Below are 57,671 nucleotides of genomic sequence, written 5' to 3'. Positions count from 1 at the left end.
CGTCTGATTGAAAATCTACTTGTGTATTACTCATTATTTGCACCCATATTGAGGTGCAGGTATTGTATGAAAAAAAGTATCTCACTGCATCAATTTCAAAGGCTTTTTAATGAGGGTGATTAAAGCACCATCATTTTTTTAAAGCGTGCTAATATGCCCAACATGGGGAATGAGTCACTCTGCACATGTCGAATTTGAATAAAAAAATCTTCAATCGCTTAAAACTAAACCATGCTTATGGGCAATTGATTGCCCTCATTTTTGTACCCATTGCGGTACTGGCAAGCGTCGGCTCTGCACTGGTGCTCACAGAAACGTCTAATTCCGCAAAATCAGAACAACGCTTTGCCGCAAATGCAATTTTAAGTCGTTATAAATACACGACAGAAAACCTACTTATTGCGCTTGAAAAAAACCCCTCACAAGCGCAACAAGACCGCGCTAAAAGCATCTTACAAAAGATGTTTAATGAAAAGTATTTACTCAGTGTCGCAGTCCTAAACCAACAACAAAAACCTTATTTTGGGTTAGGCTATCGCAATGAAAAACCTTGGCCTAGCTTCCCGACCAATGTACAAACATTTGGTCCGATTAAAGATCAACATAATCATATTTATGGCTTAGCATTAAATACGCCTGATCAAAGTAAAAAATGGCTTGTTATCGAGCTAGATAATCAACCTCTCGCCATCTCTCAATATCGTGTTTTCATTGTACTGATCACGACGGGTTTGTTGACACTTTTACTCTTATTACTGTGCTTGAACTTTTATTCACGACGTTGGATTGCACCTATGTACGAAATACGTATGCAATTACAGCGACTCAATGCAGACACACTCGACCAACACATGGTCATCAATAGTACTGGCGAGTTAAGGTTACTCCAACGCGATATTGCGAATGTCGTGAAGCGTCTACATTTCAGCTTTTTAGAGCTGAAGGAACATACCGAGCAGACCGAAGACGATTTAAGACGTACGCTTGATACACTTGAAGTGCAAAATATTACTTATAAACAAGCACGCGATCAGGCCATTTCATCCAATCAGGCAAAATCTGTTTTTCTTGCCAATATCAGTCATGAGTTGCGTACCCCGCTGAATAGTATCGATGGTTTTATTCACTTGTTATTGCGCCAAGAGAATCTCAGCAATGATCAAAGCCTGTATTTGCAAACGATTCGCAAATCATCAGCACATCTTTTAGCACTGATCAATGACGTCTTGGACTTTTCAAAAATTGATGCCGGTAAACTTGAACTAGAAACCGCATCATTTGATTTAGAAGAAGCGATCTTCGATGTTATGGACATGTTGTCGCCATTAGCCGCCCAAAAAAATATCGATATGGCCTTCTACTATGCCGATAACATTCCAAAGTATGTGATTGGCGATGCTTTACGTTGTAAACAGATTTTGACTAACCTGATTTCAAATGCCATTAAATTCACCCCTGATGGTGAAATTATTGTACGTGTTCGAATGGAGCATGACGATCTAGAACATTGCCTATTGCATTTTAGTGTTCAAGATAGTGGTATTGGGTTAAGTGGTACAGACCGAAAACGGTTATTTGAATCATTTTCTCAAGGCGATGCTTCCGTCACTCGTCAATTTGGTGGCACAGGTTTAGGCTTAGCAATCTCAAAACAATTGGTTAATCTGATGCATGGCCAAATTGGCTTTGAAGATAACCAAGAACGCGCCCCAACTGAAAAGGGTTCAACATTCTGGTTTACTGCGAAATTTGCGGTTGATGAATATGAAATTATTCATCCGCAATTCCATGACATGCGTGTCATCTCCTATTTAGCCCACCCTGCAACTGCGAATGTTTTACGTCATTATTTAGAAAATTATGGTGTTGAACACACAGAAGCTCAATCCATTCTAGATTTATTCAGCCGTCTAAATGGTTTGACACATCAACCTGAAAATACGTGGTTGATTGTAGATCACAGTGGTGATCCAGAGGCTTTATTAAAAGAGATTCGCGGACGTTATCAAGGTCACTTAGCCGTATATGGCTATCAGATGGCGCTCGACCTCAACATGTTGAATGAATACAAAGCGAGACCACTGTATCAACCTCTGAGCCGTTCATCATTAATTCAGCTTTTGGAAAATCAGCCAATATTTGAAGTAGAACCTCATGATAACTTTAAAGCCCTTAATTTACATGTACTTGCAGTAGACGATCATCTACCAAACTTAATCGTTTTAGAAGCTTTGCTCGGCGAAATTAATGTTCAAACAACTAAAGCGCAAAGTGGACAAGAGGCACTACAAATTTTACAACAACAGATTCAAAATGATGAAAAGCCGTTTGATCTGATATTTATGGACATTCAAATGCCAGTGATGTCCGGCATCGATACGACTCGTGCGATCAGGTCACTAGAATCCACCATCGAGGGACGTCACACACCGATCATTGCACTTACAGCACATGCTTTAGCAGATGAGAAACAAAAGTTGCTTAAAGTCGGCATGGATGACTATGTCACCAAACCAATCCAAATGGATCAGATTATTCAAATTCTGACCCATTGGAGCAGTGATAAGTTTATTCATCCAATTAAATCCCAAGAAAAAACTTTACGTATCGAAACCTTAGATCATCAGGTTTTAGATTGGAAACAGTGCGTTCAATTGGCAGCGAATAAAGAAGATTTAGCACAAGATTTATTGAAGATGCTGGTAGATAGTTTCCCAAATGAACTTGCTGAAATAGAACAACTCATCGAACTTGAAGATTATCCGCAGCTCGAACATGTATTACACCGTTTATATGGGGCAACACGCTACGTCGGCACTCCGAATTTACAAAGCATCACAGGTGAATTTGAACAGTTCGTTTCAACGCTGCGTAAAGAGCGTAGAAAAGCAGATGAGCAATTTATTGAAAATGTGATGAAACGGCTGGATGAATTAAAAGATGCGATTGTACAAGTAAAAGAAGCAGCCGAGTCTATTTTGAATCATTAATAGACGATCAACGCACTGTATTAGGCAATACGTGATGACTCTACTGTCACGACAGTCTATTTTGGACATGTTATGCTTAAAACAAGAAACAATAAACTCGAGTCACAATAATGGCTGTAATACGTGTAGAAAAAAATAATGGAATTGCGACGGTTTTTCTGAATCGTCCCGACAAACGTAACGCGATGAGCTTTCAACTTTTGAAAGAGTTGGTGCAAGTCGCAAAAAAAATTAAATCTGATCGTACTATCCGCTGTGTGATTCTCACTGGTGAAGCCAACGTATTTAGTGCAGGTATTGATTTAACAGACCTGAATAATCCACAAAATCGTGCTTATGCCGCATGGGAACTCATTAAGCCTGGTCAAAGTCTATTTCAAAAAGCTTTTTTAATCTGGCAAGAACTCCCTGTTCCAGTCATTGCAGCTATTGATGGGTATTGCTTCGGTGCAGGTATGCAATTGGCTTTAGCGGCTGATATTCGAATTGCTCACCCCAATACCCAAATGTCGATCATGGAAACCCGTTGGGGCTTAGTTCCAGATATGGGGTTAACGCGCTCAATCAAAGGTATTATTGGAGTCGACCTAGCCAAAGAATTATCATTAACAGCACGTGTATTTGATGGTGAATATGCCAAAGTAATTGGATTGATCACGCATGTTGATGACAAGCCGATGCAAAAAGCTCAACAGCTTGCCGAAGAAATGTTGCAACGCTCACCAGATGCCTTAGCCGCAGTCAAACAAGTCTTAGATGCAATGGAACACGCACCCCAAAAATCACTTCGTCTTGAGAAAATTTGGCAACTCAAATTACTCCTGGGCAAAAACAGTCAAATCGCGCGTAAAAAAGATAAAAATCCAGATTTGGAATTTTTACCACGTCAATTTAAATAAATTGGTTTTCAAACTTAGATCAGGGATTAGCTTCAGTAATGATTAACGATCAAACTAAAATCGCGTTCTTAGGTATGGGTTTAATGGGTAGCAGAATGGCGACTCGATTGATACAGGCTGGGTTTTACACTGCTGTCTGGAACCGAAGTCCAAACGCATGTGAGCCGTTAATCCAGCTTGGGGCACATCCCCTTCAACTCTCTGAGATAGCACAATTTGATCTGATCCTAACTTGTTTAGCCGATGACAATGCGGTAGAGGCTGTTTTTTCTCAAATTGAATCACTGATTCAACCCGAGCAGATTATTGTGGACTTCTCGAGTCTATCTGTGGATAAAACTAAAAATCTTGCACAACGTGCAACTGCTAAATCAGCGCATTGGATAGATTCTCCTGTGTCAGGTGGAACAGCTGGTGCTGAAAATGGCAGTTTAGTTATTTTTGCTGGCGGACCATCGAGCATCATCGAATCTTTACAACCAATGTATCAAGTTCTTTCACAACGTGTAACCTGTATGGGTGGAACTGGAACAGGACAAGCCACCAAAATTTGTAATCAACTCATCGTTGCTGCAAATAGCACACTCATCGCAGAAGCTGTTGCTTTAGCAGATCAGGCGGGTGTTGATACTCAACTGCTTGCACCTGCCTTAGCAGGTGGATTCGCCGACTCTAAACCTTTTCAAATTTTAACACCACGTATGGCAACGCACGAGTTTGAGCCTGTGCAATGGAAAGTTCAGACCCTGTCTAAAGATTTAAATAACGCCTTGAGTTTGGCTCGACAATTTGACCTTAATATTCCTGTCGCTCAACAAGCCTTAGAACAATTGAAAGCGCATCAATCCAACGGCTTTTCTGAATCAGACCTTGCCTCAGTCATTCTGCAAGTTGAACAAAACAATAAATAGGTCGCATTCAATATGAAGCTCGCTGTCAATTTATCGATGATCTTTACAGAAGTTCCACTCATTGAACGCTTTGCGCTGGCTGCTGAATATGGGTTCCAACATGTAGAAATTCAATTTCCATATGAGCTGAGTATTAATCAAATTCAGCATGAACTCAATGAACATCAACTTAGCTTGTGTCTCATCAACGTTCCTGCCGGAGATTTAATGCAAGGCGGATGCGGATTAGCAAGTAGCCCAAGTAAAACTGATGAATTCAAACAAGCTGTTGACTTAGCGATTGAATATGCATGCTCACTCAATATACCTCGAGTGAATATTTTGGCTGGCAAGCAACCAGATAATGTTGAATATCAGGTCTGCTATGAAACCTTAGTCTCAAATCTTAAATTTGTCAGCGAGATCTTCACAGCGCATGGGATTCAACCCGTTTTTGAGATGATTAATGGCTTTGATATGCCCAACTTCATGATTCAAACAATGCATCAAGCCAAAGAGTTACTGAAAGACGTTAATCATCCAGCTCTAAAAATGCAATTCGATTGCTATCACATGGCTAGAATGCAAGAAGACCTGATTCTGTCACTCAAAGAAAATATGCAACACATTGGGCATATCCAATTTGCAGATGTACCAGGTCGACATGAACCACTCACAGGGATAATTGACTATCCCGCTATTTTTGAATGCATTGCAAATAGCATGTATGAAGGATTTGTCGCAGCCGAATATCGCCCCCAATCTCATTCAACAGATTCTTTCGAATGGAAAAATAAACTTCTTTAATATCATCATATTGTGGTATAAAATTTGTTCAAAGTTTGAATTTTCAAGCAGAAAGCGCTATAGTGAAAGATGAGTTATAGTCAGGAAAATACACTTCTCATGAATTTAGAACCATCGCCCGGCGCTTCTAATTCTCACGAACTCTCTTTGAATTCTCCAAAACAAGACGTTCAAGCTTGCTTAAAAGTTGTTCAAGAAGCATTGCTTGACGTTAAAGCAAAAGAAATCACAACGATTGATGTTAGCGAAGTGAGCAATGTTGCAGATGCAATTGTCATTGCTTCAGGTACTTCTACACGTCACGTGAAAGCGCTTGCAAACAACGTCGCTGATGAAGCACGTAAAGCAGGTTTTCGCCCTATCGGTATTGAAGGCGAAAGCGATGCAGAATGGATCCTTGTTGATCTTGGCACTGTTGTAGTACATCTGATGTTACCTACAGCACGTAAGTTTTATGATCTAGAAAACTTATGGCGTAATGCTTCAACTACAGATTCTGTAGCATAAACATATTAAAGCGACCTTCTTGGTCGCTTTTTTATACTGTGCATTTTAAATTTATAACAATAAAGCCAACAAAAAAGAACTCACTAATTTGGTTTACCTTGATATGACCATGATAAAAGCCACAAGAACAGATCACGATGCATTAGTAGAAACATTAATGCAATCCTTTTGGAACGAAGAGTTTTGCAACTGGGCGATCCAAGCTGAAAAACTGAGTTTCCAACAAAAACATGAAAAACTAGAGCAATTCTTTAGTATTCAATTGAAAGATATCGCTCAACCATATGATGAAGTCTATACCAATCCCGATCGCTCAGTTGCTGCACTTTGGATTCCGCCAAATCAGTGGGATTTAAACCTCATTCAGCAGGTTAAACTACTCCCTCAATTAACGAAGATTATCGGTTTAAGACAACTGGTGAAATTTATTCACATCATTAATCTGGTGCAGAAACATCATCCCAGTGAGGCGCATTATTATTTACAACTCATAGGTGTAAGTCCTGACCACCAAGGACAAGGCTTAGCCAGCAAAGTCTTAACACCTATTCTCACAAAGAGCGATCAACACGGTATCCCATGTTATTTAGAAACTGCAACACCAAGCAATGTTGGACTCTATCGTCATTATGGATTTGAAGTGATCTTTCACCTTCGCGATCTGCCCTACGATGCACCTGAAATTTGGGGAATGTGGCGAAAACCTACACATGAAAAATAAAAAAACCACCCGAAGGTGGTTTTTTAAAAACAAGCTATGAATTAGTGACCTGTACCGTTGATGGCTTTGGTCATATCTTCAACAACTTTCTTCGCATCACCAAAGATCATCATTGTTTTGTCGTTATAGAACAAGTCATTATCAAGACCCGCATAACCTGTCGCCATAGAGCGCTTGATCACCATAATGGTACGAGCTTTATGTGCTTCAAGAATAGGCATACCATAAATTGGTGAGTTTGGATCATCTTTCGCTGCAGGGTTAACGACGTCATTCGCACCGATGACCAATACCACATCTGTTGCTGGGAAGTCTGAATTAATCTCATCCATCTCTAAGATGTCTTCGTACGGAACATCTGCTTCAGCTAAAAGAACGTTCATGTGACCAGGCATACGACCAGCCACTGGGTGAATCGCAAAACGTACTGTTACACCTTGCTCTTTCAATAAGTTTGCAAGCTCTTTCACCGCATTTTGAGCACGACCTTGCGCCATACCATAACCCGGGACAATAACAACACTGTCTGCATTTGACATTAAGAAGCCAGCATCGTCAGCAGAACCAGAACGGTAGTTGCGTTGAACTGCTGCACCAGCTGCTGCTGTCGGTGCTGCAGCACCACCCATTGCACCACCAAACAATACGTTGATGATTGAACGGTTCATTGCTTTACACATAATATAAGACAGAATTGCACCTGACGAACCTACAAGCGAACCTGCAACAATTAACATGTTGTTTTCAAGCGTAAAACCAATCCCTGCTGCCGCCCATCCAGAGAATGAGTTAAGCAAAGACACCACAACTGGCATATCACCACCACCAACAGGCGCAATCCATACCCAACCAAAGGCTAAAGCAAGTGCTGTCATTGCCCAGAACGAGGTCATGTCACCCGTCAAGAAGAAGTGAACCCCTGCTGCTAGCATCGCAATAAAAATCAAAGCTTGAACAGGTTTAACCCATGCACCTGAAATCGTTTTTGCCCATTTCTTTGCCGCCAATTTACCATAAGCAAATACCGATGCAGTGAATGTAATGGCACCAACGAAACATCCTACGAATAATTCGAATAAATGTACGCGACTCATTTCATGGAAGTTCACACCATTTGCAGCCAGTAAGTCTGGCCCAAGCTCGACGAGCTTGTTGTTGTGAATAATTGCAGCGATCGCAATTAACACTGCAGCAAGACCCACGAGTGAGTGCATGAGAGCAACTGTTTCTGGCATTTGTGTCATAGGCACTGTACGAGCTCGAGCAATACCAACAATCGCACCCAATACCATTGCACCGACAATCATCCATACCACAGGATTATCAGCAACAAAGAAAGTTGTTAACACGGCGATTGCCATTGCAATCATACCGTAACGGTTACCTGCAATTGCTGTCTTAGGACCAGACAAGCCACGCAAAGTTAAGATAAAAAGAACGGCACCGATTAGGTAAAACCAATCCGCATACTCACGAATAAATTCCATGTATTAACCCTCTTTTTTCTTTTGCTTTGGCTTAAACATTTCAAGCATACGAGCGGTTACAGCGAAGCCACCGAAAATATTAATGCTTGCTAAGAAAACAGCGATCGCACCTAATACACTCACCACATTGATGGTTTGAAAATCAACAGCCCCCTCAACACCCATAACAGGTAGACCAACAGTTTGGATCATCGCACCGACAATAATAATTGAAGACAATGCATTCGTTACGGCCATCAGCGGCGTGTGAAGCGCAGGTGTCACTCCCCAAACAACGTAATAACCTACGAAGATTGCGAGGACAAAAATTGTAATAGTTTCAACCATGATCAGTCTCCTTAACCACGCTTCAACAGCACTTGACCACCATGAGTGACAAGCAATGCTTTTTGGATTTCATCTTCTTGATTAATGCTGTAGTTTTTATCTTGATCAAAAAGCGTTTCAACAAAGTTATAAACGTTACGTGCATATAGCGCTGAAGCTTCTGTAGAAACGGTCGCTGGAATATTTGGAATACCCAAAATTTTCACGCCATTATCAGTCACAACAGTTTCACCGCATTTTGAGCCTTCAACGTTACCGCCAGTTTCAACTGCCATATCGAGGATGACTGAACCTGGTTTCATTTTGGCAACTGTTTCAGCTTTAATTAAGCGCGGTGCATCACGACCTGGTAAAAGCGCCGTCGTGATCACGATGTCAGCATTCGATACCGCTTTGTCTACAATTGCAGCTTGGTCTTTAATATATTGTTCACCAGGCATCCAACCATAACCATTTTTTGCAGCTTCATCGGCACGCGCTTGCTCTTCTGCTGACATTGGCACGTCTAACCATTTACCGCCTAAAGATTCAACTTGATCTTTGGCTGTTGGACGTAAGTCTGTCGCTTCAACAATAGCACCTAAACGTTTGGCTGTTGCAATCGCTTGTAAGCCTGCTACACCAACACCCATAATGACTACACGAGCTGGTTTAACCGTACCCGCCGCTGTCATTAACATTGGGAACATACGTTGGTACTCTGCCGCCGCAAGAAGCACAGATTTATAACCTGCCAAGTTTGCTTGTGATGACAACACGTCCATATTTTGGGCACGAGATAACGTACGTGGTAATAACTCAAGTGCAAATGCAGACACTTGCTGAGCAGCGAATTGATCAAGTTCCGTATTACGGTACGGATCAAACATCGCAACCACTGTGGTGTTTGGGGCTAATTTTTGTATTTCTTCGCCTTTAGGTGCGCGAACTTTTAAAACCAATTGACTGCCGGTATAAGCATCATCAACAATTTTTGCACCAACCTGTTCATAGGCACTATCAATATAAGCAGCTTTAACACCTGCATTACGTTGGATAACGACACTGTGACCAGCACCAATTAACTTCTTTACTGTTTCTGGTGTCGCAGCTACACGACTTTCACCAACTACAGTTTCGGTAGGGATTCCGATCTGCATGAGCATTCCTCAAGCTAATTTTTCTTAAAGTAGATATCGCATTCCTGCGATATACCCCTGGATGTATTCATGTGAATTTTTTGGATTCTAATTGAACTTTTTTAAATTACCACCCAATATTTATTTAATAAATACCCTCATTTTGAACTCATGATTCACAATCATCACAAAATTTCATGGTATTTGATCTATCATTTTCATAAAAAATAGTTCCAGATTCGTTCAATTTTCGATCCATTTTTTAACAAAAAAGAAACTTTTTTCTAATTTATCGTCAGTATAGGGAGCTTGACTTTATTAAGCTTTGATCATTCTGACATTTTTTAGCTTTCTTTTTATCCCTTTTGATTGTGTTAAAGCGCCGTGCATGTCACATTTTTAGTTGCTTCTTTCATTCTCATAAATCTCAATTTGCCGAATTGACAAAAAATCAGACTAATCGATTCAAATTCTCACGACATTCTTAAAAATTATAAATAAGACAAAATTTAGATAAATCTTGGTTTTAAAATTGAGCTTAAATTTTGGCTGAACATGAAATACAAGCTGACTGATTCTTGAAAAGAATGCTTACAAACCGTGCAAAAAAAATTTGAAATATTTTTTTGATGTATTTTTTGGGTTGATAGACCACTGTTTTTTTCATATTACGCACCACAATGATGCATTTAAACAAAAAATCAAAACGCCTTATATCGCTAGGTAGGTGATTTAGCGAAAATTAGAGATTGAATTTTAGAGCTTACAATAAAGATTGGCTTATACTTCCATTACTTAAAAATTGATTTTTAACATTTATGGTACTTAAGCTGACTCCCACTCAGTTAGGGAGTTTATGTGCGCTGTTGGCAGCATTCTTGTTTAGTAGTAAAGCGATCTTAATCAAACAAGCTTATGCAGTTTCTGAAGATGTTGATGCAACATTGCTTGTTGCCTTAAGGATGCTCAGTGCCTTACCCGTTTTTCTTTTTATTTGTTGGTTGAACCGACACCGTAATCGCGGATTTTCAGCGCAGGATTGGGCCCTACTCCTCGTTGCTGGTTTGATTGGATATTATTTTTCAAGTTGGCTCGATTTTATGAGTCTGATGTACATCAGTGCCTCTTTGGAGCGTATTATCCTATTTCTATATCCCACCATGACAGTAATTGCATCAAGTGTAATTTTCAAACATCCTCTTTCAATGAAGACTATTTTTGCGATTGGACTAAGTTATGGCGGCACGCTTATAGTGATGCTCCAAGAACAAAGCAATGTGCCTCATGAAAGTAATTTTTGGCTAGGTGTGAGTTTAGTTTTCGCAAGCGCGATTTGCTTTGCGAGTTATCTATTGATGACTCCAAAATTAATCCAAAAATTTGGATCGTGGAATTTTACGGGCTTAGCAATGTCTATCGCCTGCTTAGGGACGATTCTTCACTACTTTATTGCTCAGCCAAGCCCTGTATCCAATATCCTTGAACAATCCATGGAAGTAATCGGATATGGTGTTGCATTAGGCATTGGGGTAACGGTGATTCCAACTATTCTCATTGCGCAAAGTATTGCTCGTTTAGGTGCTTCTCAAACAGCCATGATTGGTTCACTTGGTCCAATTCTGACCATTATATTGGCAACTATCTTTTTAGGGGAATCAATGAATATGATTCAATGGTTTGGTTGTGCGCTGAATATATTGGGTGTGATGATGATTACGCTTTCCAAAACTAAACTGAAATAAAGACAACATTAACCTCACAGTTCAAATTTCAAAATAATACTTCACGATGAAACTTAGTCTTCATAGTGAATTTCTATTTTCCCTTGATCATCGTCAAATTTAATGTCGAGTGGAACAAAGTGGGAACCCGACGATGTAGACCCCATTTGATCATTTTCATTTCTTAGTGGGCATTCAGTTAAAGATAAGCACCCACAACCAATGCACCAATCCAGTTGTTGACGAAGTTGAAGCATATTTAAGATTTTTTGATCTAAAATTTTTTGCCATGCACTCGATAATGCGGTCCAATCTGATTTAGTCGCGGTTTTATTCTTAGGGAGTATGTTAAATGCTTGCTTCACTTCAGAGAGTGAAATCCCAACCTGCTGTGCCACTTTGATGATGGCAATCCTTCTCAGCATATATCGTGGATATCGCCGTTGATTTCCTTCCGTCCGCACACTCCAAATAAGAGCTTTGTCTTCATAAAATCTGAGTGCTGCGACCGATACACCACTTCGAGCAGCTAACGCGCCTATACTGAGCCACTGTTGTAATTTTTGTTCTTCCATGCTCTTGACCTCAAGTTAAGTTGAGCTTTCATAATTCTTTTCTAAGCTTAATCCAGAGAAGATAGAATGACAAAACCAAATAAGCCACCATTTAGTTTAACAACTAAAAATCCACCTCAGCTTTATTCCCCAAGGCAATTTGGATATAGCCACATCTGTGAGGTCAAACACTTCAACACAGTCGTTCATATATCAGGTCAAGGTGGTGAAAATGCCGAAGGACATTATTCCACTGATTATTCAGAACAACTCAACCAAGTCTTCGAAAATCTCAAAATCGCTCTCAGCTATGCACATATCGACTTTTATAACATTGCTGTTCTAAGCGTATTGATTGTCAATTTTGACCAACAAAAACATCACCTGTTAAATCTGAAAATGAATACAATATGGAAAGATCAAAATTTCCCAGCATGCACACTAATCCCTGTGTCTCGCTTGGCATTAGACGCCATGCAAATTGAAATCGAAGCCACAGCTTACTGCTCCTCATCCACTGAGCCATTTATTCATGTATAACGATCTTGACGATTTAAATAAAAAAGACATCACGAATGACACTGCTTTACTTTGGTTGATGGCCATTGCTTGTGGTATTTGTGCAGGCGCTAATTATTATTCGCAGCCCTTAATTCACTCTGTTCAACTTTACTTTAATGCCCCTGCAACAGATGTGGCATTAACTGTTACTTTGGCTCAAGTCTCTTATGCTGTCGGACTACTTTTTATCGTACCACTTGGTGATATTCTCAATAAAACGAAATTAATCCCATTTTTAATGTTCTTTGCAGCAGTGGGATTATTTATTTGTGCTTTTTCGCTCAACCTTTATATGTTATGGGCTGGCACAATTATCACTGGGCTTTTCTCGGTTGCAGCACAAATTTTGATTCCGTTTGCCACGATGGCGGTTCGACCAGAACGAACAGGCGAAGTTGTCGGGTTACTGATGAGCGGATTATTGGTGGGTATTTTGATTTCGACCAGTTTAGCTGGCTTGTTATCCAACTTATTTAATTGGCAGCTCATTTATATCGTCAGTGGAATTTTGATGTTAATGGTCGCTGTAGTACTCAATATCCGTCTGCCTTATATTCCTAGCTCTAAAATTAGTTATTTTGCTGTGTTTAAATCCATGGGGCTGCTACTCAAAGAAGAGCCTCGTTTAATTTATCGCTCTATCATTGGTGCCTTTGCATTTGCAACGATGAGCATCCTCTTCTCGACCATTTCTATTTTACTTAAATCCTCTTTTTCTCTTGAAGATGTCATGGTGGGTTTAGTCACTTTGGTTGGCGTATTTGGCGCCTTGTCCACCAAGAAAATTGGTAAGATCGCCGATCGTGGTTACGTCAAACAAATCACTTGGTTTGGCATTTTAATCCTAGGTAGCGCATGGATATTCCTTTATTTAGGTGCATTCTATTTAAGTTGCTATATCATCGGTTTTGGACTGATGAATCTCGGGCTAGCATTGGTGCATAGTAGCAACCAGAATGTGATTTTTAATTTAAGACCGGATGCTAAATCTCGTGTAAATTCACTTTATATGACCAGCTATTTTATTGGTGGCGCAAGTGGTTCCGCGCTAGGAATTTATGCTTGGGATCATGGTGGATGGGCAATGGCGTGTATCGTAGGATTAATTCTGGTCAGTTGTACGGCACTATTCACACTAGTGGATCAACGTTATCATCGAGCCCAACTCAGCTAGCTCATAAAATATGCATGTTAAGCCTCTATAAATGGAGGCTTTTTCAATAATTTAGCCTCTGCAGTCATCATTCAGTCCTCTAAAGCTGTGTATCTCTTGTGCGTAATCACACACACTGTTCACTATCATTATAAAAAATATTCGTGGACAAGAATGAAAGCTGTTGTATGTCATCAAAATGAATTAACACTTGAAGATGTCAGCCATCTAACACCATCACAAGGACAAACTTTATTAGAAGTTGTGCGATGTGGTATTTGTGGCAGTGATTTACATATGCAACATAGTTGTGACCACATGCATGAACTTACGGCTAAAGTGGGTCTAAAAGGTGTTGCAAAGTCAACAGACCGTTTTGTCATGGGGCATGAATTTTGCGGTCGTGTTCTAGATTATGGTCCTAAAACTAGAAAAAAATTTAAAATAGATACCTTAGTTTGTGCGATGCCACTATTGAAAGTTGATCAGTGGTGTTATCAAGCGACTGGTCTTTCCCCTCAAGCTTCTGGTGGTTATGCCGAACAAATCTTGGTGCAATCTCAACTCATGTTTGCGGTGCCAAATGGATTACATCCCGATCTTGCGGCAATGACCGAGCCAATGGCGGTTGCTTTACATGCAGTACGTCGGAGCAGAATAAAGAAATCAGAACCTGCAATTGTTATTGGTTGTGGTCCAGTAGGCTTAGGTGTCATTTTAATGCTCAAAGCGATTGGTGTTAAAAAAATTATTGCCAGTGACTTTTCACCAAATCGCCGCCGGCTGGCTCAACTTTGTGGCGCAGATGTCGTCATTGATCCTAAACAATCATCGCCTTTTGAGAGTTGGAAAGAATACGGTTTATTGGGTGATGCTTCTGAAGCGATTAACTATGGGATCGGTATTTTTGAAAAGATTCAGTCTATGCATATTCCATGGTGGCATGCGTGGCGTGTGGCTGACAAATTAGGTGCTTTACCCAAACGTCCTGTGATTTTTGAATGTGTCGGGATGCCAGGCATCCTTCAACAGATTATTAACGGTGCGCCATTATTTTCTAAAATTATCGGTGTGGGTGTATGTATGCAATCCGACAGCATCGAACCCGCTTTGGCTTTAAACAAAGAAATCGAAATCCAGTTTGTGATTGGTTATACGCCACTGGAGTTCAGAGACGCGCTCCATATGATCGCTGAAGGTCAAATTGATTGTTCTCCTCTGATAACGGGCGTTGTAGGTCTTGCAGGAGTTAAAGATGCTTTTCAGGCCTTAGGTGATCCTGAACAACACGCTAAAATTTTGGTCGACCCCAAAAAGATCGGATCTGATATCAGTGCACTTTAGATATTCTTTAGGTTCTATACGATATCAGTGCTCATGGAATTTTAACTAGAAGATTCAGACTTCATCAGATTCCCTCATTCATCCTGCATGATACTCAATCGAACTTTAAATTTTTAATTTCATCTATGAATAGATCTTAAATAAGGAAGTTTTATGTCAAATTTAAATCACATGCCTTTCAATGTTGAAGCAAGTTGTTCTTGTGGCGCAAATACTTTTCGCTTTTCTCATGCACCCATCGCACATTTTATTTGTCACTGCCAAGTTTGCCAAGAATATACAGGTAAGGCTTTTTCAGATGTTTTGGTATTTCTAAAACAAGATGTTTGTGATTTGAATATTGAACAGACTATTTTTAAACGTTTGAAGTCACCACCCAATATCCGTCGTGGGATATGCAAACAATGTCATTCCCCTTCTATTGAATTTGGAATATTAGATCAGTTGGTATTTATTCCTAAATGGAACTTAAAAGACTTCTCGCAAGTTCCCCCTGAAAATATGCATATTTTTTACCATCGTCGTGTGCAAGATGTAGCTGATGATTTGCCAAAATATAATGGTTTTATCCAGAGTCAAACTCAAGCAGCTAAGTTTATTTTAACAGGGCTTAAAGAGCGAATATTCTCTTTAAATGAACATTAAAGTTTAGATTGGCTTTGTTGCACAAAGATTTGAAAGGCAAAGCGCCCCTAATTGAGCCAAATTTAAGGCGTAACTTGGGTAAGTGGTCGACCTAATTCCGTAAATCTGTTGAGGACTGCTACACGTGCATGAACCTCATTGACTTGGCTATCAAAGCTCCTTGCACTGAGTTTATCTCCTAATAATTTGATGCAGTGCATTTTAGTCTCAACCAAACTTCGGCGATGATAGCCTGACCATTTTTTCCATAGTGTCCTACCTAAACGTTTAACTGTTCGAAGTAATTCATTTCGCTCTAGCGCGCTGCTCTTTGTATCTTTCCATGGTTTCGCATTTTTTCTAGGTGGAATCACCGCATGCGCTTGCCGATCTGCAATGGCCTGACGGCATTACTTGGTGTCATAAGCTCCATCGGTATAAACAGAGTCAATCAGCTCATCTTGTGGAATCTGATCAAGTAAATCACCAAGTACCTGTGAATCACTGATATTATTGGTTGTGAGCTGAATAGCACGTATTTGAAGAGTTTCAGCATCTATAGCAATATGTAGCATACGCCATTGGCGACGATATTCAGGTCCATGTCTTGCGTTTCCATTCGCCCTCACCTAGAAACTTCAAGCCTGTAGAGTCCATGAGTAGATGCAGCCCATAGCTACTTTTTTGGTAGCTGATTGCAATATCAATATACTTTTGTCTTCTACAAAGCGTACTGTAATCTGGCGCTGTCCAATTTAATCCGCAAAGTTTAATCAGACTTTGCACAAAGCCAGTGACCATACGTAAAGACAGATGGAATAAGGATTTAATCATTAAGCAGCATTGGATGGCTGCGTCGGAGTAGGTTTGATTTCGTCCTTGTTTGCCTTTTGATGGAGCATACCATTGCGTAGTAGGATCAAACCAAATGGCAATATTTCCGCGATTAATGAGTGCTCGGTTATATGCGGACCAATTGGTTGTGCGGTAGATTTTGTGTGTAGGCTTCTTCATTTGAAAATTATATGGCTGAAGAAGCCCTTAAGAATAGCTTTGTGCAACAAAGCCTTATTCATATAAAAAGATTTATATAACAAAGCCAAAACTTCTGATAATATTTAAATTAATATTGAAAATATCCAACCGCCTATAACATTGATATAAGAAAAAAAATACCATCTAATTTTAAGTAGATTTAATTCAAATAAAAAACTAAATATCCAAAAAAATATATTTAAAGCAAAACATATACAAAAATAAGTGAGAATTAATGTTAGTTCCCCAAAAAAAGAACTCTGATAGTGATCAAACAACAAGTCAATACTGAGTACAAATGGAAGCGAGCCAATTACAATATTCCAGTTCAATATCTTTTCTCTTTTCTCTTTTAATTGCCAACCAAAGAGAGTCAATGTAGCCTGAAAAATAAAAAAATATGCCAAAATGAGTAAAAAGTCTCCTGGGTTTTTAAAACCGCTCATCATTTTGAAACCCCACATTTGGCTTCATAGCCCATATCCACACATCCTTTATCTATTCGATCTTGGACATTTAAAATATTCTCGATTTTTGCTTTACCTTGCATAATTAATCTTAATGGAGGTACTAATTTAGAAACATATTTTTCATGAATAGATTGTAATGCAACCTGTTCATCTACCAAACGCTGGATACTCCATTGCTTTAAATCTATTGTTTGGTAATTTTGATAAACATTTTTAAAGTCTTCATACCCTAATTTCATAATGGCATCACCTGCTTCAGATCTCCATTGTGATAATGTTGTTTGCGTACCGTATTCATTTTTAAACGCAGCAAGCACGGTCTGCAATGTACGATCATATTCCGCTCCCAAATTAAACATCAATCCAGATAAATCGTTTCTTGAAACTTGTTCTGCGGCAAGGAACCACTTCGCTCCTGTTTTTAGGTACATTGCACTAAAAAAATCAGCCCTTGTATCTATATCATTGGCTGCTTTATAAAATGAATCAGGATTTTCGATAATTTTAGAAAGTATGAAATCTCTTGTACGTATCTGATCTATTTTTAATTTATTTAGTGCCGTTGATGTTGTTGGAGCTTTAGAATACCAAAAGTCGCTACTAGAATAGTCTAAAGCCACTGTACTTGTCGCACGTCTTCTTGAACTAATTTATCTTCCTGTGCAGCAAAAATAGGCGAAGCAAATGAAGCACATGAAGCACATGAAGCAAGTAGAATTATTTTATACATTTAGTGTTTTTTGTGTTAAATAAATCACAAATTTAGGTTATTTTGAGTTTTTTATCAAGTATTATGTTATAAAAACTTAACAATAGATCTCTTTCATAAATCAAAAAACGATCTATCACTTGCTGACTATGTGTACCGAATAATTTTAAATATTCATGCATAATTTTCGAATGAAATACATCGACTCCAAGAAGCTTTCTGAAACACAGTTTAAGCGATATACAGGCATCTCATGGTCAACCTTTGATTTAATGGCTGAACAGCTAAAAATGCTTGTACCCGCTAAAGGTAGACCATCTAAGTTAAGTGTAGAAGATCAAATCCTTCTGTGCTTAAGTTATTGGCGTGAATATCGAACATTGTTTCATGTCGCAACGAGTTATGGTGTGTCAGAGCCTACTGCTTCAAGAATCGTCCGCCACGTAGAGGATTGCTTGATCAAGTCCAATCTATTTAATTTACCCAAGAGCTTGCCTGAAGGCGAAGGTATCGACTGGAATGTGGTGATCGTAGATGCCACAGAAATTCCAATACAAAGACCTAAAAAAACAGAAGAAAAGCTATAGTGGCAAGAAGAAGGCACATACTTTCAAAGTACAAGCCATCATCCACTATAAGACTCAGCAAATTCTGAGTTTATGCACGAGTCGTGGTGCAGTACATGATTTCGAGCTCTTCAAACGCAACCTGAAAAAAATTCCTAAAGGGTCTTTTATCCTTGCAGATAAAGGCTATCAAGGGATTTATACGGTGTATCCAAATAGTCTATTGCCATTAAAAGCAAAAAAGCAAAAAAGCAAAAAAGCAAAAAAGCAAAAAAGCAAAAAAGCAAAAAAGCAAAAAAGCAAAAAAGCACTGTAAACTAGAACCTGAGCTAAAAGTTTACAATCAAGAAATCAATAAAAGAAGAATTGGGATTGAGCATGTATTTGGGACTTTGAAGACCTTCAAAATCCTTGCTGAGCGATATCGCAACCGTGGCAAAAGATTGGGATTAAGATTCAGTTTAATCGCAGGGATTTATAATTTAGAACTGAGTAAAAAATGATTTATGAAAGAACCCTAATATTGAAAATATCCAACCGCCTATAACATTGATATAAGAAAAAAAATACCATCTAATTTTAAGTAGATTTAATTCAAATAAAAAACTAAATATCCAAAAAAATGTATTTAAAGCAAAACATATACAAAAATAAGTGAGAATTAATGTTAGTTCCCCAAAAAATGAACTCTGATAGTGATCAAACAACAATTCAATACTGAGTACAAATGGAAGCGATCCAATTACAATGTTCCAGTTCAATATCTTTTCTCTTTTCTCTTTTAATTGCCAACCAAAGAGAGTCAATGTAGCCTGAAAAATAAAAAAATATGCCAAAATGAGTAAAAAGTCTCCTGGGTTTTTAAAACCACTCATCATTTTGAAACCCCACATTTGGCTTCATAGCCCATATCCCCACATCCTTTATCTATTCGATCTTGGACATTTAAAATATTCTCGATTTTCGCTTTACCTTGCATAATTAATCTTAATGGAGGTGCTAATTTAGAAACATATTTTTCATGAATAGATTGTAATGCAACCTGTTCATCTACCAAGCGCTGGATACTCCATTGTTTTAAATCTATTGTTTGGTAATTTTGATAAACATTTTTAAAGTCTTCATACCCTAATTTCATAATGGCATCACCTGCTTCATATCTCCATTGTGATAATGTTGTTTGCGTACCGTATTCATTTTTAAACGCAGCAAGCACGGTCTGCAAGGTACGATCATATTCCGCTCCCAACTTAAACATCAATCCAGATAAATCGTTTCTTGAAACTTGTTCTGCTACAAGGAGGCTTTGTTGCAAAAAGCTATTCTTAAGGGCTTCTTCAGCCATATAATTTTCAAATGAAGAAGCTTACACACAAAATCTACCGCACAACCAATTGGCCCGCATATAACCGAGCACTCATTAATCGCGGAAATATTGCCATTTGGTTTGATCCTACTACGCAATTGTATGCTCTATCAAAAGGCAAACAAGGACGAAATCAAACCTCCTCCGACGCAGCCATCCAATGCTGCTTAATGATTAAATCCTTATTTCGTCTGTCTTTACGTATGGTCACTGGCTTTGTGCAAAGTCTGATTAAACTTTGCGGATTAAATTGGACAGCGCCAGATTAAAGTACGCTTTGTAAAAGACAAAAGTATATTGATATTGCAATCAGCTACCAAAAAAGTAGCTATGGGCTGCATCTACTCATGGACTCTACAGGCTTGAAGTTTCTAGGTGAGGGCGAATGGAAACGCAAGAAACATGGACCTGAATATCGTGGCCAATGGCGTAAGCTACATATTGCTATAGATGCTAAAACCCTACAAATACGTGCTATTCAGCTCACAACCAATAATATCAGTGATTCGCAGGTACTAGGTGATTTACTTGATCAGATTCCACAAGATGAGCAGATTGACTCTGTTTATACCGATGGAGCTTATGACACCAAGCAATGCCGTCAGGCCATTGCAGATCGGCAAGCGCATGCGGTGATTCCACCTAGAAAAAATGCGAAACCATGGAAAGATACAAAGAGCAGCTCGCTAGAGCGAAATGAATTACTTCGAACAGTTAAACGTTTAGGTAGGACACTATGGAAAAAATGGTCAGGCTATCATCGCCGAAGTTTGGTTGAGACTAAAATGCACTGCATCAAATTATTAGGAGATAAACTCAGTGCAAGGAGCTTTGATAGCCAAGTCAATGAGGTTCATACACGTGTAGCAGTCCTCAACAGATTTACGGAATTAGGTCGACCACTTACCCAAGTTACGCCTTAAATTTGGCTCAATTAGGGGCTCTTTGCCTTTCAAATCTTTGTGCAACAAAGCCTTTAAAAATTAGAGATTCATTAACCTTTAAAAGCAGTATTCTTTAACACCTCCCTCAATGAACCATTTTTTAAATTATGGTAAGATGCCGAGCTTTTCACGATTTACTCAATCTAGGTTTCACCATGTCTTATATCCAATCCTTACAGCCTCGAATTTCCGTCGCCCCAATGATGGATTGGACGACCCGTGATTACCGCTTTTTTGCACGTCTATTCAATCCAAATATCATCATGTACACCGAGATGGTAACCACAGGCGCAATTTTATTTGGCGATGCAGCCCGTCATTTAGATTACAGCAAAGAAGAACACCCTATTGTGTTACAGCTTGGTGGATCAAATCCTAAAGACCTCGCAACCTGCTCTAAAATGGCTCAAGATTGGGGCTATGATGAAATCAATTTGAATGTTGGTTGTCCTAGTGATCGCGTTCAAAACAATAAAATTGGTGCTTGCCTCATGGCTGAGCCTGAGCTGGTTGCTGAATGTATTGCTGAAATGCAAAATGCAGTTGATATTCCCGTCACGATAAAACACCGAATCGGCATCGATGATATGCAATCTTATGAGGAGATGCTGCATTTTGTCGATACCGTTGCAAAAACGGGATGTCAAAATTTTATCGTGCATGCACGCATTGCTTTACTACAAGGTTTGTCACCGAAAGAAAATCGGGACATTCCGCCTTTACGTTATGAAGATGTTTATCGCTTAAAGCAAGATCGCCCAGAACTATTGATCGAAATCAACGGTGGGATCAAAACATTTGCTGAAACTCAACAACACTTACAGCATGTGGATGGTGTCATGATTGGTCGCGAGGCTTATCACAATCCTTATCTACTGGCTGAACTAGGACAATTATGGAGTTTGTCAGCACCTGATCGTTTTGAGATCATGCAGGAGATGATGCCATATATTGCAAAACGTTTAGCTGATGGTGCGCCACTTTCAGTGATTACACGTCATATTTTAGGCTTATTTCAAAACCTTCCTGGTGCACGAAAATGGCGACAAGCCCTGAGTGGGGGTAACGCGAAAACATTAAAAGATATTGAAAATGCCTTAATCGGTATGCAACAAGCCATTCAAAGACATGCTGAACAAGAAAGCTTAAAAATCAATGCTGAATAAACCAATTTCATCATTAAAAAGGTCTCTTGATAGAGACCTTTTTTGATAATCACTTTTAGGCTTGTTTTGCTTGAATCGAATCTAATCGTTTTAACACTTCAGCCACTGCTACCATTGCAAAACTTGATGTCACCACCACGGCTGAACCATAACCACCACATCTTAACCCAGCACTCGCACAAATATCAGCATTCGAAAAAGGATTATCCACCGAATAAATACAGGTGATACCGAACTTCTCTTTCGGCTTTTTACAGATACCTTTTGAGCGTAACTGACTTCTTAATTTTGCCAGCATCGGGTCGTATTCTGTTTTTGACAAATCTGCGACCCGAATTTTGAGTGGATCTAATTTACCACCAGCACCACCAGATACAATCAAAGGGACTTTATTGAAACGACAATGTAGCATCAATGCGAGTTTTGCTTTGACATCATCAATGCAATCCAACACAACATCTGGATTTGAACTCAAAATCTCCGTTACATTTTCAGGCGTTAGATAATCATCAATTAAATTGATTTTTATACGTGGATTAATTTGGCGACAACGCTCTGCCATCACTTCAATTTTTTCATGACCTAATGTTGATGTCATCGCAGGTAACTGACGATTAATATTTGACGCTGCAACAGAATCCATATCAACTAGTGTTAACTCGCCCAAACCTGTTCTAGCCAAAGCTTCGACAGCCCAAGAGCCAACACCGCCAATACCAATCACCATGACATGACTGTTTTCATAATGCTGAAAATTTTCTTCACCATAAATTTTGGCTACACCCGTAAAACGGCGTTCATATTCATCATCATGAACTAAGTCAGTCATATTGCTCTAACACTATTTGGAAAAGGCGTATTTTAGCAAAACTTCGGAGGAATAGAGAGTTTTGAACTCACGACAATTTCAGTTCATTTTTTAGGTTGAGTGCAGACACACTATTCTCCCAAACACGTTGCGCAATGTCTTCGACTTTTGTATTTAAACTATGTGCCAAACCTTCTAAAACATAAATTAAATTCTGTGGGGTATTACGGGTACGGTGTTCAGTTGAAGCTTGACAACATAATGGCGTCATATCAGGACAGTCTGTTTCAATGACCAGATGTTCAATACCAACATACTGAACTGTTTGGTGTAATTTTTTAGCATTGGGATTGGTAATCTGTCCCGTGACCCCTAACTTAAATCCAAGTTGAATAAATGCCTTCGCTTCTTCTATCCCTCCACTGAATGCGTGGGCGATACCACCGTGAACAAATTGCTTTGCTTTTAACAGCCTTAATGCTTCAGCATGAGATTTACGAATATGTAACAGCACAGGAAGCTTAAATTGTTGAGCCAAATCGACTTGTTGCGCAAAAAAATCCTGTTGCTTAGCGAAAACTTCCGACTGCTTATGTTGCTTGAGAAAAGTATCTAAACCAATTTCTCCAACGGCGATGCATTGTTGTACTTCAAGAATTTTTTTTAGATCGTCTAGATGATGAGGCTGATGTTGTTCGATATAAAAAGGATGTAGACCAGGAGCGAGATAACTCCTCGGTGCCTGATCTAAACCATTTAACCAATGGTGTGTTTCAATCAATGTATGAAAGCGTTGGTGTTGAAACCCAATCAGTACAAGGGCATCCACTCCCTTCTGTTTAGCCTGATACGCAAGTTGCTCACGATCGAAGTCAAAATCTTCTACATCAAAGTGCGTATGCGTATCAAACAAACGTGGCATGGACATGTTATTTTGCTTCACCTGCAGCTTGAGGTACAGCAACTTGAACCGAAGGATGAACAGCCTCCAGCATTTCAGGTTTAATCACACCCTGTAGCTTTTCATAAGGAATCGTAAGTCTTGGCAAACCCACCACATAAGGACCAATTTCATATTCACCGTATTGAAGAATTAAACCCTTCTTACCCAAATAATAATTATCAGTGAGTTTAAATTTCCAAGCCTCTTCATACTCTTCAACGTTATCTGCTAACTGCGAATCTATGACCCATTTTTTAAATTCATCATGGGCCAATTGATTTAATTTATTCTTTTGGTCTTTCACTAAAATTTGATCTAGTGACACTTGTTTCTGCTGTTTCAAATCAAAATTAAAGTAAGTTTGTGAAGAAGAACCATGTGCACCTCCTAAATAGTTACTCGTATTCAATACGACGGTTGCAAGTGGTCCTTGTGAATTTAAAATTTTAGGACTAATACTCAAACTAATTTGATGTCCAACCCCCAAGTGCTTTAACTCTTTATCTAAACCCACAAAGTTATCAATATAGGGCTGAATCTGCTCTGCAAGTAACTGCGCTGCAGTTTTATATTCAACAACTTCACTTGCGGCTTGAGTATCTTTGTCTTTAGGCAGCGTCTGCTCAGGTTCGAACAACTCTAGCGTTTCTTGTAAATTTTTGATAATCGCTTGATCAATTAAGCCATCTAACACAAATTGATTCGTTCTCAATCGATCAATTGAAATTTCTGGACAATTGTTACCATCACATTCTACCAACCGAACAGGCACTTTTTCAGTTTCACCCTGAAGCACGAGTATCTGAACTTCCGATGCTGCTTGAGTTTGAGTGTCAGGTGACTCTTTAGGCCCGTCCCCTTTTGGCTGACATGCGCTCAGCGTAATTGCGGCAGTAAGTACAGATACAGTCCAAACTATTTTATTTTTTAACATCTCACAACCTTGAGGAGAAACGGTCATTTATCATTGATTTAAGCCTAACCCGATGAAATTGATAGCTCAAGCTTCGTTTGTATGGGTTTAACTGCAATTGTATATGCTACATTACAATATTTGTAATATTTCAAAACATCTTTTGAAAGATCTGCGGTACAACCACCTGCTTGGTTTGAGCATGATTCAAATAGATATCCAATTGCTCACCACCTTTGACAATTTCGTTCGCACGAATATGAACACCAATCCCTTCACCATCAAAGAACCATTCCTGATTTTGCCAGCTGAGATTCACTGGAGCGATACTTCTCACTTCACCACTCTGGGCCTTTAACCATTTTTGATAGGACACTTGAAGTATTCTTTCAAAATCATTTATTTGGTTCTTTTGAATCACATCCTGCAACTGTAAAACTTTTTTCTGCTTTCGATCCAATACCATAAAGTAACCACGATCTTTAACGATCACTTCAGCTTGTTTTGTGTTAACAATGAATTGGATCAACACATATTGATTTCGTTGGGTGGCGACTTGCGTCAGTATATCCAACTCATAAGGCTGATTCAGTGAAAACTCCTTCATCCATGATTCAGAGCGACTTATATAGGTTTCGATGGATTGATCCAAACTCAATTGTTCTTTTTCATTAATTTGATCTTGAATCACAAAAGCCAAATGGTTGTTAAGTTGTTGATTGACCCACTGATCTGCGGTTTTTAAACTTAAAATTTCAATTTTTTCACAGACCGATTTTGTGCAATTTTCGCTCTTTATTTCAACTTGAAACGCGTCATCATTTAAGTCTGGTAACACATCAGCGTTTTTAACTTGGGCAGACTGCCCTGACTTTTGTGTCTTAGACTCTGGTTGTTTTTCACAAGATGCCATCCCAATGACTAAGGTAGCAAGAAGAATACGCAATCGTTTTTTTTGTAAGTTTAGAGTAATCACAAAAATCAACCAAAATTAAATCATTGGTTATTCTGATACAAAAACAGCTTCACGAGGAAGCTGTTTTACATTTTCAAGCAAAATTAATGTTCACGTGTATTACGGAAAACAATATCAGGATAACGCTCTTGCATTAATTGTAAATTGACACGGCTAGGTGCTAAGTACGTTAAATGCCCACCACCATCAACTGAAAGTTGGTCATGTGCTTTTTTCTTAAATTCGTTAAATTTTTTCTCATCTGGACATGAAACCCAACGAACAGTGTTAATGCTCACAGGCTCGTAAATACAATCTACTTTGTATTCTTCTTTTAAACGATAAGCTACAACTTCGAATTGAAGAACACCCACAGCACCCACAATAAGATCATTACTGTTTTGTGGCATAAATACCTGAGTTGCACCTTCCTCTGAAAGCTCTTTTAAACCTTTTTGGAGTTGCTTCGATTTCAAAGGATCTTTTAAACGAACACGGCGGAACATTTCAGGAGCGAAGTGAGGAATACCTGTGAATTGCAAGTTTTCACCCGAAGTGAAAGTATCGCCAATTTGAATCGTACCATGGTTATGTAAACCAATAATGTCACCTGGCCATGCCTCTTCTAAATGCTGACGATCACCCGCCAAGAAAGTTAATGCATCTGAAATACGCACATCTTTCCCAATACGTACATGCTTCATTTTCAAGCCTTTTTCATATTTGCCTGAGCAGATACGCATGAAAGCAATACGATCGCGGTGTTTAGGGTCCATATTGGCTTGAATTTTAAAGACAAAACCAGAGAAACCCTCTTCAGTCGCTTCAACTTTACGATCTTGGGTAGGATGTGCTTTTGGTGGTGGTGCATATTCACTAAATGCATTTAAGACATGGTCTACACCAAAGTTACCCAACGCTGTACCAAACAATACTGGAGTTTGACGCCCTGCTAAGAATTCTTCACGATCAAGCGGTTCATTTGCCATTTGAACTAATTCTAGTGACTCTTCAAATGCAGCCCAAGCTAATTCACCGACTTTTTCACGAAGGTCAGCATGGTCATAACCGTCACGAATTTCGATATCTGTAATGGTTGAACCAAAACCTGCTTTATAGACATAGAATTTTTCTTCGATCAGATTAAAAACACCCGCGAAGTCACGGCCTGTACCTAAAGGCCAAGTTAAAGGTACGCATTTAATCTTAAGTACGTTTTCAATTTCGTCGAGTAGTTCAAGTGGCTCGCGAATTTCACGGTCCATTTTGTTAACGAAAGAAATAATCGGTGTGTCACGCATACGACACACGTCCATCAATTTAATCGTACGATCTTCGACACCTTTCGCACCATCAATCACCATCAACGCTGAGTCTACGGCTGTAAGGGTACGATATGTATCTTCAGAGAAATCTTCATGCCCCGGTGTATCGAGCAGGTTGATCATTTTGTCTTTATAAGGGAACTGCATCACAGAGGTCGTGATCGAGATACCACGCTCTTTTTCCATTTCCATCCAATCTGATGTCGCAGCACGGTCAGATTTACGGCTTTTTACCATACCTGCAACTTGGATCGCTTGCCCCCACAACAATAACTTTTCCGTCATTGTGGTTTTACCCGCATCGGGGTGGGAAATAATGGCAAATGTACGTCGCTGAGCAACTTGCTCCGCTAACTCTTGCTTAAAGCTCATGAATAACACCTACTGCAGACATGCAGTTTAGAAGATCAAAAAAGATCAAAATAAAAATTGGCGATATTGTAGCAGATCAATACCGAATGTGAATGTGATGAATCAGAAACTGACCAGAAGTTAATAGTTCTTAAATGTGCTTTCTAAACGATCCACAGGTAATGGCATACCCAATAAATAGCCTTGTAATTGCTGACAACCTAAACGTTTTAAGATATCGGCTTGTTTTTGAGTTTCAACGCCTTCAGCTGTCACCACCAAACCTAAACGTTTAGCCAATACAATAATACTTTCTAAGATAATTTCATCTTTAGTATTGGGTGAAAGATTTCGAATAAATTCACGGTCAATTTTAAGTTCATCTACCGGGAGATTCTTTAAATATAAGAAGCTTGAATGACCAGTTCCAAAATCATCAATCGCAAGCCCAATCCCCAAATTACGTAGGCTCTCAAAAGTACGAATACTGACATCGATATGATGCATTGCTGTCGATTCAGTAATCTCAATAATTAAATGGGCTGGATCGATCTGGTATTGCGTGATTAAACATCTTAATGTATCTACCAGCGCTTTATGTTCAAATTGTACAGCTGATAAATTTACAGCGATCGGACAGAAAGGCAATTTCTTTTTTTGCCAAGCTTGAATCTGTATACACGCTTGTTCAAGAGCCCAGTAGCCCATTTTAATAATAAGACCTGTTTGCTCCGCACCCTCAATAAACATATTTGGTGCTAGAAGTCCTAGACTTGGATGCTTCCAACGAATTAAAGCTTCAACGCCACAAATTTTAAAATCTGCTGTGAATTTCGGCTGATAAAATAAAATGAATTGTTGTTCTTCAACAGCACGATACAAATCATTAATTAGTTTTGATTGGCTACGTGCGATTTCTTGTTGATCTAATGAATAGTTAAACACACTGTAAGTATTGCGACCTTGCTCTTTGGACATCAGCATTGCAGCATCAGCATTCACCAACAAATCATGTAAATCAGCACCATGATCTGGATAATAGACCACACCTAAACTTGCTGAGATATTGATTTCCTTCCCCGAAATCACAAAGCCTTCTTGGATTTTACTCAATACTAGATTGGCAACTTGATCAATTTGGTCTGTAGAAAAATCTTCAACAACCAATAAAAACTCATCACCACCAATACGAATTAATTTTTGGTTTTTTTCGAGTAATGCATGAAGTCGATGTGCTAAATTCACTAAAAGCTGATCACCAATATGATGTCCAAAAGCATCATTTACTGCCTTGAAACGATCCAAATCAATATAAATGAATGCAACTTTATGATCTTTAGATTGGTGAAGTGAAAATAATGAAGTGGTGTAATCAAGCAAAAAAAGTCGATTTGGAAGTTTGGTCAAATTATCTTGAAGGGCAAGGCTTTCCAATTCCTTATTCATTTTGATTAGTTGTTGATTTCTCTCTTCAAGTCGTAATTCTAAAATAGCGACAAAAAAACTGACCACTAAAACCAAGCAGGTGACAAATATAATGACAAAAAGTAATAAACCTTGACCTTCATGGAGTTGATTCAATGCTGCATATTTGGCATCCACGGGTTGAAAAGTCGCAGCCGCCATACCAATATAGTGCATTCCCACAATACTAAAAGCGATCATGAATGCCACGGCAAGCTTGAATGCCAATTTATTGTGATAGGTACGCTTATATTTAAACATCAGCCAGAATGACAACCCTGAACCACATACAGCAATCAGCACAGAAAAAATCACCAAAATGGTGTCATAACGAATAATGTAGTTGGGAACGATCAATCCCGCCATTCCAGTATAGTGCATACCTGAAATACCGAAACCCATCAGAAGTGCACCCAAAACTAATCTAGCTAAAGGAAGTGTAGATCTAGTCGTGAGCCATATGGCAAAAATTGAAGCGAGAGCTGCGATCACATAAGAAAATAGCGTCAAACCTACATCGAAACTATGATCTTCGGGCAAATGACAAGCCAGCATTCCAACAAAATGCATGACCCAAATCGCAAGACCAAATATCATGCCACTTACACCGAGCAGCACTTTTTGACCAACTGGGTTTTTGTGGGTACTAATGAGTTGTTCAAATGAAATAGCAATAAAGCAGACGATCACTGCCGCCACAGCAGAACCCGCCACCATTGCATAATCGTAACTCATATGAATCATATAGAGACTTATCCGTACCTGAACCTGTTTTTATTTTATTTAAACCCCAAAAGTACAGCAAATAAATGTAAGAAGGTTCAACTTTTTAATGAGCATTTGTCGCCTACAACAATATCACCATCTCATTGAACGTCAAGTTGTTTTTCGGCGAGATCCATAAAAAATGGCGTATCGAAATACGCCATTTTTAAGTAAAACTTAACAATAAATATTTTTATTTTTGCAAGGCAATGTAATCGAGCAAGATATGAGCTGATTCAGTGACAAATGCCTCTTCTTCAGGTAAAGGTGGGCGTTGATTAGTTTTCATCTTAGCACGCGATTCAGCCAAAGCTTCCATCGACGCCTGATAACTTTCCCAATTTGGATAAGCAGTTTTACCCATTGCTATACGGCGTTTGTTTTCTTCTGCCAACGTTTCTTTTTCCAAAGCGATGAGTTCAGCTTTACGTTGATCGATATCCAACACGATTTGTTTATTCTCTTTAGCTTTCTGCGAAATCGCTTTACGCGCTTCTAAATACTTAAATTGAATATCATTCGCAACACGCTGTTTTGAATGAGCAGCTAATTTTGGTACAAAGGCTTGCACTTCTCCCTCACGTTTGAAAGGAGCTGTAGGGATGGTATCCCACTCTAAAGCATTCTTAGCTTTACGCTCCCCAAACTCTTCATCGTAGATATCAACCAATTGAATATCAGGCACAACCCCTTTATTTTGTGTGCTTCCACCAGTAACACGGTAAAACTTTCGTTGCGTCAATGTCGCTTGACCATACGCTAAGCTGTCCAATTGAACTTGAGCTGTACCCTTACCTGTCGTAGTACTTCCAATCACAATCCCACGACCATAATCCTGCACAGCAGCTGAATAGATTTCACTTGCTGATGCAGAAGCCAGATTCACCATGACAGCCAATGGACCTGCGTAGGTTTGAGCGCCTCCATCACGATCTTCGAAGACACTGACGTTACCATTCCCATCCCGAATTTGAACCACTGGACCAGATTTAATCACTTGCCCAATCATTTTTGCCACTTCTTCGAGTGAACCGCCAGGGTTATTACGAAGATCAACGATAATGCCATCGACATTTTGCGCAGCTAAACTTTTCAATGCATTATTGGTATCTTCAGATACTGAACGATAGCTTTCACCAGCACGACGGGCACGGTAGTTGTAATAGAACGATGGAATTTCGACTACTCCAACTTTATGTTTCTTGCCATCACGTACAATTTCAACTGTTCTTGAACGTACACCCGCATCCTCTTCTTGAATCACATCACGTACGATAGTTACGGTACGTGCCTGACTCATAGATGCTCCAGGTCCGAGCAATTTAATGGTGACTTTAGTCCCACGCTTACCTCGGATCAATCCAACGATTTCAGAACTGGTCCATCCAATGACGTCGACCATTTTGTCACCGTCTTGCGCGACACCAATAATACGATCACCAGACTTGACCTGCCCCGTCTTAAACGCAGGACCACCATCTACGATCGTCTCGATACGCGTATAGTCTTCATTCCCGCGTTCTGGACGGATCGACACACCAATCCCCTCAAGCTGCAATGTGGTCTGACGATTTAACTCAATCGCATCGATTGGTGGGAAATAATTACTGTGCGGGTCATAAGTCGCTAACATAGCATTGAGCGTTTTTTCTAAAACGTCATCGCTTTTTGTACGCTTCATACGTTCTAATTGACGCATATAGCGCTTGGTCAAAGTCTGAACTGGCGTTAAATCTTCAGCTGAAGTGAGATCTTGCCCTGCTGCTAAAGAAGGATCATCTTTCAGCGCTTTTTGCTTAGCCAAATCTTCTTCTTTAGCAATCGTTAAATTGATTAACTGAGACACCAGCATTTTGCGCCATTGATTTTCTTGCTCAGCTTTATTTTTGAAAAATGGAGCCTTTTCACGATCAGACTCGATAAACACATTAGGTTGATTTAGGTTTTGCGGTTTTTTTAACTCCGCCAACATAAACTCATAGAATGACTTTAAACGATCACGATATTGAGCGTGAATGGCATAAGGTCCTTCAAGGTTACCCGCTTTGAGCGCGGCTCCAAAAGTTGGTCCGTATTTTTTCTTATAGTTTGCCACTTCATCTGCCAAGAAAAGGCTATGGTCAGGATCAAGACTATCAATATACATATCAAAAATACGTTGTGAGGTCGTAGCATCTAAACGCATATTTAAATAGTGCTGACGATCCACCAAAGTTGCTAATTGTCTTGAAACTAAAGCTTGTTCTTGTGTGGGCTTTATATTCTGAACCTGTTGAACCGCTGGTTCATTCGCTGCGATCGCAACATTAATTGTATGACCAAAAAATAAACCACCAGTGGCAATGGCTACCGCGCAAGCGATTGTTTGAAGTTTCATAACGAATTTGTCTTTCCTTGGATAAACCAAATTTACACTATTGTTTTCAGATAGAAATATTAATATTCAAAACCTTAAACAACTTTTTTATTTCTGCCGTATAGTTTTATCATAATCTGTACGGAGAAAATGTAGCAAATCATTGCAAAATTCGGGTATTGTTTTCTCTTTTAAAATTAGAATCACGGATTCCACTATGATTGGCGCATTGATGCTTGATATTGAGGGCACAACACTTAATCAAGAAGATATTCAACTCCTACAATCTCCACAAGTTGGTGGAGTCATTTTGTTTGGAAGAAATATTGAATCACCTCAACAAGTTCGCGCCTTAACGGATCATATGCGCCAAGTTCGTCCCGATATTTTAATTGCAGTCGATCAAGAAGGCGGACGCGTACAACGTTTAAAACAAGGCTTCACTCTCCTTCCTGCCATGGGACGTTTCGGTGAGCTCTATTTAAGTCAGCCAGAACGATCAATTGAATTGGCTGAACAATGCGGTTGGCTCATGGCTACCGAAGTTCTTGCAGTCGGGATCGATTTCAGCTTTGCACCTGTATTAGACCTTAACGACATCAGCGATGTTATTGGTGACCGTGCTTTTGCTAAAAATATCTCAGATATCATCCCTTTAGCCCAAGCCTTTATGCAAGGTATGAAACGCGCTGGTATGGCAACCACGGGGAAACACTTCCCTGGCCATGGCTCGGTTAAAGCAGATTCACATATTGCGGCAGCTGTGGATACACGAAGTTATGCTGAAATTGAAGCTCAAGATATGCAAAGCTTTATTCAACTCCAACCTCAACTTGACGCACTCATGCCAGCACATGTGATTTATGAAAAAGTAGATCCAAATCCTGCTGGTTTTTCTCAGTATTGGGTTCAAAAAGTACTTCGTGAAACACTTCAGTTTGACGGTGTCCTGTTTTCTGATGACTTAAGTATGCAAGCAGCTTGTGTTGCAGGTGGTGCAGATGCTCGCATCAAAGCCGCGCTTGAAGCTGGCTGTGATATGGGCTTAGTCTGCAATAATCGGGAATCTGCATGTGTCGCGCTCAGTGCCATAGAGAATTATCCATTGCCGAACCAAGAACGCTTAGAGCGTATGCGCGGTAAGATTCAAGAGATTCGCATTGGTGAACAACTTGACTTAGGCAACGAATGGAAATCTGTCAAAAAGGTCATTGAAGATTTTAGACAATCATTTTAATAATACAGGGAGCATTCTAATGCTCCCTTTATCTTGACCAATCCAATAATAATCATAGCCAAGGATGTGTATGTCTCAATCAAAACAATCAAAGCACCGTCATATTTCGTTTACTGCTCACTACACTGGCTATATTTGGTACCAAATGGGTATCTCTCACGAAGCATTTGCGACTTCGAAAGGTAAAGCGTTGGTGCAATTCGCTCACCCTTTTGAAAGTATGGCTGAGAAGTTTATCGGTGGAAGTATGCGTTCAACCCTGAAGACACGACATACATTATTAGACGATCACTTAAAATTATTAATCAAACAATATCCAAACCTGCAAATTTTAGAAATTGCAGCGGGACTTTCACCTCGTGGTTGGTGGTTTAGATCCCATTATCCCGAAATAGATTATCGCGAATTAGATTTACCAGACATGGCTACCACAAAACAATCCGCTTTGAATAAAATCGATCCCGAAAGCCCTAAAGTTTTATCAGCAGACTTATTCACGGATGATTTCAAAACAGCTTTTGACGAATTCGACCCAACACGACCGCTAGTGATTATCAGTGAAGGATTAATCAATTATTTTAATCAAGATTTACTCAAACAATTGCTGAATTCGATTGTGCGTTTTGGTCAACCATTCCAAACGCTTCATTATTTAACTGACCTTTATCCCGAGCCTGTGCAACATAAACTGGCTAACTTAATTTGGTCGAGCAGCAAATTACTCAAATACGCTTCAAGAAGTGCATTTACCTTCCACTTTAAAGACCCTTTAGAGGTACAGCACTTTTTTAAACTGTCAGGTTTTACTGAAGTTGAAGTCATTCAACCTCAACTGTATTTTGAAAAAAAGAATCAAAATATGGATACAGATCAGCATCTTGGTGATCTAGTATGGATGATTCATGCAATAAAATAATGATTCGTTTATCTAAATATTAAGAAGAGTCTATTTTCTGATTCAATTGAATTCAATGACAGCCTAATCCACGCTGTCATTGTGTTTATGGGTATCTATAAATTGAAGTAAGCGATCAGCTACTTCAAAATAACCATGCTTGAATAATGCTCTTACTTCATTTCCAATAAAATCGAACAATAAACATTCGACAGCAAAATGTCCTTGCTCATCCTCAAATTCAATTGCAAAACTTCGAGCATTTGCCTGTAAGACTTCAACTTGAGATGGGTCATCCAAAAAGAATGATACACCAAAGTAATTCAGGTCTTTAATTTCAACTTCAAAACGTTGTGCATTTGTTTGATGAATTAAAACAGAATGCGCATTTTTAAGGGCAAATCGAACTTCCCCCCTTCGATCCAAAGATTGCATTTGGTCTTTATCTAAATAAATGATCCCATCTAGATTGTGAATCGATTCGCCTTTTAAGAAACTGGTAAAAAGATTCATGGTTTCTTTTCGGCGTTGCAGTTGAGGCACATGATCCGCATTTGCAATCATTGCAAACTCAACATCAGGACATTGCAAGGCAAAATTCGCATTCTCAAATGGCAAAGTAAAACTATCGAATTGACCACATGCGACCAATGTTTTACACATCGGTATTGGAACATGGGAAAGACGCAATAAACGATTACAGTTGATTTCATATCGCTCACGCTCAGCGATATCAAACTCAGACATCTGCTTATAAAAAAGTCGTTTAGCTGTTGGAGACATACGCGTTTGATCTAATTTTGCATGATTCACCAAGTACAAAATGACAGCCTGACCAAACTCATCCATACGTTGCTCTTGCATCAATATTAATGACTCTTCAAGCAACATACGCCAGCTTTTCCGCGTCTTCTGCATGACGCCCATCAGAATCAATTGATCTACCAGTTCTGGGCGATAATGAGCAAAACAGGAAGCAACCACAGAGCCTAATGACATCCCCATGACAGAGACTTTCTTAATCTCCACCAAATCCAACCATTGACCTAACATTTTTGAAAGCTCTGGTAGCTCTAGAGTACCAGCAGAAATTCCAGTATCACGATTGTGGATTTGTTGATTTGAACCTAAAGATGGTAAGTCGATTAAAATAACAGGTCCTTTCTCGAAGAGCTGTTCAACGCAATATTTATATGAATTAAAATTTTGAAATGCGCCTCCGACAATCAGCGTTGGCGTCTGGTACAGTGTTTCTGGCGATGCGATCGCCATATATTCAATTTTCCAGCCATCAATCCATGTGGTTCGTGGCGGCTCTTTAAAACTATTTTTATGGTACAGATCAAAAAAATGAGTGCTGTCTTCAGCTGAATAATCTTCAAGCTCCATTTTTATCATGGAATTCATTCCCTTATCTCCATTTGGCTTTATTGTTTTGTTTTCACAGCCGTTAATTTGATCATACTCTCAATTCGTTATGATTATGCAACATAATTAACATTCATTTCATTTTATACAGATGCATGAAATCTGCGCAATGCAAGAATTCACCTTTTATCTTTTTTAACTGCCGTTAGGTTCTAAAAATAGTTACAAGTTTTATCAACTTAGCTTTTTTCGCTGATAAACATAGATTGTTGTCATCTGCGCTGCTACTATTTGAATGAGATTTTAAAATGATCAGTTAAACTGCTATGCAAGACTCCATCGAACAGTACATGCAAGTCGTCGGTCAGAATGCGCGTGAAGCTTCACGCTTTTTGGCTGGCTCTTCGACTTTTGAACGAAATAATGCTTTGACGGCAATCCATATCGCTTTGGAAGACCATCAAGCTCAAATTCTAGCTGCGAATAAACTAGACATGACTCGTGGTCATGAAAACAATTTAGACAGCGCATTACTCGATCGTTTGGAACTTACACCCACACGCTTCAGTGGAATGTTACAAGGTCTTAAAGATGTCATCAGTTTAATTGATCCCATTGGTGAAATTACTGACCTAGCTTATCGCCCGTCTGGTATTCAGCTTGGAAAAATGCGAGTGCCTTTAGGTGTCGTAGGTATGATTTATGAATCACGTCCTAACGTCACTCTAGAAGCAGCCTCTTTAGCGATTAAGTCTGGCAATGCCATCATTCTTCGCGGTGGTTCAGAAGCATTAGAGTCAAACAAAGCCGTTGCTACCGCAATTCAAAAAGGTTTAGAGCAAGCTGGTGTACCAGTTAACGCAGTCCAAGTTGTCAATACAGCAGATCGTGCTGCAGTTGGGCAATTGATTACCCTCTCTGAGTATGTTGACGTTATTGTTCCACGTGGTGGCAAAGGCTTAATTGAACGTATTACACGTGAAGCGACTATTCCTGTAATCAAACACCTTGATGGTAACTGTCACGTCTTCGTTGAGGCCCAAGCAGATCTACAAAAAGCATTGCCAATTGCGTTAAATGCAAAAACTCATCGCTATGGCGTATGTAATGCCATGGAAACGCTGCTGGTTGATGAAAAAGTTGCTGATGACTTTCTGCCTCGCATTGCTGAACTTTATGCTGAAAAACAAGTTGAGTTGCGTGGTTGCTTGAAAGTCAAAGCAATTTTAGGTGAACAGATTAAAACTGCGACCGAAGAAGACTGGTATGAGGAATATCTAGGACCTATTTTAGCGGTTAAAGTAGTCAGTGGCGTTGAAGAAGCAATTTTGCATATCAATAAATACGGATCGCATCACACTGATTCGATTATTACTGAAAACTTTAGCACGGCCCGAAAATTCCTTACTCGCGTCGATTCAAGTTCGGTCATGGTTAATGCCTCTACTCGTTTTGCTGATGGTTTTGAATATGGTTTAGGTGCTGAAATCGGCATTTCAACAGATAAAATTCATGCCAGAGGTCCAGTCGGATTAGAAGGACTCACCTCACAAAAATGGATTGTTTTAGGCGATGGCCAAATCCGTCAATAAATCTAACTTAAAAAAACAAAGCCCTTTGAGTAAAGGGCTTTGTTTTTGAGTGATTCAACTCTTCATAACGAAATAAAAAACGTATAAATTAAATCAATTACAAACCAGAAGTGGTATATAAAAAATACAATACATGCTATGTTTTACGCATACAATTTAATTAAAACATAACCATCATTTATTTAATAAATGAATAAAGAAAGACTATAAATTTTAATTATTATCGCCTTAGTGGTCGATAGTGCTTAAGTCTAATCACCTAAAGTCTATCTAGGACAATAAAAAAACGCATGATACAAATGCTTCACGATCAAGAAATAACATTTTTTGTTCATTTGGAAGAAAACAAACGAAATATTAAAATTGCCAGTAAAGGAACACACCATGCCCCATTCAGTTCTTATCATCAATTGCGGTTCTTCTTCGATCAAGTTTGCATTATTACTTAAAGATCAAGATTTCCGAATTCATGGTCTTGCTGAAAACTTAGGTACGCCAGAAGCGCGCATCAAAGGCGTGACTATAGGCAACGAACCAGTTGATATTCGTATTCCAAATGCAGACCACAAAGAAGCTCTTGAAGTTGGATTATCTCGCTTAGCGAATCACAAGCCTGATGCCATTGGTCATCGTATTGTACATGGTGGTTCTTTAACTCAAGCAGAGTTAATCACCGATGAAATTATTGAAAAAATCCGTGAAGCAACACCTTTAGCTCCATTACATAATCCTGCACATCTCGTTGGGATCGAAGCGACTAAACGTTTGTTCCCAGACTTACCGCAAGTTGCAGTGTTTGATACAGCGTTCCATCAAACAATGCCAGCGCATGCCTATCGTTATGCGGTACCAAAATTTTTATACACTGAACATAATGTTCGCCGCTATGGATTCCACGGCACAAGCCATGCCTATGTATCAGATCGTGGCTCTGAGCTTGCTGGTAGTTTCCGTGAAGGTGGTTGGCTCACCGCTCATTTAGGCAATGGTAGTTCTACTTGTGCAATTTGGAATGGTAAAAGTGTTGATACCTCTATGGGATTAACGCCACTCGAAGGTTTAGTGATGGGTACCCGTAGTGGTGATGTAGATCCAAGTTTACATAATTTTTTAGCCAAAAACCTAGGATGGGACATTTACAAAATTGACAGAATGCTCAATAGCCAATCTGGTTTATTAGGACTTTCAAACCTGTCAAACGATATGCGAACACTTATCGAAGCTTCAGAAGAAGGCAATGAAGATGCTGCACTTGCTATTGAAGTATTCTGCTATCGTCTTGCTAAATCATTAGCAGCACTCAGCTGTGGTTTACCTCGTCTTGATGGCTTATTCTTCACAGGTGGTATTGGTGAAAACTCAGCATTTATTCGTGAAAAAACATTATCTTATTTGCCACATTTTGGTTTTAACTTTAGCAAAGAAAAAAATAATCAATTAGCTCGCGGTACTGAAGGTCGTATTGATAATGGTACTGGTCCGCAAATTTGGGTCATTCCTACAGATGAAGAAGGACGTATTGCACAAGAAACAGAACATGTGGTGAATCAAATCGGAGATGTGAATTCATCTGAAAAAAAGTCTGAACTTGAAACCGCGACTGCTTAAGTAGTCGCCCGCTCAGACATATTTACATATTTCTTTTTTATTTTTAGATATAGATTTTGATGATATGAAAACAATTGTACTTGTTCCAACTGGTGAAGGTGTAGGTCTGACATCAGCGTGTTTAGGCTTAATTTATGCACTTGAGTGTCAAGGTGTAAAAGCTGGTTTTGTGAAGCCATTTTCACAAGAAGTACATGCTGAAAATTTCGATCGCACCACAGCGTTATTCCGCCATGTTTCTCAGAACGAAACAGTTGAACCAATCTCATATCAAAATGTAGTTCAGCAATTAAATGCTGGTGAAAGTGATGAGTTATTAGAAGAAGCTGTTCGTCTACATCGTCAAATTGCTAAAAAACATGATCTTATTATTGTGGAAGGGTTAGTTCCAAACAGTCGTGATAGTTTTGCATCTGAACTGAATGCTCAACTTGCTCAAGCACTAGATGCGAAAGTCATCATTGTGAGCAATGCTGATATCAAACAACCAGCCTATACAGCAGAAAAAGTAGAAACCCAATTACGTAATTTTGGTGGAGCAAACAGCAACCGAACAGCTGGTGTGCTTTTCATGCGAACCAAAGGTCTGTCCGAGGAGTCTGCACAGATTCCAGTGACCATTGATCCAAATCTTCGTCTGACACAAGAGACTCAACAATTTGTTGGGGAAATTCAAAAAACACATCCACTGATTGGTTCCGAACAACTTCCTGTTATTGCATTAGTACCATTTAGTAATACTTTAAGTGTGCCGCGAATGTCTGATATCGCGCAACATATTCAAGCAGAATGGATTAACTTAGGTGAGGCTGCACAACGACGTGTTCTGCATAGTAGCTTGATCGCTTCAAATATCGAGCGCGAACTGCACAAATTCACGGCAGGTGAACTGATTATTAGCGCATCAGATCGTATTGATGTCTTACTTGCAAGTAGTTTAGCAAGCAGCAATGGTATTCCTCTTGCAGGTTTAGTACTGACTGAACATTATGCGCCTAATCAACAAGTACTGGCTTTCTGCCAAGCTGCGATAAAACAGGGCTTACCTATTTTACACACACCACTGAGTACCTTTGAAACGGCAACCCAACTGGCTAATTTAAGCAATGAAATTCCTGTAGATGATACTGCTCGCGCTGAACAAGTCACTCGATTTGTATCTAGCCATATTGATGCGGATTGGGTAACGCAGTTGCTGAATGGCTCATACCAACCACGTCTTTCTCCATCTGCATTCCGTCATGAGTTGGTACAAAAATCAATTGCAGCGAAGAAAAGAATTGTTCTTCCTGAAGGTGATGAACCTCGTACGATTCAAGCAGCCGCGATCTGCCAATCACGTGGTATTGCTCACTGTATCTTACTGGCAAAACCAGAAGCAGTTTTAGATGTAGCCAAAGCTCGAGGGATTGAATTACCTGATGATTTAGAAATCATTGATCCAGACCTCATCCGCGACAACTATATTGCGCCAATGGTAGAGTTGCGTAAAGGCAAGTTAAATGCACTGCAAGCGAAAGAACAGTTACAAGATACAGTGGTTCTTGGAACGATGATGTTAGCACTAGATCAAGTGGATGGATTAGTTTCAGGTGCAGTTCATACCACAGCCAATACAGTTCGCCCTGCATTTCAGTTGATTAAAACGGCACCTGATTACTCTTTAGTTTCGTCTGTTTTCTTTATGTTATTACCAGATGAAGTGTATGTTTATGGTGACTGTGCAATCAATCCAGATCCTAATGCAGAGCAACTTGCTGAAATCGCGATTCAATCTGCCGATTCAGCCAAAGCGTTTGGTATTGATCCACGTATTGCCATGATTTCATATTCAACCGGTACATCTGGCACAGGTGCTGATGTTGAAAAAGTTGCTGAAGCAACACGCATCGCAAAAGAACGTCGTCCAGATTTATTGATCGATGGCCCCCTTCAATATGATGCTGCATCTGTCGAAAGTGTGGGACGTTCTAAGGCTCCTGACTCTCAAGTGGCTGGACGTGCCAATGTCTTTATTTTCCCAGATCTTAATACAGGTAATACCACTTATAAAGCTGTTCAGCGCTCTGCCAATGTGGTGAGTGTTGGACCAATGTTGCAAGGTTTGAATAAGCCAGTCAATGACTTATCTCGAGGAGCTTTGGTCGATGACATTGTATTCACCATTGCATTGACTGCCATTCAAGCAGATCAACAATTGGCATCTTAAGCTTCTAACAATTGATGTCTCCGCGTTACCTACCCTTTCGAAAGATGGGGTGGTTTTTTATTTTGAGACATCAATAAAATCAAATAGATTTGTTTTTTCTGTATATTAAAATGATAGTCATATGCCCTTAACATTGAAAAGTCATTCAGAAATATTTAAACAAATCTTTGAAATCGCAAATCAATTTAACAAAGATCAGGAAAACTATTTACTTGCTTATTCTTATTTTTTGAACTTTTTCAAAAGTAGCGAAACCCTAACTTTAGATGACATTGTGATCGGGATCAGCTTCACCTATTCATGGATGCCTACGATTTAAAAAAAAATTGATTTAACTTCAGCAGATGATCTAATCCTTATTTTGAATAAATTCAAACAGGGTCATCGCATCACAGTTGAAGAGCTTAAAATTCTCAAAAGTGCGTTCAATAATTCACTGGTGAGCGTATCTAAACTATTGCACTTTATTCACCCCGAACAATATGCAATTTGGGATAGCCGAGTATTCAGATTTTTAAGCGAGAGTAAGCCCCATCATCAAATTTTTAAACAACCAGAAACGTATTTAGCATATTTGACACTTCTTGATCAGTTGAAAAATGAGATGATGTTTGAAAAATTTTACTACTTAATGCAAAACAAAGTCGGGTATCAGATTTCTGAATATCGTGCTTTAGAACTTGCCTTCTTTAAAGGTGGATAAATGAAGAGGTAAATTAACTTGATAGGTCGATGATTTTTAGACACCTCTACACAAAAAAGCGAATATAAAGCTTACAACTCGATCTTATTGTAGAGCATAGATAGCAGCTACAGTAATACCCCCAAAATATCAACAGTGGAAGCAAATAGCCCAATCTGGAAAGTTCACTCCAGATATGATGAATATATCAAGCAAAACCTTTAGAACAGCCCACCTTTCTCGTAAACTTTCGGTCAAATCCTCAGCAAAACAGCCACAACTTAATCATTTTGTCTTATAATTTAGCCCGCTAGCTATCAGCCCGCTCAAGAGATATTTGTATGACAACTATTATCAAGCAAGACGACTTGATCACATCCGTTAAAGATGCGCTTCAGTTCATTTCTTACTATCATCCACAAGACTTCATCCAAGCAATGAGTCGTGCGTATGACCGTGAAGAAAACAAAGCTGCCAAAGATGCGATCGCACAAATCTTAATCAATTCACGTATGTGTGCCGAAGGTCACCGTCCGATCTGTCAAGATACTGGTATCGTCAACGTATTCGTTGAAGTGGGCATGGACGTTAAATTTGATTTAACAATGAGCTTAGACGACGCGATTAACGAAGGTGTTCGCCAAGGTTACTTAGAAAACTCTAACGTACTTCGTGCATCTGTACTTGCTGATCCTGCTTTTGGCCGTAAGAATACGAAAGACAACACCCCTGCTGTGATCTACCATAAACTTGTTCCAGGTAACAAAGTAGATATCACTGTTGCAGCAAAAGGCGGTGGTTCAGAAAATAAATCTAAACTTGCAATGTTAAACCCATCTGATTCAATCGTGGACTGGGTACTGAAAACTGTACCAACCATGGGTGCAGGCTGGTGTCCTCCTGGTATGCTCGGTATTGGTATCGGTGGTACAGCTGAAAAAGCCATGATGCTTGCTAAAGAAGCATTGATGGAAGAGATCAACATGGACGAGCTTCTTCGTCGTGGTCCACAAAATAAACTTGAAGAACTTCGTATCGAAATCTTCGAGAAAGTAAACGCGCTGGGTATTGGTGCACAAGGTCTTGGCGGTTTAACGACTGTTCTAGACATCAAAATTAAAGACTACCCTTGTCACGCTGCGGGTAAACCAGTCGGTATGATCCCGAACTGTGCTGCGACTCGTCACGCACACTTCACACTAGACGGTACAGGTGTTGCGAATATTATTGCACCTAAACTTGAAGACTATCCTGAAGTCACTTGGGACTCATCTTCTTCTAAACGTGTTGACTTAGATAACATCACACAAGAAGAAATGAACTCTTGGAAACCAGGTGATACGCTTCTTCTTAACGGTACAATCTATACAGGTCGTGACGCTGCGCACAAACGTATGGTTGATATGTTAAACAACGGTGAAGAGCTTCCTGTAGACCTTAAAGGTAAGTTCATTTACTACGTTGGTCCTGTTGATCCAGTGGGTGACGAAGTTGTAGGTCCTGCAGGTCCAACAACTGCAACACGTATGGATAAGTTCACACGTCAAGTTTTAGAAGCAACTGGTCTTTTCGGTATGATCGGTAAAGCGGACCGCGGTCCTGCTGCGATTGAAGCTATCAAAGACAATAAAGCAACTTACCTCATGGCTGTAGGCGGTGCTGCATATCTCGTATCTAAAGCAATTCGTGAAGCGGAAGTTGTCGCTTTTGAAGATTTAGGTATGGAAGCAATCTATAAGTTCGTGGTTAAAGATATGCCTGTATCTGTTGCAGTAGACGTTAACGGAACATCAGTTCACGCAACTGCACCAAAAATTTGGCAGGCTAAAATTGGTAAAATTCCAGTTGTAGATGCAGCTGCACAATAAATAATATTCGACTTGTCTCAAGTTCAAAAAGCACTCTATCATTAGGGTGCTTTTTTATACCGAGAATACTCATGAAAATTTTAAGAACATTATTTTTGAGCGGATGCATGATCTGCTCACCTGCGGTTATGGCAGCTCAAGCGACTGATCAACAAATCGAAAAACTCATACAAGTATTGAATTTAGATCAGCTCTTACAAAGTACACTTAAACAAATCCGACCTCAAATTGATCAACAGGCCTATAGCATTGTTCAAAATATTGTTAAGGCCGAAAAATTAACACCACAACAACAAGTTATTGCCAATGAGCTGGCTGATAAAATTCACCAAGAAAATATTAAGCAAACTTCTTGGGAAAAACTTAAACCGATCTATCTCAAAATTTATAAAGATGTCTATGATGCCCAAGAAGTTCAAGCCCAGATCGACTTTTATTCCTCTCCAACAGGTCAATCCATTTTAAATAAAGGTCCACTTGTTGCTCAAGAATCCATGAAAATCCTGAATCAACAACTTGCAGGCTCTTTACAATCTACAGAAAAGAATTTTGCTGAAGTCCAAAAGAAATTAGAACAACTACAAAAACAAAGTATTCATACTGACTCGAAATAAGCTAAAAACCATTCTGCTGAATCAGAGTTACCATGTGCGTGGATCATATATCTTAAAAGGTTCTGTTAAGCGCACATCATCACTGGCTTTATATTCTTTATTTTTAATTTTTTCTTTTGATTTTTGCAATGTTCCGTTCGGTTGAATAACGGCAACATAGTTAAGCCCAGGCGTTTTCAACTGAGTCATGCCAATTTCTCTTAATGCCTGTTTTGTTGGCATTTGCATCAATGGTCCAACTCTGAGGAGATCTTCACTACCATTTGGTCCACCTCGAAACTGTTCTTCTTCATATTTTAAGAAATACTGCTGCCCCGCTTTAACACTAAAACTTGCAACCAAAGGTTTTTGAAAATGCATCACAGTTAAAGGTCGACTAATACTAAGTTGATAATCCCCTTCAGCCAGCTCTATCCAATAATAATGATTGCTGATTAAACTCGGAATGCGCTTACCATTTAGAAAAAAACTCGGTGCAATAATTTCCTGACGATTCCACTTACTATCAGGACGGTACAGATACAACACTGCGGCTTGCTGATGTTGAGGTTTTACACGGCTGAAAAACTGTCCTGGTTTTTGATTTACCCATGAGCCCAGATCAAATCCTGCAACTTTATATTGATCTAGCTTCTGAGATATAAAAGTTTTTTTCTCACTAAAATCTACCGGTTTTAACGTTGAAACCACATGAGTTTGATTATTTTCGTTAAGCCCTTTATGTGTCTGACATGCCACAAGAAACAGACTCAAAGCACACACTGCTACGGTTGATCGCATGATTATCCCTCATCACGAATACTTTTTATTCTATGTCATATTTTTGTTATCGTTAGATTATCATCTCAATCCGAGATTAAAAACAAAAAACGCGCAAAAAGTGGGACTTTTTACGCGTTTCTGATGAATTACAATCAATTAAGCAGATTTAGTATCTAAAATCTTTAAATCGACCTTTTCTTCAACTTGTTGTTCTTGTTTAGGTTGGCGCTCAGTTCGATATTCTGGTTCAGCATTTTCATTGATCACAGCTTCATTGATCACAACAGTACCAATATCAGAGCGACTTGGTAAATCGTACATCGTATCGAGTAAGACGTTTTCAAGAATTGAACGTAAACCACGTGCACCTGTATTACGCTCAAGTGCTTTTTTCGCAACAGCTCGCAATGCTGAATCTTCAAATAATAGATCAACATCTTCCATTTCGAACAAATATTGATACTGACGCGTTAATGCATTTTTTGGTTCAGTCAAAATTTGCATTAATGCTTCTTCGTCCAATTCTTCGAGCGTTGCAATCACTGGCAGACGACCAATGAATTCAGGGATTAAACCAAATTTCACAAGATCGGCAGCTTCTACCTGACTAAATAATTCAGATAACTTCTTAGAGTCATCTTTAGTCTTCACGTCAGCAGTGAAACCAATTCCACCTTTTTCTTGACGCTGTTGCACGACACGCTCCAAACCAGAGAATGCACCACCGCAGATGAACAGGATATTAGACGTATCAATTTGAATGAACTCTTGCTGTGGATGCTTACGACCACCTTGAGGTGGAATTGAAGCTACCGTGCCTTCGATCATTTTTAAAAGCGCTTGTTGAACACCTTCACCTGAAACATCACGTGTTATTGAAGGATTTTCAGACTTACGGGTAATCTTATCGATCTCGTCGATATAAATGATACCCTTCTGTGCTTTCTCAACATCGTAATCTGCTTTTTGTAGCAATTTTTGAACGATATTCTCAACATCTTCACCAACATAACCAGCTTCAGTTAATGTCGTTGCATCAGCCATCGCAAATGGCACATCTAATAAGCGCGCTAAAGTTTGCGCCAACAAAGTCTTACCCGAACCTGTTGGTCCTATGAGTAAGATATTGCTTTTAGCAAGTTCTACACGATCTTCTGACTTTGCAGTTGATTGAGTCACTTTAAGACGTTTATAGTGGTTATATACCGCAACAGAGAGCGTTTTTTTCGCAGTGTCTTGACCAATCACATATTGATCTAAAGCTGCACGAATTTCATGCGGCTTAGGTAATGGACGAGTTGCCCATTCACCAGTTTCGACTTGCTGGCTCGTCTGAACTAAATCTAAGCATACATCTACACATTCATTACAAATGTAAGCGTCCTCGCCTGCAATGAGTTTACCCACTTCAGACTGCGTTTTACCGCAAAATGAACAATGCTTTTGTCCTTGAGGATTTTCAGACATCTTCACTCCAAATAAATTTCTATGCTTTACAGCTTAAAGTTGCGGACGTTTCGTTAAAACTTCATCGACCAAACCATATTCTTTTGCAGCTTGAGCGGTCATAAAGTTATCACGGTCTGTATCACGTGCAACAGTTTCATAATCTTGGCCACTGTGTTCAGCCATTAGACGGTTCAAACGCTCTTTAATAAATAGAATTTCACGTGCATGAATTTCAATATCTGAAGCTTGACCACGGAAACCACCCAATGGTTGGTGAATCATAACACGAGCGTTTTCTAAGCAGTAACGTTTACCCTTAGCACCAGCATTCAATAAAAAAGCGCCCATTGAGGCTGCTTGGCCCATACAATATGTCACGACATCTGGTTTGATGAATTGCATCGTATCGTAAATTGCCATACCCGCAGTCACTGAACCACCAGGTGAGTTAATGTACAGATGAATATCTTTTTCTGGATTCTCAGCTTCTAAGAACAACATTTGCGCAACGATTAAGTTCGCCATATTGTCTTCAACTTCACCCGTTAAGAAAATTACACGTTCGCGCAAAAGACGCGAGAAAATATCAAAAGAACGCTCACCACGAGATGATTGCTCTACGACAACTGGAACCAAAGCATTATCAATTGTTGGAACATACATACGTTATTTATTCCTGAATTTTTTGTCACTCAATACATTTTCACAATATGAGGGATAATTGTCGAAAATGCAAAATATTCACCATTAAATATCAGATATTTTTTAATTAGGCTTTGTGAATACAGGACAAGTTGATCCATATTTTTTACAAGAAAAAAGGCGCGTTAAGCGCCTCTTCCTTCGGATAACCGATTAGCCTTGTTGACGAGCTTGTTGTTCTTTCAACAATTCTTCATAGCTAACAGCTTTATCAGTTACTTTAGCAGACGCTAAGATGTGATCTACAACTTGGTCTTCTAAAACAACAGCTTCGATTTGTGCACGTTGTTGCTTATCATTTTTGAAGTATTCAATAACTTCTGTAGGATCTTCATAAGAAGTCGCCATATCTTCGATATAAGCTTCTACACGTGCTTGATCAACTTCGATTTTTGCTTCAGCAAGAATACTGCTCACCAAAACACCTAATTTTACTGATTTTTCAGCTTGCTCTTTGAATAATTCATCTGGAAGCATGCTTGAATCAAATGCTTTAGCGCCTTGAGCACCAAACTGTTGAGTAAACTGTTGGATCATTTGTTGACGTTGACGGTCAATTTCTTGAGACAACATAGATGCAGGTACTTCAATTTCATTTGCAGCTACAAGCGCATCAAAAGTTGCACCTTTCACTTGATTGCGAAGACCGTTTTTCACTTCACGTTCCATATTTTTGCGAACGTCAGCTTTTAACTTCTCAACACCTTCTTCTTCAGTTAAACCAAAGATTTTTAGGAATTCAGCATCTACCTCAGGAAGCTTTTGTTTTTCAACAAGCTTAACTGTGATTTTGAATTGAGCTGATTTACCTGCAAGGTTTTCTGCTTGGTAATCTTCAGGGAAAGTTACATCAATTACTTTCTCTTCGCCTTTCTTCATACCAACGATACCGTCTTCGAAGCCAGGGATCATACGACCAGAACCTAATACAAGTTTGAAGTCTTCAGCAGAACCACCTTCAAATTTTTCGCCGTCAATAGAACCTTCGAAATCAAAAGTAACTTGCATGTCTTTTTTAGCCATGCCTTTTGTTTCAGTCCAAGTCGCGCGTTGCTTTTGAAGATTTTCGATCATTTGATCTACATCTTTATCATTTACTTCAGTAGATTTACGTTCAACTTCTAAACCGTCAAACTTAACTGAAACTTCTGGGTAAACTTCAACAGTTGCTTCATAAACTAAAGCATCTTCTTTGTTTTCAACTTTTTCAATGTTAGGCATGCCTACAGCATTGATTTTCTCTTGTTGAATTGCTTCGAATACTGTGTCACGAATAACATCATTTACCACTTCTTGGTAAATGCTCGCGCCGTATTCACGACGAACAACATTTAAAGGCACTTTACCTGGACGGAAGCCGTTGATCTTAACTGTTTTAGCAGTACGTTTTAAACGAGCTTCGAATTGCTCATTAACACGGCTCGTCGGTACAGATACATTTAAACGACGGGCTACGCCCGAAACCGCTTCAGAAGTTACTTGCATGGCTTCCTCGATATAGAAATAGTAATTGCAATTTTTAAAGTGCCACATTATATGACAACAATCAAAGATATACAAAATACCTTTTTCAAACCATCTTTTTTATAAAGCTGAGAATATTTTTTTTGCTCACAAGGTTTGACCATATTCAATTCATTTTTCTTAATTATTGTTTGTTTTTTATTGCAAATGATAAAGTTTATCATTAATATTTGCATCAAATTTGATCATGCCCTCAAGCATCACTCATACCAGCGGAAGAACATAATATGAGTAAGTTTAAGCTTCAACCTCTTACAGTTGCATTATTCGCTTTATCTAGCGGTGTAACATTTGCAAATACGACAAATGAAAATAGTGCTCATCAACTTTCTACAATTGTAGTTTCTGCAGCTGGTTACGAACAGAAAATCAAAGATGCTCCTGCATCAATTACAGTTTTAACAAGCGAAGATTTCAAAACCAAACGTGTAACCTCTCTTGCTGATGCACTTAAAGGAGTTGAAGGTGTTGATATTAGTCCAGCAGCTGGTAAAACAGGTACACTTAATATCCGTATGCGTGGTATGCCAGCAGAATACACCTTAGTGTTAATTGATGGAAAACGGCAAAACTCTGTAGGTAGCATCACCCCTAATGGCTTCGGCGAATCAAATAATAATTTTATTCCACCAATTTCTGCAATTGAACGAATAGAAGTTATTCGTGGTCCAATGTCAACCCTTTATGGTTCAGATGCTATGGGTGGGGTAATTAATATTATCACCAAAAAAGTCTCAGATGTATGGACAGGATCATTAACACTTAATGGTACCATTCTCCCGAATAGTTCTGACTTTGGGAATCAATATTCAGCTGAAGTGTTTGCTTCTGGCCCTATAATTAAAGATTTAGTTGGCGTGCAATTACGTGGCCGTAAAGCCGAGCGTCAACAATCTTATCTGAGTGATCCAAATGGTGCTTTAACACAAGGTAATAGCCCGACTAAGTCTGACATTGAAACTTTAGGTGCACGTATTACTTTAACACCACATGCTGACCATACAATTGCATTAGATGTTGAAAATACACAACAATGGTTCGATAACAGCCGCGGTCAATTAGGTACTTACCTTGATAACTCTGGTAAACCATTAGCCCCATCAGCAACACAGGGTTATGGCCCAAGCCAAGAATATGAACGTACTAAAGGATATATCTCACATGAATGGGATGCCGACTTTGGTAAGCTTGAGAGCAGCATTTCACATGTTGAAACTGAAACTATTGGTCGTCTAATCCCTGCAGGCATGTTAAGTGCTGCTGAAAAAAATAATTTCAATGATCGCAAACTAACAAGTGAAGACACCTATTTCGATACTAAATTTAGCACCCAAAAATTTGAAAATCATAGCTTAACCGTTGGTGCTCAGTGGTGGGAATCAAGCGTTAAGGATGGCATCCGCCGTGCCAACCCTGAACTGTCTTTTGACCAATATGGCTTATTTATTGAAGATACTTGGAGCATCTTACCAAACTTAAACTTAACTTTAGGGGGGCGTTTTGACGACCACAGCAGCTTTGGTGATTTCTTCACACCACGTGCATATGTCGTATGGAATGTGAATGAACAATGGACTGCAAAAGGTGGATATTCTGAAGGCTATAAAGTGCCACGTTTAGAGCAATTAACTCAAGGTCTATCAAACGTTGCGAGCCAAGGTCGTGCACCGGTATTAGGTAGCGCTAACTTAGAGCCTGAAACAAGTGAAAACTACGAACTTGGTGTTTATTTCGATAACCAAGCTGGCTTTAATGCCAACTTAACATTCTTCCAAAACAAGACTAAAGATAAAATCACAACAGTTGGTGCTGGTTACTCTTTAGTACATATTCAGGATAAAGATATTGCTGATTTAGTTGCGAAAGGTACTTATGTGCCTGGGGTGAGTTATAACGGTCGTCCAATTGAATTCGATTGTTCTGGTGCAGTAGATGCATGTAATGCCAAGTTTGCAGAATGGGGCATAGATTGGAATACCGCATCAAATCGTAACTTAACCCTTGCTCGCCCTTATAATGCGGATGAAGCAGAATCTCATGGTATTGAAGTAGGTGCAGGTTATCAGTTAAATGACCAGTGGAAGTTATCGGCGAACTATACATGGACTAAAGGTGAACTTACCGATGCTTTGGGTAATACAACCGATGACATAGATAATGCAGAACATGTGGCAAACCTTTTAGTTAACTATGTGCCTGCTGATAACATGAGCTTATGGTTGCGTGGTGAATATCGTAGTAGCCAATTACGTGAAGAAGGCAATGTTAAAAATGCGTTAGGTGATTTCAAAGGTTACACCCAATGGCACCTTGGTACAAACTATACTGTGAATGATAATATAGATGTCGGCGTTGCTATCTACAACATTTTTGATAAAGATTTTGTTGATCTTCAATATGTTACTTTAGATGATCAGTACTACAACCGTTATACCAACACTCAAGAAGGTCGTCGTGTACAATTAAGTACAACTTTTAAGTTCTAAGCAAAATTTTTTAAAGACCCTGCGCTAGCAGGGTTTTTTATTTTATTAAAATAAAAAACCCTATTAAAAATAGCCATACAAAAATGTAGAAACTTTAATTTTTCCAATATTATTTAAATTCATTTACTTATACATAAAATATTACATTATTACATTTAAGCTTCCGTTATTGAGTTTAACTTAAATCGCAAATATCAATTTTAAGACCCGTTAAAGCTAAAAAAGAATCATTATTATTCTCAACCTGAAAACAAATTCATATCAGGTTAAACATGGCCTTTATCACGACACGTAAAAAAATCGTTTCATCTGCAATAGCAACGTCATTGGCTGTTATTTCAGGTCAAACTTTTGCACAAGAAGATACAGTGCATTTAGAAACAATTAAATCCGAGGCTCAATCAGAGCAGTCATTTAAAGTCGACAAATCCTCAAACGCTAAATACGTTGCTCCCTTACTCGATACCCCAAAATCAATCTCTGTTATTTCTCAAAAACAGATACAAGATACTCAAGTGACTACGCTTTCTGATGCTCTAAGAACTGTTCCAGGAATTACGCTTGGTGCGGGCGAAGGTGGCAACCCAAATGGTGACCGTCCATTTATCCGTGGTTATAACTCTGAAAGTTCAATGTACGTTGACGGTGTGAGGAACTCTACTTCTCAAAACCGAGAAATGTTTGCCGTTGAACAGGTTGAAGTCACCAAAGGCTCCGCCTCTACTTTAGGTGGTGGAGGTTCCACGGGTGGTAGTATTAACCTAATTTCCAAATTAGCCAAATCTGGAGATGCTTTCCAAGGCTCTGTTGCTGGCGGTACTGATGCTTATGCACGTATCACATTAGATGCAAATAAAGATTTTGGGAATGGTATTGCGACTCGTGTCGTGGCAATGGGTCACCAGAATGAAAAAGCGGGACAACATAATGGCGCTGAATATGAACGTGCTGGTATTGCACCAAGTATTAGCTTTGGGTTAGACACGCCCACTCGAGCGACACTAGCCTACTACTACCTAAAGTCTGATGATAAGCCAGATTCAGGTATTCCATATAAATACGACACTGACAGAAAAGCGACCGTCGGCTCACCCGTTGATGTTCAACAGGGTACATACTACGGTTGGTTAAATCGTGATTTTCAAAAGCAAGAAAATCAAATTGGGACCCTTAAGCTAGAGCACGATTTTACCGAAAATCTAAGCTTGACGAATACTGCTGTCTATAGCAAATCAAAAAATAATTACTTATGGACTCAACCAGATGACAGTCAGGGCAACGTCGCAAATGGAAAAGTTTGGCGTCGTCTAAATACCAACCTAACAACCACTGACAGTTTTACAGATCAACTCGCATTAACAGGTAAATTCCAAACAGGCATCATAAAACATAATTTCAATTTGGGTGCTGAATACAGTAAACAAGATTCTGAACGCGGCACAAACATTGTAACCGACCCTAATACCACGTTAATAGGCGGTAGTGGTGCTAATAATGCATGCTCATTAAATATTTCAAATGGTTGGTGTACTGATCTTTATAACCCCAATTCGAATGATGCTTGGCTAGGTAAAGTTCAAGCGAATCCAAATGTCATGATGATCAAATCTGAAACACAATCAGTATATGCCCTAAATAATATTGAGCTTAATCCTCTGTGGCTCCTTGACCTTGGTATTCGCTGGGATGAATTCAAAACTGAAATGAAATACAATCAAGATACTGGTTCAGGCACTTCAGCAATTCAAGCAGGAACAAAATATAATTCAAAACACGATTTCTTCAATTATCAAGCTGGATTAACTTTTAAACCAAGAGAAAATGGATCAATTTATGCAAGCTATGCGACTTCAGCTAATCCCGTTGGAATCGATGCTGGTAATGGTTCAGAAGGGTTAAGTGTCCCAGGACGAAATACGACTGATGCACAAGCAAGAGCAATTAACAACCTCAAACCTGAAGAAGTCAAAACCTATGAAATCGGAACCAAATGGGACCTTTTGAATAACAGAATTAATCTTACAGCTGCTATTTTCCGTACAGAAAAAGAAAATACTCGCGCTTTAGATAGTGATGGATTTACAAGAAATATTGGTGAGACACGTGTTGATGGCCTTGAATTAGGCTTAAACGGCAATATCACAAATAAATGGGCTTTATCTGCAGGATACACATATTTAGATAGTGAAATTGTTGATGCAGGTTATGTCAAAAATAGCGATGGAAGTTATTCGGCTAGCCCAACTAATGGTAACCAAGTCCAAAATGTCGCAAAACACTCTGCCACTTTGTGGACAACTTACCAAGTTCTCCCTAAATTACAATTAGGTGCTGGTGTTTTAGCTATGGATCGAGTGTATGGAGATGCTGCAAATACCAAATTTGTACCAGGCTATGTGCGTTATGACGCCATGGCTCGCTATCAAGTAAATTCAGATATTGATCTTCAATTGAACGTCAATAATCTCTCAGATACACGTTATTTCACGAAAGCTTATGCTTCGCATTATGCAACTGAAGCTGAAGGTCGAAATGCTGTATTGTCTTTAAATTTCAAGTTTTAATTTCATTTCAGCATAGCTCTATACAAGCTATGCTTTTCATCACCTAAAGCAGTGAGTGATCGTAGTGATTCATCATATTCCAAATATTCTAAGCCCCGAACAAGTTCGATATTTTCGTGAAGAAATGTCTAAAGTAGATTGGGTCAATGGAAAGGTAACAGCTGGAACACTCTCTGCAACAGTGAAACATAATCATCAACTTTCCAATGATCATCCCCTAACCAAACATCTAGGTGATATTATTTTAGAATCCCTAGGTCAACATCCTTTATTCTTATCAGCAGCAATTCCACTAGATATCATTCCCCCTCTGTTTAATCGCTATGAACAGCATCAATCATTCGGTTTTCATGTCGACAATTCGATTCGCAGAGTTCAAGGCTCACAAGAACGCTTGAGAACAGATTTATCTTGTACCTTATTCTTGAGTGATCCGCACGAATATGACGGCGGTGAATTAGTCATTGAAGATACTTATGGATATCACGAAGTCAAACTCCCTGCAGGAGATTTGATACTTTATCCATCTACTAGCTTACATGAGGTCACTTCTATCCAATCGGGTTGTCGCTTGGCATCATTTTTTTGGGTACAAAGTATGATTCGAGATGATTCAAATCGACATATGTTATTTACTTTAGATCAATCTATTCAGCAACTTCGTATGGCATTAGGAGATCAACATGAGCAAGTCATCAAACTCACGAGCCTCTATCACAATTTAATTCGAAAATGGGCAGAACTCTAATTTATTTTTCATCGTTAATTTTTATAATGAAAAATTTTATTAAAAAAAAATATATTGTGAAAAAAAATTTCACATTCATCATACTTTGATCTAAATCAGGGAATAATTCTCTTGAAGATCGCACTATAATAAAAGAAAGAATTTACAAGCACTGTGACGGTATAGCTAAGCTCTATATATTCAAAAGATTTTTAGAGAATTCAGCAAAATGATGCAGTAAGCCACTTGTAAATTGATAGAATAGACACAATCGATATAAATAGCGCAGTGCCTTTACACAAGACCCAAGCATGTTGTGCTATGAAAGGAGTTATCTCATGATGTTGGCTGATCCAAGCAAAAAATACCGTCGCATGTACCAACGTGTAGACTTACCTGACCGTCAATGGCCAAATAACGAAATTAATAAAGCGCCTATCTGGATGAGCACCGACCTTCGTGATGGTAACCAAGCTATTTTCGAACCAATGAACATCGAACAAAAATTCAAGATGTTCCAAATGTTGGTGAAAATTGGTTTCAAACATATTGAAATTGGCTTTCCATCTGCCTCACAGATTGATTTTGACTTTACCCGTAAATTAATCGAAGAAAATCATATTCCAGATGATGTCTATATCGAAGTATTAGTTCAAGCTCGTGATCACTTGATTCAACGTACATTTGAATCATTACAAGGTGCAAAACGTGCAATTGTGCATATCTATAATTCAAACTCACCAACATTCCGCCAAAAAGTATTGAATGTTGATGTAGCGGGTGCAAAAGCCTTAGCGGTGAATGCGGCTCAAAAAGTGAAAGAATATGCAGCGCAATACCCTGAAACTGAATGGGTGTTCCAATACTCTCCTGAATGCTTTACCGCAACTGAATTAGAAGTTGCAAAAGATGTCTGTGATGCTGTCACTGAAATTTGGGACGCTCGTCCAGATAATAAGGTTATTTTGAATTTACCAGCGACTGTAGAAGTTTCTGGACCTCATATTTACGCTGACCAAGTTGAATGGATGCATCGCAACTTACAACGCCGCGATGGTGTTATTATTTCTGTACACTGTCACAATGACCGTGGATGCGGTATTGCAGCATCCGAGTTAGCGATCATGGCTGGTGCTGATCGTGTGGAAGGTTGTGTATTTGGTAATGGTGAACGTACAGGTAACGTTGACGTTGCAGCGATTGCATTAAATATGTATACCCAAGGTGTCGCTCCAAATCTAGATTTTTCAAATATTAATGAAATCATTTCTACTATTGAAGAATGTACAGGTATACCCGTTCATCCACGTCATCCATATGCGGGTGATTTAGTATTTACTGCATTTTCTGGCTCACACCAAGATGCGATTAAAAAAGGCTTTGAGTTCCAGAAAAACGAAGAAATTTGGGACATGCCTTACTTACCAATTGATCCTAAAGATTTGGGACGTGATTATGACGCAGTCATTCGTGTCAATTCACAATCAGGTAAAGGTGGTATCGCATACTTGTTAGAGTCGAACTACAACGTCGTATTACCACGTCGCTTACAAATTGAGTTCTCGCAAGTCGTGCAACAGGTAGCTGACGAAGAAGGCGTAGAAGTTTCTGCTGAGCAAATTTGGAGTTTATTCCAAAGTACATATGTGAATCAGAAAGATAAACATTATGTCGCGAAAAACTATCGATTATCTGATGAAAATGGCAATCAAGTCATTGAATTAGATATTGAAGTCGGTGGTCAAGTTCAACATCTACGTGGTGAAGGCAACGGACCAATCTCTGCAATTTTAGATGCTTTACAGTTGCCAATCGATGTTGTGAACTATGAAGAACGTAGCATTGGTTCTGGTGCAAATGCTAAAGCGTTGGCACTAATTGAACTTCAAGTCAAAGGTACAGGTAAATCAGCATTCGGTGCTGGTGTACATGACAACATCGTGACTTCATCTATTGAAGGAATTATTGCATGTACAAATCGTTTAATTGATCAAGGTGTTTTGAGCACAGATCAAGTGATCGCTGCGGCAGTATAAATATTAGCAATAATATTTAGCACGAAAATGGCTTTAGAAGGATACCCTCAAGTGGTATCCTTTTATTTATTCATACTTAAGATTTTAGGCGAATTTATCCTGTGTCTTTTCCAGCTGACTCAGTGGGCATTGTTGTTCCACAAAAGTTCCAATTTGAAGAACCACTCGCATTAGAATGTGGCCGCGTTTTACCACGTTTCGAATTGATGGTCGAAACTTATGGCACACTCAATGCAGATAAATCTAATGCAATTTTGATCTGCCATGCGCTTTCTGGTCATCATCATGCTGCTGGTTATCACCATGAAGATGATAAAAAAGCAGGTTGGTGGGATGCTTGTATTGGGCCAGGCAAAGCAATTGATACCAATACATTTTTTGTGGTGGCATTAAACAATATTGGTGGTTGTAACGGCTCAACAGGACCAACCTCCCCAAATCCTGAAAATGAAAATCGTCCTTATGGTCCAGATTTTCCATTAGTGACCGTGCGCGATTGGGTTAAAACTCAAGCAATGCTGTCTGATCGTCTTGGTATCACTGTTTGGCACTCTATTATTGGTGGCTCTTTGGGAGGCATGCAGGCACTTCAGTGGTCTGTAGATTATCCTGACCGATTAAATAATTGTGTCATTATTGCCAGTGCACCTAAACTTTCAGCGCAAAATATCGCGTTTAATGAGGTCGCGCGCCAATCCATTTTGTCTGATCCTGATTTTCATCATGGTCGCTATTTAGAAAAAGACAGCTATCCTAAACGTGGCCTTATTCTAGCGCGGATGGTAGGTCACATTACCTACCTTTCTGAAGAAGCCATGAAACAAAAATTTGGTCGTGATTTAAAATCTGGCAAATTCATGTATGGTTTCGATGTTGAATTCCAAGTTGAAAGTTATCTTCGCTATCAAGGTGAACAATTTAGTCGTAACTTTGATGCGAACACCTACTTGATCATGACTAAAGCTTTGGATTACTTCGATCCTTCTCGTGAGTATGAACAATCTTTAGTTAAAGCAATGTCGAATACAAAATGTAAATTCCTTGTGATTTCATTTACTACGGATTGGAGATTCTCTCCTTCCCGATCTGTTGAGATTGTGGATGCATTGATTACCAATCATAAGCCTGTGAGCTATGTTGATATTGATGCAGAACAAGGTCATGACTCGTTCTTGTTCCCTATCCCTTTATATGTCAAAACTTTAAGGGCTTTCTTAGGTGGTGTAGACCATCTTGCTTCAACCCCTAAGGAGACCGTGTAATGCGTATCGATCAGAAGCTTGCAGAAAAATGGATTAAACCTGATTCAAGCATTTTAGATCTTGGTTGTGGCGATGGTGAGTTACTGGCTCATATGAGCAAAAAGCACAACATTCGTGCATACGGATTAGAAATCGATCAAGAAAAGATTGCAATTGCAGTCAGTCGAGGGTTAAATATCATCCAACAAGACTTGAACCTCGGTTTGGGACGCTTTGCAGACCAGTCATTTGACTATGTTGTCATGGC

General features: G+C 39.2%; 49 protein-coding genes and 2 pseudogenes (2 of these 51 only partly in view). 30 read left to right on the top strand and 21 right to left on the bottom strand.

What is annotated here, in order from left to right:
• A protein-coding gene (gene cysM, locus AC1M9I_RS06555; RefSeq protein WP_179998626.1) for a cysteine synthase CysM crosses the window boundary here: on the bottom strand, window positions 1-34 show its beginning. 887 nt of this gene lie to the left of the window's left edge; 34 of the gene's 921 nt are visible here — the first part of the coding sequence; its start codon is at window positions 32-34; its stop codon lies beyond the left edge, outside the window.
• Window positions 35-185: 151 nt separating this feature from the next.
• Here cysM and AC1M9I_RS06550 point away from each other — a divergent pair, with 151 nt between their 5' ends.
• The 6 genes from AC1M9I_RS06550 to AC1M9I_RS06525 all read left to right on the top strand — a co-directional run bounded on the left by AC1M9I_RS06550 (window position 186) and on the right by AC1M9I_RS06525 (window position 6,814).
• Window positions 186-2,990 (top strand): GacS-like sensor histidine kinase, encoded by a 2,805-nt coding sequence (locus AC1M9I_RS06550; RefSeq protein WP_481595059.1) that lies wholly within the window; start codon window positions 186-188, stop codon window positions 2,988-2,990.
• A gap of 110 nt (window positions 2,991-3,100) precedes the next feature.
• A complete protein-coding gene (locus AC1M9I_RS06545) occupies window positions 3,101-3,889 on the top strand; it encodes a crotonase/enoyl-CoA hydratase family protein (protein ID WP_481595058.1) in 789 nt (262 codons plus the stop codon).
• A gap of 38 nt (window positions 3,890-3,927) precedes the next feature.
• Complete coding sequence (locus tag AC1M9I_RS06540) at window positions 3,928-4,800, top strand: NAD(P)-dependent oxidoreductase (protein WP_481595057.1); 873 nt, start codon at window positions 3,928-3,930, stop codon at window positions 4,798-4,800.
• 12 nt (window positions 4,801-4,812) lie between these two features.
• Entirely contained in the window at window positions 4,813-5,586 is a 774-nt protein-coding gene (locus AC1M9I_RS06535) for a hydroxypyruvate isomerase family protein (protein ID WP_481593321.1), read from the top strand.
• Window positions 5,587-5,685: 99 nt separating this feature from the next.
• Window positions 5,686-6,093, top strand: coding sequence for a ribosome silencing factor (gene rsfS / locus AC1M9I_RS06530; RefSeq protein WP_035265319.1), 408 nt, complete (start codon window positions 5,686-5,688; stop codon window positions 6,091-6,093).
• A gap of 103 nt (window positions 6,094-6,196) precedes the next feature.
• A complete protein-coding gene (locus AC1M9I_RS06525) occupies window positions 6,197-6,814 on the top strand; it encodes a GNAT family N-acetyltransferase (RefSeq protein WP_481590354.1) in 618 nt (205 codons plus the stop codon).
• A gap of 41 nt (window positions 6,815-6,855) precedes the next feature.
• Here the strand turns inward: AC1M9I_RS06525 and AC1M9I_RS06520 are convergent, their stop codons facing one another.
• The 3 genes from AC1M9I_RS06520 to AC1M9I_RS06510 are packed head-to-tail and all read right to left on the bottom strand — an operon-like array spanning window position 6,856 to window position 9,767.
• Window positions 6,856-8,301: an NAD(P)(+) transhydrogenase (Re/Si-specific) subunit beta gene (locus tag AC1M9I_RS06520; protein WP_481610843.1), complete on the bottom strand. Its 1,446-nt coding sequence runs from the start codon at window positions 8,299-8,301 to the stop codon at window positions 6,856-6,858.
• Between the two features lie 3 nt (window positions 8,302-8,304).
• Window positions 8,305-8,628: a proton-translocating transhydrogenase family protein gene (locus tag AC1M9I_RS06515; RefSeq protein ID WP_035265316.1), complete on the bottom strand. Its 324-nt coding sequence runs from the start codon at window positions 8,626-8,628 to the stop codon at window positions 8,305-8,307.
• 11 nt (window positions 8,629-8,639) lie between these two features.
• Window positions 8,640-9,767 carry a Re/Si-specific NAD(P)(+) transhydrogenase subunit alpha gene (locus AC1M9I_RS06510; protein WP_035265315.1) on the bottom strand — a complete coding sequence of 376 codons (1,128 nt, stop codon included), beginning with the start codon at window positions 9,765-9,767 and terminating at the stop codon, window positions 8,640-8,642.
• Window positions 9,768-10,564: 797 nt separating this feature from the next.
• Here AC1M9I_RS06510 and AC1M9I_RS06505 point away from each other — a divergent pair.
• A complete protein-coding gene (locus AC1M9I_RS06505; RefSeq protein ID WP_481610842.1) occupies window positions 10,565-11,488 on the top strand; it encodes a DMT family transporter in 924 nt (307 codons plus the stop codon).
• A gap of 53 nt (window positions 11,489-11,541) precedes the next feature.
• On the opposite strand, the gene soxR is transcribed toward AC1M9I_RS06505, so the two are convergent.
• On the bottom strand, window positions 11,542-12,042 hold the full coding sequence (soxR, locus tag AC1M9I_RS06500) for a redox-sensitive transcriptional activator SoxR (RefSeq protein ID WP_035265311.1): 501 nt from the start codon (window positions 12,040-12,042) through the stop codon (window positions 11,542-11,544).
• 66 nt (window positions 12,043-12,108) lie between these two features.
• Between soxR and AC1M9I_RS06495 the strand changes: the two genes are divergently transcribed.
• The 4 genes from AC1M9I_RS06495 (at window position 12,109) to AC1M9I_RS06480 (ending at window position 15,724) form a co-directional block, all read left to right on the top strand.
• Complete coding sequence (locus tag AC1M9I_RS06495) at window positions 12,109-12,561, top strand: RidA family protein (protein ID WP_481587565.1); 453 nt, start codon at window positions 12,109-12,111, stop codon at window positions 12,559-12,561.
• Window positions 12,554-13,756 (top strand): MFS transporter, encoded by a 1,203-nt coding sequence (locus AC1M9I_RS06490; RefSeq protein WP_481595213.1) that lies wholly within the window; start codon window positions 12,554-12,556, stop codon window positions 13,754-13,756. Before AC1M9I_RS06495 ends, AC1M9I_RS06490 begins: the two co-directional genes overlap by 8 nt.
• Window positions 13,757-13,909: 153 nt before the next feature.
• Window positions 13,910-15,079: a zinc-binding dehydrogenase gene (locus tag AC1M9I_RS06485; protein ID WP_092768291.1), complete on the top strand. Its 1,170-nt coding sequence runs from the start codon at window positions 13,910-13,912 to the stop codon at window positions 15,077-15,079.
• Window positions 15,080-15,232: 153 nt separating this feature from the next.
• The gene (locus AC1M9I_RS06480) at window positions 15,233-15,724 is read left to right on the top strand and encodes a GFA family protein (protein WP_481595212.1); all 492 of its coding nucleotides are present in this window, start codon (window positions 15,233-15,235) and stop codon (window positions 15,722-15,724) included.
• Between the two features lie 62 nt (window positions 15,725-15,786).
• Here AC1M9I_RS06480 and AC1M9I_RS06475 read toward each other — a convergent pair.
• From AC1M9I_RS06475 to AC1M9I_RS06465, 3 genes and pseudogenes are all read right to left on the bottom strand, one after another.
• Window positions 15,787-16,717: pseudogene (locus tag AC1M9I_RS06475) on the bottom strand (IS5 family transposase).
• A 104-nt stretch (window positions 16,718-16,821) separates the two neighbouring features.
• Window positions 16,822-17,184, bottom strand: a complete 363-nt coding sequence (locus tag AC1M9I_RS06470; protein ID WP_481610841.1) for a hypothetical protein — start codon at window positions 17,182-17,184, stop codon at window positions 16,822-16,824.
• Entirely contained in the window at window positions 17,184-17,828 is a 645-nt protein-coding gene (locus tag AC1M9I_RS06465; protein ID WP_481610840.1) for a hypothetical protein, read from the bottom strand. Before AC1M9I_RS06465 ends, AC1M9I_RS06470 begins: the two co-directional genes overlap by 1 nt.
• A 280-nt stretch (window positions 17,829-18,108) precedes the next feature.
• Here AC1M9I_RS06465 and AC1M9I_RS06460 point away from each other — a divergent pair, with 280 nt between their 5' ends.
• From AC1M9I_RS06460 to AC1M9I_RS06450, 3 genes are read left to right on the top strand one after another with little or no spacing between them, the layout of a single operon-like run.
• Window positions 18,109-18,504, top strand: coding sequence for a transposase family protein (locus tag AC1M9I_RS06460; protein ID WP_481610839.1), 396 nt, complete (start codon window positions 18,109-18,111; stop codon window positions 18,502-18,504).
• A complete protein-coding gene (locus tag AC1M9I_RS06455; RefSeq protein WP_481610838.1) occupies window positions 18,452-18,799 on the top strand; it encodes a transposase in 348 nt (115 codons plus the stop codon). The genes AC1M9I_RS06460 and AC1M9I_RS06455 overlap by 53 nt, the downstream gene beginning before the upstream one ends.
• A 34-nt stretch (window positions 18,800-18,833) precedes the next feature.
• Complete coding sequence (locus AC1M9I_RS06450; protein WP_481591441.1) at window positions 18,834-18,986, top strand: transposase; 153 nt, start codon at window positions 18,834-18,836, stop codon at window positions 18,984-18,986.
• A gap of 371 nt (window positions 18,987-19,357) precedes the next feature.
• Here AC1M9I_RS06450 and AC1M9I_RS06445 read toward each other — a convergent pair whose 3' ends face one another.
• Window positions 19,358-19,828 (bottom strand): hypothetical protein, encoded by a 471-nt coding sequence (locus AC1M9I_RS06445; RefSeq protein WP_481610837.1) that lies wholly within the window; start codon window positions 19,826-19,828, stop codon window positions 19,358-19,360.
• 11 nt (window positions 19,829-19,839) lie between these two features.
• Between AC1M9I_RS06445 and AC1M9I_RS06440 the strand changes: the two are divergent.
• Window positions 19,840-20,772, top strand: a pseudogene (locus tag AC1M9I_RS06440) (IS5 family transposase).
• A gap of 176 nt (window positions 20,773-20,948) precedes the next feature.
• Window positions 20,949-21,959, top strand: coding sequence for a tRNA dihydrouridine(20/20a) synthase DusA (dusA, locus tag AC1M9I_RS06435; protein ID WP_481610836.1), 1,011 nt, complete (start codon window positions 20,949-20,951; stop codon window positions 21,957-21,959).
• Between the two features lie 55 nt (window positions 21,960-22,014).
• On the opposite strand, the gene AC1M9I_RS06430 is transcribed toward dusA, so the two are convergent.
• The 7 genes from AC1M9I_RS06430 to AC1M9I_RS06400 form a co-directional block, all read right to left on the bottom strand.
• Window positions 22,015-22,788 carry a tRNA threonylcarbamoyladenosine dehydratase gene (locus tag AC1M9I_RS06430; RefSeq protein WP_481593314.1) on the bottom strand — a complete coding sequence of 258 codons (774 nt, stop codon included), beginning with the start codon at window positions 22,786-22,788 and terminating at the stop codon, window positions 22,015-22,017.
• A 67-nt stretch (window positions 22,789-22,855) separates the two neighbouring features.
• Window positions 22,856-23,689, bottom strand: a complete 834-nt coding sequence (locus tag AC1M9I_RS06425) for a TatD family hydrolase (RefSeq protein ID WP_481590402.1) — start codon at window positions 23,687-23,689, stop codon at window positions 22,856-22,858.
• Window positions 23,690-23,696: 7 nt separating this feature from the next.
• Window positions 23,697-24,644 (bottom strand): RsiV family protein, encoded by a 948-nt coding sequence (locus tag AC1M9I_RS06420; protein WP_035265380.1) that lies wholly within the window; start codon window positions 24,642-24,644, stop codon window positions 23,697-23,699.
• A 130-nt stretch (window positions 24,645-24,774) separates the two neighbouring features.
• Window positions 24,775-25,599, bottom strand: coding sequence for a hypothetical protein (locus AC1M9I_RS06415; RefSeq protein ID WP_481593312.1), 825 nt, complete (start codon window positions 25,597-25,599; stop codon window positions 24,775-24,777).
• 83 nt (window positions 25,600-25,682) lie between these two features.
• Window positions 25,683-27,275 carry a peptide chain release factor 3 gene (locus tag AC1M9I_RS06410; RefSeq protein ID WP_035265298.1) on the bottom strand — a complete coding sequence of 531 codons (1,593 nt, stop codon included), beginning with the start codon at window positions 27,273-27,275 and terminating at the stop codon, window positions 25,683-25,685.
• Window positions 27,276-27,395: 120 nt separating this feature from the next.
• Window positions 27,396-29,462, bottom strand: coding sequence for a putative bifunctional diguanylate cyclase/phosphodiesterase (locus AC1M9I_RS06405; protein WP_481590365.1), 2,067 nt, complete (start codon window positions 29,460-29,462; stop codon window positions 27,396-27,398).
• Between the two features lie 214 nt (window positions 29,463-29,676).
• Window positions 29,677-31,860: a carboxy terminal-processing peptidase gene (locus AC1M9I_RS06400; RefSeq protein ID WP_035265294.1), complete on the bottom strand. Its 2,184-nt coding sequence runs from the start codon at window positions 31,858-31,860 to the stop codon at window positions 29,677-29,679.
• Window positions 31,861-32,056: 196 nt separating this feature from the next.
• Between AC1M9I_RS06400 and nagZ the strand changes: the two genes are divergently transcribed.
• Complete coding sequence (nagZ, locus tag AC1M9I_RS06395; protein ID WP_481593310.1) at window positions 32,057-33,076, top strand: beta-N-acetylhexosaminidase; 1,020 nt, start codon at window positions 32,057-32,059, stop codon at window positions 33,074-33,076.
• A 70-nt stretch (window positions 33,077-33,146) separates the two neighbouring features.
• Window positions 33,147-33,992: a class I SAM-dependent methyltransferase gene (locus tag AC1M9I_RS06390; RefSeq protein WP_035265290.1), complete on the top strand. Its 846-nt coding sequence runs from the start codon at window positions 33,147-33,149 to the stop codon at window positions 33,990-33,992.
• A 63-nt stretch (window positions 33,993-34,055) separates the two neighbouring features.
• Here the strand turns inward: AC1M9I_RS06390 and AC1M9I_RS06385 are convergent, their stop codons facing one another.
• A complete protein-coding gene (locus AC1M9I_RS06385; RefSeq protein WP_481594952.1) occupies window positions 34,056-35,378 on the bottom strand; it encodes an alpha/beta fold hydrolase in 1,323 nt (440 codons plus the stop codon).
• 287 nt (window positions 35,379-35,665) lie between these two features.
• On the opposite strand from AC1M9I_RS06385, the gene AC1M9I_RS06380 reads away from it, so the two are divergent.
• The 6 genes from AC1M9I_RS06380 (at window position 35,666) to AC1M9I_RS06355 (ending at window position 43,912) form a co-directional block, all read left to right on the top strand.
• Window positions 35,666-36,931 (top strand): glutamate-5-semialdehyde dehydrogenase, encoded by a 1,266-nt coding sequence (locus AC1M9I_RS06380; protein WP_481610835.1) that lies wholly within the window; start codon window positions 35,666-35,668, stop codon window positions 36,929-36,931.
• A 384-nt stretch (window positions 36,932-37,315) separates the two neighbouring features.
• On the top strand, window positions 37,316-38,539 hold the full coding sequence (locus AC1M9I_RS06375; RefSeq protein WP_481591557.1) for an acetate/propionate family kinase: 1,224 nt from the start codon (window positions 37,316-37,318) through the stop codon (window positions 38,537-38,539).
• 64 nt (window positions 38,540-38,603) lie between these two features.
• A complete protein-coding gene (gene pta, locus AC1M9I_RS06370; protein WP_481593309.1) occupies window positions 38,604-40,748 on the top strand; it encodes a phosphate acetyltransferase in 2,145 nt (714 codons plus the stop codon).
• 361 nt (window positions 40,749-41,109) lie between these two features.
• Window positions 41,110-41,451 (top strand): hypothetical protein, encoded by a 342-nt coding sequence (locus AC1M9I_RS06365; protein WP_481593308.1) that lies wholly within the window; start codon window positions 41,110-41,112, stop codon window positions 41,449-41,451.
• A 320-nt stretch (window positions 41,452-41,771) separates the two neighbouring features.
• Window positions 41,772-43,298, top strand: coding sequence for a fumarate hydratase (locus AC1M9I_RS06360; protein WP_035265279.1), 1,527 nt, complete (start codon window positions 41,772-41,774; stop codon window positions 43,296-43,298).
• Between the two features lie 71 nt (window positions 43,299-43,369).
• On the top strand, window positions 43,370-43,912 hold the full coding sequence (locus AC1M9I_RS06355; RefSeq protein ID WP_035265277.1) for a DUF2059 domain-containing protein: 543 nt from the start codon (window positions 43,370-43,372) through the stop codon (window positions 43,910-43,912).
• Between the two features lie 27 nt (window positions 43,913-43,939).
• On the opposite strand, the gene AC1M9I_RS06350 is transcribed toward AC1M9I_RS06355, so the two are convergent.
• From AC1M9I_RS06350 to tig, 4 genes are all read right to left on the bottom strand, one after another.
• Complete coding sequence (locus AC1M9I_RS06350; protein ID WP_481593307.1) at window positions 43,940-44,692, bottom strand: DUF2846 domain-containing protein; 753 nt, start codon at window positions 44,690-44,692, stop codon at window positions 43,940-43,942.
• 138 nt (window positions 44,693-44,830) lie between these two features.
• Window positions 44,831-46,141 carry an ATP-dependent protease ATP-binding subunit ClpX gene (clpX, locus tag AC1M9I_RS06345; protein WP_035265272.1) on the bottom strand — a complete coding sequence of 437 codons (1,311 nt, stop codon included), beginning with the start codon at window positions 46,139-46,141 and terminating at the stop codon, window positions 44,831-44,833.
• A 33-nt stretch (window positions 46,142-46,174) separates the two neighbouring features.
• The gene (gene clpP, locus AC1M9I_RS06340; protein WP_035265270.1) at window positions 46,175-46,786 is read right to left on the bottom strand and encodes an ATP-dependent Clp endopeptidase proteolytic subunit ClpP; all 612 of its coding nucleotides are present in this window, start codon (window positions 46,784-46,786) and stop codon (window positions 46,175-46,177) included.
• A gap of 192 nt (window positions 46,787-46,978) precedes the next feature.
• Window positions 46,979-48,310: a trigger factor gene (gene tig / locus AC1M9I_RS06335; RefSeq protein WP_481587580.1), complete on the bottom strand. Its 1,332-nt coding sequence runs from the start codon at window positions 48,308-48,310 to the stop codon at window positions 46,979-46,981.
• A gap of 266 nt (window positions 48,311-48,576) precedes the next feature.
• Here tig and AC1M9I_RS06330 point away from each other — a divergent pair, with 266 nt between their 5' ends.
• The 6 genes from AC1M9I_RS06330 to metW all read left to right on the top strand — a co-directional run.
• Window positions 48,577-50,835, top strand: coding sequence for a TonB-dependent receptor domain-containing protein (locus AC1M9I_RS06330; protein ID WP_481594950.1), 2,259 nt, complete (start codon window positions 48,577-48,579; stop codon window positions 50,833-50,835).
• Between the two features lie 272 nt (window positions 50,836-51,107).
• Complete coding sequence (locus AC1M9I_RS06325) at window positions 51,108-53,399, top strand: TonB-dependent receptor (protein WP_481610834.1); 2,292 nt, start codon at window positions 51,108-51,110, stop codon at window positions 53,397-53,399.
• A 64-nt stretch (window positions 53,400-53,463) separates the two neighbouring features.
• On the top strand, window positions 53,464-54,147 hold the full coding sequence (locus AC1M9I_RS06320) for a Fe2+-dependent dioxygenase (protein WP_092766780.1): 684 nt from the start codon (window positions 53,464-53,466) through the stop codon (window positions 54,145-54,147).
• A 317-nt stretch (window positions 54,148-54,464) separates the two neighbouring features.
• Complete coding sequence (gene leuA / locus AC1M9I_RS06315; RefSeq protein ID WP_481594948.1) at window positions 54,465-56,162, top strand: 2-isopropylmalate synthase; 1,698 nt, start codon at window positions 54,465-54,467, stop codon at window positions 56,160-56,162.
• A 101-nt stretch (window positions 56,163-56,263) separates the two neighbouring features.
• Window positions 56,264-57,424, top strand: a complete 1,161-nt coding sequence (metX, locus tag AC1M9I_RS06310; RefSeq protein ID WP_035265259.1) for a homoserine O-succinyltransferase MetX — start codon at window positions 56,264-56,266, stop codon at window positions 57,422-57,424.
• On the top strand, window positions 57,424-57,671 hold the beginning of the coding sequence (gene metW, locus AC1M9I_RS06305) for a methionine biosynthesis protein MetW (protein ID WP_092766759.1). 346 nt of this gene lie beyond the right edge of the window; the window shows 248 of its 594 coding nt (coding positions 1-248); it begins with the start codon at window positions 57,424-57,426; its stop codon lies beyond the right edge, outside the window. The genes metX and metW overlap by 1 nt, the downstream gene beginning before the upstream one ends.

This window comes from Acinetobacter sp. ANC_7553 (assembly GCF_056779895.1).
This window is presented reverse-complemented; position numbering and strand designations above follow the sequence as displayed.

What these genes read in the sequence shown, in the direction of transcription:
- AC1M9I_RS06550 (WP_481595059.1), top strand. Translation starts at nt 186, where the DNA reads ATGTCGAATTTGAATAAAAAAATCTTCAATCGCTTAAAACTAAACCAT.
- AC1M9I_RS06545 (WP_481595058.1), top strand. Translation starts at nt 3,101, where the DNA reads ATGGCTGTAATACGTGTAGAAAAAAATAATGGAATTGCGACGGTTTTT.
- AC1M9I_RS06540 (WP_481595057.1), top strand. Translation starts at nt 3,928, where the DNA reads ATGATTAACGATCAAACTAAAATCGCGTTCTTAGGTATGGGTTTAATG.
- AC1M9I_RS06535 (WP_481593321.1), top strand. Translation starts at nt 4,813, where the DNA reads ATGAAGCTCGCTGTCAATTTATCGATGATCTTTACAGAAGTTCCACTC.
- rsfS (WP_035265319.1), top strand. Translation starts at nt 5,686, where the DNA reads ATGAATTTAGAACCATCGCCCGGCGCTTCTAATTCTCACGAACTCTCT.
- AC1M9I_RS06525 (WP_481590354.1), top strand. Translation starts at nt 6,197, where the DNA reads ATGACCATGATAAAAGCCACAAGAACAGATCACGATGCATTAGTAGAA.
- AC1M9I_RS06520 (WP_481610843.1), bottom strand. Translation starts at nt 8,301, where the DNA reads ATGGAATTTATTCGTGAGTATGCGGATTGGTTTTACCTAATCGGTGCC.
- AC1M9I_RS06515 (WP_035265316.1), bottom strand. Translation starts at nt 8,628, where the DNA reads ATGGTTGAAACTATTACAATTTTTGTCCTCGCAATCTTCGTAGGTTAT.
- AC1M9I_RS06510 (WP_035265315.1), bottom strand. Translation starts at nt 9,767, where the DNA reads ATGCAGATCGGAATCCCTACCGAAACTGTAGTTGGTGAAAGTCGTGTA.
- AC1M9I_RS06505 (WP_481610842.1), top strand. Translation starts at nt 10,565, where the DNA reads ATGGTACTTAAGCTGACTCCCACTCAGTTAGGGAGTTTATGTGCGCTG.
- soxR (WP_035265311.1), bottom strand. Translation starts at nt 12,042, where the DNA reads ATGGAAGAACAAAAATTACAACAGTGGCTCAGTATAGGCGCGTTAGCT.
- AC1M9I_RS06495 (WP_481587565.1), top strand. Translation starts at nt 12,109, where the DNA reads ATGACAAAACCAAATAAGCCACCATTTAGTTTAACAACTAAAAATCCA.
- AC1M9I_RS06490 (WP_481595213.1), top strand. Translation starts at nt 12,554, where the DNA reads ATGTATAACGATCTTGACGATTTAAATAAAAAAGACATCACGAATGAC.
- AC1M9I_RS06485 (WP_092768291.1), top strand. Translation starts at nt 13,910, where the DNA reads ATGAAAGCTGTTGTATGTCATCAAAATGAATTAACACTTGAAGATGTC.
- AC1M9I_RS06480 (WP_481595212.1), top strand. Translation starts at nt 15,233, where the DNA reads ATGTCAAATTTAAATCACATGCCTTTCAATGTTGAAGCAAGTTGTTCT.
- AC1M9I_RS06470 (WP_481610841.1), bottom strand. Translation starts at nt 17,184, where the DNA reads ATGAGCGGTTTTAAAAACCCAGGAGACTTTTTACTCATTTTGGCATAT.
- AC1M9I_RS06460 (WP_481610839.1), top strand. Translation starts at nt 18,109, where the DNA reads ATGAAATACATCGACTCCAAGAAGCTTTCTGAAACACAGTTTAAGCGA.
- AC1M9I_RS06455 (WP_481610838.1), top strand. Translation starts at nt 18,452, where the DNA reads ATGCCACAGAAATTCCAATACAAAGACCTAAAAAAACAGAAGAAAAGC.
- AC1M9I_RS06445 (WP_481610837.1), bottom strand. Translation starts at nt 19,828, where the DNA reads ATGGCTGAAGAAGCCCTTAAGAATAGCTTTTTGCAACAAAGCCTCCTT.
- dusA (WP_481610836.1), top strand. Translation starts at nt 20,949, where the DNA reads ATGTCTTATATCCAATCCTTACAGCCTCGAATTTCCGTCGCCCCAATG.
- AC1M9I_RS06430 (WP_481593314.1), bottom strand. Translation starts at nt 22,788, where the DNA reads ATGACTGACTTAGTTCATGATGATGAATATGAACGCCGTTTTACGGGT.
- AC1M9I_RS06425 (WP_481590402.1), bottom strand. Translation starts at nt 23,689, where the DNA reads ATGCCACGTTTGTTTGATACGCATACGCACTTTGATGTAGAAGATTTT.
- AC1M9I_RS06420 (WP_035265380.1), bottom strand. Translation starts at nt 24,644, where the DNA reads ATGTTAAAAAATAAAATAGTTTGGACTGTATCTGTACTTACTGCCGCA.
- AC1M9I_RS06410 (WP_035265298.1), bottom strand. Translation starts at nt 27,275, where the DNA reads ATGAGCTTTAAGCAAGAGTTAGCGGAGCAAGTTGCTCAGCGACGTACA.
- AC1M9I_RS06405 (WP_481590365.1), bottom strand. Translation starts at nt 29,462, where the DNA reads ATGATTCATATGAGTTACGATTATGCAATGGTGGCGGGTTCTGCTGTG.
- AC1M9I_RS06400 (WP_035265294.1), bottom strand. Translation starts at nt 31,860, where the DNA reads ATGAAACTTCAAACAATCGCTTGCGCGGTAGCCATTGCCACTGGTGGT.
- nagZ (WP_481593310.1), top strand. Translation starts at nt 32,057, where the DNA reads ATGATTGGCGCATTGATGCTTGATATTGAGGGCACAACACTTAATCAA.
- AC1M9I_RS06390 (WP_035265290.1), top strand. Translation starts at nt 33,147, where the DNA reads ATGTCTCAATCAAAACAATCAAAGCACCGTCATATTTCGTTTACTGCT.
- AC1M9I_RS06385 (WP_481594952.1), bottom strand. Translation starts at nt 35,378, where the DNA reads ATGAATTCCATGATAAAAATGGAGCTTGAAGATTATTCAGCTGAAGAC.
- AC1M9I_RS06380 (WP_481610835.1), top strand. Translation starts at nt 35,666, where the DNA reads ATGCAAGACTCCATCGAACAGTACATGCAAGTCGTCGGTCAGAATGCG.
- AC1M9I_RS06375 (WP_481591557.1), top strand. Translation starts at nt 37,316, where the DNA reads ATGCCCCATTCAGTTCTTATCATCAATTGCGGTTCTTCTTCGATCAAG.
- pta (WP_481593309.1), top strand. Translation starts at nt 38,604, where the DNA reads ATGAAAACAATTGTACTTGTTCCAACTGGTGAAGGTGTAGGTCTGACA.
- AC1M9I_RS06360 (WP_035265279.1), top strand. Translation starts at nt 41,772, where the DNA reads ATGACAACTATTATCAAGCAAGACGACTTGATCACATCCGTTAAAGAT.
- AC1M9I_RS06355 (WP_035265277.1), top strand. Translation starts at nt 43,370, where the DNA reads ATGAAAATTTTAAGAACATTATTTTTGAGCGGATGCATGATCTGCTCA.
- AC1M9I_RS06350 (WP_481593307.1), bottom strand. Translation starts at nt 44,692, where the DNA reads ATGCGATCAACCGTAGCAGTGTGTGCTTTGAGTCTGTTTCTTGTGGCA.
- clpX (WP_035265272.1), bottom strand. Translation starts at nt 46,141, where the DNA reads ATGTCTGAAAATCCTCAAGGACAAAAGCATTGTTCATTTTGCGGTAAA.
- clpP (WP_035265270.1), bottom strand. Translation starts at nt 46,786, where the DNA reads ATGTATGTTCCAACAATTGATAATGCTTTGGTTCCAGTTGTCGTAGAG.
- tig (WP_481587580.1), bottom strand. Translation starts at nt 48,310, where the DNA reads ATGCAAGTAACTTCTGAAGCGGTTTCGGGCGTAGCCCGTCGTTTAAAT.
- AC1M9I_RS06330 (WP_481594950.1), top strand. Translation starts at nt 48,577, where the DNA reads ATGAGTAAGTTTAAGCTTCAACCTCTTACAGTTGCATTATTCGCTTTA.
- AC1M9I_RS06325 (WP_481610834.1), top strand. Translation starts at nt 51,108, where the DNA reads ATGGCCTTTATCACGACACGTAAAAAAATCGTTTCATCTGCAATAGCA.
- leuA (WP_481594948.1), top strand. Translation starts at nt 54,465, where the DNA reads ATGATGTTGGCTGATCCAAGCAAAAAATACCGTCGCATGTACCAACGT.